This is a genomic window from bacterium, assembly GCA_021372775.1.
GTDB lineage: Bacteria > Acidobacteriota > Polarisedimenticolia > J045 > J045 > JAJFTU01.
This window is the reverse complement of sequence record JAJFTU010000217.1, coordinates 1-52,757: the sequence shown is the minus strand read 5'-3', so window position 1 is coordinate 52,757 and position 52,757 is coordinate 1. Positions and strand designations below refer to the sequence as shown.

The window sequence follows — 52,757 nt, the reverse complement described above, 5'->3', positions numbered from 1 at the left end:
GACGCCGCGCATCGCGTCCTTCGCCGCCTCGGCCGGCGCGCCGAGCCGCGTCGCGTAGGCCTGCGCCTGCTCCTTCGCCGCCGTCTCGTCGCGGAAGGCGCCGACCTGGATCTTGTAGATCTTCCCCGCGCCGTTCGGCTTTCCTCCCGCGGGAACGACGAGGACCGTCCCCGGCGCGCGGTCCGGCCAGAGCTCCTGCCCGGTGCGGCCGTCGAGGAGACGGAAGCCGCCGCCGTTCGTCGCGCCGACGCGGACCTGCCCCTCGTCGGCCTTGACGGCGACGCGCAGGCGGGGCGGCGGCACGGGACGGCCCGGATCGATCCGCGCGAAGAGGCTCGGCGCGGCGGGCGGAAGGCGCAGCGCCGGCTCGTCGGCGCGCGCGGCGAACGCCGCGGCGCAGAGCGCGGCGAGAAGGCAGCAGCGAGTGCGAAGGGACATGTTCACGATGATGGCGCCGGAGGCCGCGCCGCGCAGCGTCCCGCCGCCGGGCGCCGCTCCCGCGCGCGGGATCGCCCGCCGCGGGCGGCGCGCCGCGTTCAGCGGCGGACGGCGAGCGCCTCGAGTTCCGGAACGATCTCGCCGCGGCGCTCGACGACCCGCACGCGGTGCCCTTCCTTGCGGGCGCCGCGCAGCGCGAGGCAGGCGTGCTCGGCCTCGACGACGACGACCGCGGCCCGCGGCGCGAGCGCCGTCTCGAGCGCGTCGGCGATCTCCGCGGCCAGCGCCTCCTGCAGCGTCAGGCGGCGCGAGCAGGCGTCCACCAGCCGCGCCAGCCCGCCGATGCCGGCGTGCTTTCCCGCCGGCAGGTAGCCGACGTGGACGACGCCGCGGAACGGCAGCAGGTGGTGCGCGCAGAACGAGAAGAACGGGATCTCCTCCAGCGTCACCGCGCCGGAGGCGCCGGGCAGCGGCACCGCCTGCACGCAGGAGGCGGGATCGACGGCGTAGCCGCAGAGCAGTTCGTCTTCCAGCGCGGCGGCGACGCGGCGCGGCGTCTCGCGCCGCAGCTCGTCCGCGACCTCCCCCGCGCGCCCGTCGAGGATCCCCTCGAGCAGCAGCGCCACCCCCTTCTCGATCGCCGCGCGGTTCACCGCGCCCCCTCGTCCTCGCCGCGGCAGAGGCAGCTCGCCCCCTCGACCTCGAACAGCTCGACGCTCCGCAGCCCCGGCAGGGCCGGCTTGAGCTCGCGCCAGATCCAGAGCGAGATCCACTCCGCGGTCGGGTTCTCGAGGAAGTCGTTGAGGTGATGGTGGTCGCACCGCGCCAGCACGTGCTTCTCGACGAGGGCGTCGAGGTCGCCGAAGTCGAGGACCATCCCCTGCTCCGGGTCGATCGGCCCTTCGATCTCGACGACGAAGCGGTAGGAGTGGCCGTGCATCCGCCGGCAGCGGCCGGGATGGCGCGGCAGCACGTGGCTGGCCTCGAAGCGGTAGGCGCGGCGCAGGATCATTCGGGCAGTTCCTCGCGGGTGAGCTGGGCCTCGACGCCGACCGAGTCGACCATCCCGTCGAGCACCGGCGTCTCCTTGCAGACCCGGATCTCGACCTTCTCCGCCGTCGGGAAGCGGCGCAGCAGCGACTCGGCGACCCGCACGGCGAGCGTCTCGATCAGGCGGAAGGAGTTGTTGCGGCCGATCTCGACGACCATCTCGTGCACGACGCGGTAGTCGATCGCGTCCTCGATGTCGTCGCTGCGCCCCGCCCGTCCGATCTCGGTCGTCATGGCGATGTCCACGCGGTAGCGGACGCCGATCTGGCGCTCGAGCTTGGTCAGCCCGTGGAAGGCGTGGAAGCGGATGCCGGAGAGGAGAACGCGGCCGCGCATGAAGCAGCTCCTTGGGGCGTCGAGGCTAACCGCGCCCGCCCGGGTCGGCAACCCGGGGGGCGCGGCGGCGACTCACTGGAACGACAGGCGCAGGAAGCGCCGCTTCCCGACCTGGAGCAGGACCGAGCCGGCGCGCGGCAGGCGGGCGTTCTCGTCGGCGACCTTCCCGCCGTCGAGCTTCACGCCGCCCCCCTTGATCAACCGCCGTCCTTCGCTCGTCGAGGGGGCGAGGCCGAGTTCCTTGAGCAGCGCCGGCAGCCACGCGTCCTCGCCGCCGGCCGGCAGGATCCGCTCCTCGATCTCGTCCGGCAACTCCTTGCGGGCGAAGACCTGCTCGAACCGTTCCCGCGCCGCCTCCGCGGCCGCGCGGTCGTGGAACCGCTCGACGAGGATTCCCGCGAGGCGGACCTTGAGGTCGCGGGGGTGGATCTCGCCGGACGACGCGGCCTCCTCGAGCCGCCGGGCGCCGGCCGCCCCTTCGTCGGTCAGGAGCTCGTACCAGCGGAACATCAGCTTGTCGGGGATCGACATCACCTTGCCGAAGATCTCGTCCGCCGATTCGGCGACGCCGACGTAGTTGCCGAGCGACTTCGACATCTTGTCCACGCCGTCGGTCCCTTCGAGCAGCGGGACCGTCAGCAGGACCTGCGGCTCGAGGCCGTAGTCGGGCATGATGTCGCGGCCGACGTTGAGGTTGAACAGTTGGTCGGTGCCGCCGAGCTCGACGTCCGCGGCGAGCGCCACGGAGTCGTAGGCCTGCGCCAACGGGTAGAGGAACTCGTGGACGGAGATCGGCAGGCCGCGCTCGTAGCGCTCCTTGAAGTCGCGCCGCTCCAACATCCGCGCCACGGTGTACTTGGCGGCGAGCTTGATCATCCCTTCCGCGCCGAGCGGCGAGAGCCACTCGGAGTTGAAGCGGGTCTCGGTGCGGTCGCGGTCGAGCACCTTGAACGCCTGCTCGGTGTAGGTCGCGGCGTGGGCGAGGATCTGCTCGCGGGAGAGCGCGGGGCGGGTCTTCGAGCGTCCGGTCGGGTCGCCGATCGAGGCGGTGAAGTCGCCGATGACGTAGACGACGCGGTGCCCGAGGTCCTGGAAGTCCCGCATCTTGCGCATCAGCACGGTGTGGCCGAGATGGATGTCGGGCGAGGTCGGGTCGAAGCCGACCTTGACCGTCAGCGGCTTCCCCGTCTTGACCGCGCGGGTCAGCTTCCGCTCCAGTTCCTCGACCGACGTCACGTCCACCGCGCCGGCGACGAGCCGGTCGAGCTGTTCGGCGACCGGCGGGAACGGCGCGTTCATCGTCCCTCCCCGTAGCGCAGCGTCTTCGGCACGCCCATCGCGTCGCGGACCATCTCCATCGTCTCCCGCGCCAGGGGGCGCAGCTTGGCCGCGCCGGCGGCGAGGATCTCGTCCACGCGTCCCGGCTTGGCCTCGTACTCGGCGCGGCGCGCGCGGATCGGCGCCAGGACGGCGTCGATGTTCTTGGCCAGCGCCTGCTTGCAGTCGCGGCAGCCGATCGACGCGCCGCGGCATCCTTCGGCGGCCCAGACGCACGTTTCGGCCGGCGAGAAGAACTTGTGGTAGCTGAAGATGTTGCAGTCCTCCGGCTCGCCCGGGTCGGTGCGCCGCTTGCGGCGCACGTCGGTCTTCGCCGGGGCGAGCTTCTCCCACACGACCTCGGGCGAGTCGTCGAGGCCGATGTGGTTGCCGAGGCTCTTCGACATCTTCCGCTCGCCGTCGAGGCCGTAGACCCGCGTCGCCTTCGTCAGCAGCGGCTGCGGCTCGGGGAAGACCTCGCCGAAGCGGTTGTTGAACTTCCGCGTCAGCTCGCGCGCCAGCTCGAGGTGCTGCAGCTGGTCCTCGCCGACCGGCACGCCGTCGGCGCGGTAGACGAGGATGTCGGCGGCCATCAGCACGGGATAGGTGAAGAGCGCGGCGTTGACGTTCTCCGGCTGGCGCTCCGCCTTGTCCTTGTACTGCGTCATCCGCTCCAGCGAGCCCATCGGCGTCACCGTGCCGAGAATCCAGGAGAGCTCGGCGTGTTCGGGAACCGCGGACTGGACGAAGATCGCGCACTTCTCCGGATCGAGCCCGGCGGCGAGCCAGCCGAGCGCCATGTCGTGGATCCGCCGCGGCATCTCGGCCGGGGGATAGTCCTGCGTCATCGCGTGGAGGTCCACGACGGAGAAGATGCAGGGATGCTCGTGCTGGAGGCGCACCCAGTTCTGCAGGGCGCCGAGATAGTTGCCGATGTGCAGCTCGCCCGAAGGCTGCATGCCGCTGAAAACCCGCGTCACCTTCGGCGGCGCGGCCTTCTCCGCCGCCGCGCCCGACCCGCCGTTCTCCCGCGCGTCCACGTTCGTCTCTCCCGCCCCGCCGGCCCGGCGGGGGCGGCCAGAGTATAAGCGGCGCCCCCCGCCCCGCGCCCCCCGCCCGTTTCGGGCCGCCGCCGCGGAGGACGCGGCCGCCCGGTCCGCGAAGACGCCGCCCGCCATCCAAAGACCGCCGAGGCGGCGACGCCGATCGACCGCCTAGTTCTTCCGCTCGGCGGCGGCCAACCTCGCGCGCAGCCAGTCCGCGAATTCCTCCGGCTGAATCCACCACCACAGGACTTCGAACTTCCCGTCTCCGTCTTCGTCGAGCCACGCGACCCAGGAGACCACCGCGAAGCCGTCGCCCGTCACGGTCGCCGTGTAGGCGACGGCGCGCCCGCCGATCTCGATGCGCTTTATCCAATCGGCCCGCCAAGACGCCGGCCGGACGATCAGCTCGTCGTTCCTGGACGTGTACTGTGCCAGCTCGAGCCGCGCGCCGCGCGGACTGCGGAATCTGGTGAACGTGACGCCGAGGGGATACGAGAGAGTCGGCCTGTACGGCCCGCGGTCGACCGGAGACCCGAGCTGCGGCGGCGTCCAGCCGCCGCCGTTGACGATGCGCGCGAAATGCCGTTCGCCGGCGACGCCGCCCCGCGCGTCGCCGAACAGGGCGGCCGCAAGCACGACCATCGCGAAGACCGCAGCCGTCGGACGGGCTCGCTTCATGGCGTCGACCTCCGGACGACGGCGTCGTCCCTGTTCCGTCCGGCCGCCGTTCGCCGCGCCGAGGACGTCGGCAGGCGAGGCGCCGCGGTTTCCGCGGGCGGCGGGCGGAGCGTCACTTCAGGTGCTTGGCGAGGAAGGCGTAGAGCTCGTCGCGGGACTGCTTGGCGTAGAGGGTGTCGATGCGGTTGAACGAGTGACCGCCGGGGGCGTCCTGGTAGATCTTGTACTCGAACGTCTTGCCGGCCGCCTTGAGCTGCGCGATCAGGTGCTGGACCTCGAGGACGTCGACGTCGCGGTCGTTGGTCGTGGTGTGGATCAGGAGCGGCGTCTTCAGCTTCTCGGCGTTCCAGGCCGGCGAGCGGCGCTTGTAGAGATCGACGTCCTGGTTGGCGGTCTTGCCGAGGTGGTAGGGCGCGGCGAACTCTTCCTGGTAGCCCGGCTCGGCGTAGCCCATCCGCGCCACGAGGTCGGAAACCGGCACGCCGGCGTAGGCCGCGGCGAACTTCTCGGGATGGTCGAAGACGGCGGTGAGCGCGATCAGTCCGCCGTGGCTCCAGCCGACGATCGCCGCCTTGGCGCCGTCCACGTACGGCAGGTTCTCGACCGCCCAGTCGCGGGCGGCGACGCAGTCGTCCACCTCGAGCCCGCCGTAGTCGATCGCGCGGTAGAAGTCGCGGCCGTAGCCGGTCGAGCCGCGGTACTCGGGGGCGACGACGACGTACCCGCGCTCCATCATCTCGCGCACGATGTGGACGTGGTAGGTCGTGAAGTCGGCGTGCACGCCGCCGTGCGGCAGGACGATCAGCGGGTGCCTCTTCGCGAGGTCGATCTTCCGCGGCGTGAAGACGTAGGCGTAGACCTTGAGCGGATGGCGCTCGTTCTTGATGCCGTAGATCTCCTCGCCCTTCGGGTTCGGCGGACCGACGTAGGTGACCTTGTCGATCAGCGCGACGTCGCCGACCCGTTCGAACCAGAGGACGTCGTCGGTCGCCTTGGCCAGTTCGTCGAGCTTGTCGGAGAGCGCCGCGACCTGCCCTTCGAGCTTCTCGATCCGCGCGTCCTTCTCGTCCTTCGCCGGCTCCGCCGCCGCCGCGGGGAACGCGCAGACCGCCGCCAGCGCGGCCGCCGCCGCGCACGCCAACAACGTGTTCTTCATTCCCGACGCCCTCCGGGCGCCGCGCCGCGCGGAGCGGCGCCCGGAGGCATTGTAGACCGGCGGGGCCGGCCGAATCGCGGCCGCCCCGCCCCCTTCAGGGCCGCGCGTCCTGCCCCTCCCACTGCACGCCGCGGGCGCGCAGCGAGGCGTGGCCGCAGCGCGCGACGACCACGTGGTCCCAGAGCGGCACCCCCATCAGCGCCGCCGCCCGCGCCACGGCGCGCGTGAACAGGACGTCGTCCTCGCTCGGCTCGGCGACCCCCGAGGGATGGTTGTGGACCATCACGAAGCCGGCGGCGAGGCGGCGCAGCGCCGGCTCGAGCAGGTCGCGCGGCGTGGCCCGCGCGACGTTGAGCGAGCCGACGGCGACCGTCTCCCGCGCGATCAGCCGCGCGTGGGCGTCGAGATAGAGGCCGACGAGATGCTCGCGCGGCTCGATGCAGAGATCGCGCACTTCGCGCACGACCTCCTCCGGATCGCGCACCGGCGGGCGGTCGGCCGGAGACGCGGCGACGCGCCGCGCGATCTCCGCCGCCGCGGCCAGACGCGCCGCCCCGACGGGGCCGAGGCCGCGTTCGGCGGCGAGGGCCGTCGGGCCGCGCTCGCAGAGGCCGGCGAGACCGCCGCAGCGGACGAGCAGCGCGCGCGCGGTCCGCTCCACCGGGGCCGCGCGCGATCCCGAGCCGAGGATCAGCGCGACCAGCTCGGCGTCGGCGAGCCGCGCCGCGCCGACCTCGAGCAGCCGCTCCCGGCAGCGCGGCCGAGCCCGCTCCTCGCGCGGCGGCGCCGCCGCGGCGGCTTCGGACGGAGGGGCGCCGCGGACATCGTCGGGCGTTTCAAACGGAACATCGCTCATCGCTCTTCCTCCCGCCGGAAGAAGAGCAAGCGCGGCGCCGCCCGTCCCGCGTCGGGGAGAGCCGCGCGCGGCGCGGCGCGGAGCCGATTCGCGGACCGAGGCCGGCCCGAATAGACGGCCGCCGGCGGACATCGCTGTCCGCCGGCGGACTGGAGGAGAGGAGGATCTTTGTCTTGCCGCGACGCCGGTTTGGGGTGCGGCGCCGCTGATGCGTTGGGGGTACGTTAGTTCAACGGCGCCGCAATGGGGCAAACTGCCCCGCCAACGGTCGCGACGAACGGGCGAACGGTCGCCGCGTTCAGCGCAGGCGGGGCGCCGGAACGACGAGGGCCCGCGGCAGGTCGATCCCCTCCCCGGCCAGCCGGACCCGCCGCCCCTCGAGCGCCAGCCGCCCGGCGCAGAACCAGGCGAGCGCGAGCGGATAAATGCGGTGCTCCTGCTCGAGGATCCGCGCGGACAACGTGTCTTCCGTGTCGTCCGGCAGGACCGGCACGGCGGCCTGGACGACGATCGGCCCGTTGTCCATCTTCGCGTCCACGAAGTGAACGGTGCAGCCGGAAAGCCGGGCGCCGTGCTCCAGCGCCTGCCGCTGGGCGTGCAGCCCGGGGAACGACGGCAGCAGCGCGGGATGGATGTTCAGCAGCCGCCCCGCGAACCGCTCCGCGAACCACGGCGTGAGCAGCCTCATGTACCCGGCGAGGCAGACGACCTCCGCGCCGCGCTTCTCGAGCTCGGCCGCGACGGCGCGGTCGTGCGCCTCCCGCCCCTGCCCCTTGAAGGCCCGCTTCTCGACGACGACCGTCTCCACGCCGAAGCTGCGCGCCCGCTCGAGCCCCGGCGCGTCCGGCTGGTCGGAGACGACGACGACCGCGCGGCCGTCGATCGTCCCCGCGCGCATCCCCTCGAGCAGCGCGACCATGTTCGAGCCGCGCCCGGAGATCAGGATTCCGACGTTCGTCACGACAGTTCTCCGCGGTAGGAGACCTTCCCCGTCCCCGGCACGATCCGCCCGATCTCCCACCACTCGTCGCCGCGGCGCCGCAGGTGCTCGGCGAAGCCGGGCATCGCCTGCTCCGGCACGATCGCCGTCATCCCCACGCCGAGGTTGAAGGTGCGCAGCATGTCGGCCTCGGGCACGTTCCCCGCGCGCCGCAGCAGCTTGAAGAGCGGCGGAACCGGCCACGAGCCGAGGTCGATCTGCGCGTCCAAGTGCTTCGGCAGGACGCGCGGGACGTTGTCGGTCAGGCCGCCGCCGGTGACGTGGGCGAGGCCGTGGATCCACCCTTCCGCGAGCGGCAGGTCGAGCGCCGGCAGGTAGGAGCGGTGGACCGCGAGCAGCGCGTCGGCGACGGTGACGCCGAGCGGCTCGATCACGTCGTCCACGCCGAGCTTCAGCACGTCGAACAGCACGCGGCGGGCCAGCGTGTAGCCGTTGGTGTGCAGCCCGGTCGAAGCGAGACCGACGACGTGGTCCCCCTCCTCGACCTTCGAGCCGTCGAGGATCGAAGCGCGCGGAACGACGCCGACGATCGTGCCGGCGAGGTCGTATTCGCCGGGGCGGTACATCTCCGGCATCTCGGCCGTCTCGCCGCCGATCAGCGCGCAGCCGTTGGCGCGGCAGCCGCGGGCGACGCCGGCGACGACCTGCTCGGCGACGACCGGATCGAGCTTGCCGACGGCGAAGTAGTCGAGGAAGAAGAGCGGCCGCGCCCCCATCACGAGGATGTCGTTGACGCAGTGGTTGACGAGGCACTCGCCGACCGTGCCGTGCCGCCCGGCCTTGAAGGCCACGGCCAGCTTGGTGCCGACGCCGTCGGTGCTGCCGACGAGGACCGGCTCGGCGATCCCCTCCGGCGCCTTGAACAGGCCGCCGAAGCTGCCGAGGTCGGACAGCACGTTCGCCGTCTTGGTCGAGGCGACGTGCGCCTTGATCTTCGCCAGCGCCGCGTCCTGGGCGTCGATGTCCACGCCCGCGTCCTTGTAGGTCAGTTCCCGCTTCTTGTCGTCGGCCATCCGCCTCGCTCCTCGTTCGCCTGCGTTCTCTGCGCCGCGGCCGCGTCCGCCTGCCGCAGTTCCTTGAGCCGCGCCGCGTGCCGCCGCCGGTCCACCGGATCGACGACCGGCACGGGATAATGCCCCGTCCAGCACGCCGCGCAAAACGCCCCCGGCGCGGCGTCCGCGGCGCGGTGCATCCCCTCGAGCGAAAGGTAGCCGAGGGTGTCGGCGCCGATCAGCCCGCGGATCTCTTCGACGGACGCGCGCGCGGCGACGAGCTCCTCCTTGCTCGGCATGTCCACGCCGTAGTAGCAGGGGGAGACGATCGGCGGGCAGGAGATCCGCACGTGGACCTCCGCCGCGCCGGCCTCGCGGACCATCGTCACGATCTTCCGCATCGTCGTGCCGCGCACGAGGCTGTCGTCCACCAGCGCGACGCGCCGTCCCTCGATGATCGAGCGCACCGGGTTCAGCTTGACCTTCACGCCGAAGTGGCGGATCGACTGCGCGGGCTCGATGAAGGTGCGCCCGACGTAGTGGTTGCGGGTCAGGCCGACGTCGAACGGAATCCCCGAGGCGCGGGCGAAGCCGATCGCCGAAGGCACGCCGCTGTCCGGGACCGGCACGACGACGTCCGCCGGAACCGGGCATTCGGCGGCGAGCTCCCGCCCCAGCGCGTGCCGCACGTCGGAGACCGAGCGGCCGAAGACGCGCGAGTCGGGGCGCGCGAAGTAGACGAACTCGAAGATGCAGGGCGCGGGGGGCGCGGCGCGCAGCGGGAAGAGCGAGCGCTCCCGCCCGTCGTCGTCGATCACCAGCAGCTCGCCGGGCTCGATCTCGCGCTCGAACTGCGCCCCGACGAGGTCGAAGGCGCAGGTCTCGGAGGCGACGATCGCGCCGCCGCCCGGCAGCCGCCCCAAGGCGAGCGGGCGGACGCCGTACGGATCGCGCGCGGCGACGACCCGCCGCTCGTCGCAGAGGACGAAGCAGTAGGCGCCCTCGACCTGGGCCAGCGCCTCGACGACCGCGTCCACCATGTCGGCGGCGCGCGAGCGGGCGACGAGGTGCAGCAGGACCTCGGTGTCGGTGGTGGACCGGAAGATCGAGCCGCTCCGCTCGAGCTGCGTGCGCAGCGTGATGGCGTTGGTCAGGTTGCCGTTGTGGCCGACGGCGAACGCGCCGCGCTGGTGAAGCATCATCAGCGGCTGCGCGTTCTCCGGCGACGACGCGCCGGCGGTGCCGTAGCGGACGTGGCCGATCGCGCGAAGCCCCGGAAGCTGCGCCAGCTCGGCGGGGGTGAAGACCTCGGCGACGTGCCCCATGCCGACGCGGCGGCGCAGCTCGGCGCCGTCGGCGGCGACGATCCCCGCCGACTCCTGCCCGCGGTGCTGGAGCGCGTAGAGCGCGAGATAGACGAGGTTCGCGGCCTCGGGGTGGCCGCAGACGGCCGCCACGCCGCAGGAGTCGCGCAGAACGTCGTGGTCGTCGTCGGGCGGAAGGGCGGCGCGGTTCATCCGCCTATTCTACCCGGCCGCGCCGATCAGGCCCGCCGGCTGAGGACGAAACGCCGGAAGGCGGCCAGCACGCGCCGCCCGTCCTCGAGGAACGACGCCGGAACCGCGGCCGGATCGACGCCGCGCCGTTTGAGGAACCCCTCGCGCGCTTCGGGATGGAACTGCGCGGCGAAGATCGGCAGCGTGCGGTGCTCGAGCATGTCGGCGTCCGATTCCGGACGGCGCGCGACGACGTCGAACCCCTCCGGGACCTTCGTCACGCGCTCGCAGTGGCTCGCCGCGACCCACATCAGCCGCTCGCCGGGAACGAGCCGCCCGCCGAAGAGCGAGGTTTCGACGACGCCGAGCACCGACGAATGATCGCGGCGCACGAAGCCGACCTCGCCGCCGGCCATCTCGGCGACGAGTTGGTGGCCGAAGCAGATCGCGAGCAGCGGCTGCTCCCGCGTCCCGTCGATGATCGGGCGGAGGAACGCCCGCAGTTCGGCCAGCCAGGGCGCGTCGTCGTGGACCGAGGCCTTGGAGCCGAGGAGCACGACGCCGTCGCTGTCGGCGAACTCCCCCGGCGCGGGGCACGTGCCGGGTTCGAGGGCCGGCCGGACGACGGTCGCGTCGCCCGGCCAGCCGAGGAGGATTTCGTCGATCCCGTCCTGCTCGCTCGCGACGACGGAGGGATCGACGATCAGAAGATGGGGGGTGCGGCGCATGTCAAACCGTCCTGCGCGGCGCCTCAGCGCCGATCGTCGCGGTCGCGGTCGCGGTCCTTGTCGTGCCCCGGCGCCTTGTCGCGCCCGGGCGCCTTGTCGGGGCCGCGGTCCTTGTCGCGGCCCGGCGCCTTGTCGTAGCCGCGGTCCTTGTCGCGCCCGCGGTCCTTGTCGTACCCCGGCGCGCGGTCGTGGCCGCGGTCGTCGTGGTACGTGACGCGGCCGTCGCGCCGCGCCGGCTCGGCCCGTCGGCCGTGCCGCTCGCGGTAGGTCTCGACGGCCATCCGCCGCATGTCGCGGCCGCCGGCGCGCAGTTCCATCGCCCGCTCGATCGGCACGCCGTAGTACTCGTGCACGACCCGCGCGGCGACCAGGTCACGCGCCTCGGAGTCGGTCAGCGCGAACCCCGGCTGCGGACGCGGACCGAACCGCCGCCAATGCCCGTAGGCGCGGTCGAACCGCGGCCCGAGCGGGCGGGAGACCGGAACGAACCAGACGCCGAACGGCAGACGCACCCGCTGCGCGACCAGCCACCAGGAAAGCCCGCGGGCGCGCAGGGCGAAGATCTCGTCGGGCGGGCGCAGCGCGCGCCGCGCGATGAACAGGCCGACGGCGAGGTCGTCCGGATCGGTCACGCGGACGGCGAGCCGCTCCACGACCGGCGGTTCGTAGTCGAAGGCGCGCGAGGAGATGTTGACGAACAGCCGGCCGTCGTCGCCGATCGGCACGCTCGCGCCGAAGTCGACGTCCACTCCCGCCGACGCGGCCGGCGCCGCGAGGAACGCGGCCGCCGCGAGCGTCGCCCAAGTCGCCAGAGTCGCCATTCTTGCCATGACCCCTCCGTGCGCGGCGCGGCGTACGGCGCCGCAGGCGTTCACTTTACGCCGGGGGCGGCGCGGGAGCGACCCGCCCCGCCCCGGCGTCCGACGCCGTCGGCCGCGCAGGCCGCGGCGCCGCGGCGAGCGCCGCCCGCACGGCCGCGGGCGGCCCGCCCCGCGCTCAGCCGCGCAGGCCGCGGCGGATGATCCGCGGCACGTTGCGCAGCAAGTGCTCGAGGTTGAAGGCGCGGCGGATCTCCTTCTCGCCGATCTTCTTCACGATCCGCTTGTCCTCGAGGCAGGCCTCCATGAGGTCGGTCTTCTGGTTCGCCCAGACCGCCATCGCGTTCTCCTGCACCAGCGCGTACGCCTGCTCGCGCGTCAGCCCGGCGCGGCAGAGCGCCAGCAGGATCGTCTGGCTGTAGATCATGCCGCGCGAGCTCTCCAGGTTGCGGCGCATCGCGTCGGGATAGACGAGCAGCCCGGAGACGATCCGCGTCATCCGCGCCAGCATGAAGTCGAGCAGGATGAACGTGTCGGGGACGATCACCCGCTCCACCGAGGAGTGCGAGATGTCCCGCTCGTGCCAGAGGGCGACGTCCTGCAGCGCGGCGAGGGCGTTGGAGCGGACGACGCGGGCCAGCCCCGAGACGTTCTCGGTGGCGATCGGGTTCCGCTTGTGCGGCATCGCCGACGAGCCCTTCTGCCCCTTCCCGAACGGCTCCTCCACCTCGCGGACCTCGGTCCGCTGCAGGTGGCGGATCTCGGTCGCGATCCGCTCGATCCCCGCGGCGACGAGCGCCAGCGCGCAGAGCATCTCGGCGTGGCGGTCGCGCGGCACGACCTGCGTCGCGACCGGCTCGACCTTCAGCCCGAGCTTGTCCAGCGCCGCCTTCTCCACCGTCGGCGCGAGATGCGCGGAGGTCCCGACGGCGCCGGAGATCTTGCCGTAGCGGACCGCCTCGCGGGCGCGGGCGATCCGCTCGCGGCCGCGCGCCATCTCGGCCCGCCACGAGGCGATCTTGAAGCCGAGGGTGATCGGCTCGGCGTGGACGTTGTGCGTCCGCCCGACCATCGGCAGGTCGGCGTACTTCTCCGCCTGCGCGGTCAGCGCGGCGAGGAAGCCGTCCATCCCCTCGAGCAGCAGGTCGGAGGCCTCGACCATCTGCAGCGCGAGGGCGGTGTCGAGGACGTCGGACGAGGTCATGCCGAGGTGGATGTAGCGCGACGCGGGGCCGACGTGCTCGGCGACCGCCGTGAGGAAGGCGATCACGTCGTGCTGCACGACCTTCTCGATCTCCAGCGCGCGCGCCGCGTCCACCTGCGCCTTGCGCAGGATCGTCTTCGCCGCCCGCTCCGGGATCTCGCCGCGCTCGGCCTGCACCTCGACCACCGCCAGCTCGACTTTCAGCCACGCGGCCAGCCGCGCCTCGTCCGTGAAGATCCGCCCCATCGCGGGGCGCGTGTACCGTTCGATCATCTCGACTTCCTTTCGGCCCTCAGAGCCGGATCGGCGCCGCCGGCTCGCCCTGCGCGGCGAGGGTCAGGCGCACCCGCGCCCGCCCCGCCGCGCGCAGCGCCGTTTCCACCGCCGCGCGGGCCAACTGCGGGTTGTTGTTCTTCTCGGAAAGATGGGCCAGCACGACGGCGGCCCCTTCGGCCGCGAGGGCGGGCAGCGCCGCCGCGGCGTGGTCGTTCGACAGATGGCCGTAGGCGGAACCGATCCGCTGCTTCGTCTCCCACGGGTACGGCCCGTTGATCAACATCTCGCGGTCGTGGTTCGCCTCGAAGACGAGCGCGGCGCAGCCGTCGAGCGCCGCCTCGACCGACGCGGGAACGTGGCCGAGGTCGGTCGCGTAGCCGACGCGCGTCCCGTCCGCCTCGAGCACGTAGCCGACCGGCTGCGCGGCGTCGTGCGGGATCGCGAACGGCGTCGCGCGGAACGGCCCGGCATCGAACGGCTGGTTCGCCGCGATCTCGGCAAGGCGCGGCAGCTCCCAGAGCGACTTCGCGCAGCGGATCGTCCCGGGCGTGGCGAAGATCGTCGCCCGGCAGGCGCGCGCGAAGACCTCGAGGCCGCGCACGTGGTCGCCGTGCTCGTGCGTGACGACGATCGCCTCGATCCCCTCGAGCGGCTGGTCGACGGCGGCGAGCCGCCGCTTCAGCTCGCGCGCCGAGAAGCCGGCGTCCACGAGCACCGCTCGGCCGTCGCGGCGGACGAGGGTGCTGTTCCCCGCCGAGCCGGAGCCGAGGACGACGACCTCGATCATCAGCGGCGTCCGGTGTGGCCGAAGCCGCCCGCGCCCCGCTCGGAGACGGCCAGCTCCTCGACCTCGACCAGTTCGGCGCGCGCGACCGGCGCGATCACGAGCTGCGCGATCCGCTCGCCGCGGGCGACGACGAACGGCTGGTCGCCCCAGTTGGCGAGGATCACGCAGACTTCGCCGCGGTAGTCGCTGTCGATCGTGCCCGGCGCGTTGGGGATGCCGACGCCGTGGCGCGCGGCGAGGCCGGAGCGGCCGCGGACCTGCCCCTCGAAGCCGCGCGGGATCTCGACCGAGAGTCCCGTCGGGACCATCGCCCGCCCGCCGGCGGGAATCGTCACCGGCGCCTCGACCGCGGCGCGGAGGTCCATCCCCGCCGAGCCTTCGGTGGCGTACGCCGGAAGAGGAAGCCCCTCGCCGTGCGGCAGCCGCCGCACCATGACCTTCACGTCGGCGCTCATAGTTCGAGGTCCTTCCCGCGCAGTCCCAGCCGCCCGACGCGGCCGCAGACGGCGAGCGCGGCGCTCTGGCCGGCGAAGAGCCGCTCGGCGAGGTCGCGCACCTGACGCGGCCCGACGGCGTCGAGCGCGTCGCTCATCTCCCGCACGGTGACGGAGCGGCCGAGCGTCATCTCCTCGCGCGCGGCGCGGCTCATCCGGCTCGACGTCGATTCGAGCGAGAGGAGCATGTTCCCCTTGAGGTGGTCGCGCGCCAGATCGACCTCCTCGGCGCTCGGCGCCCGTTCCGCCAGGTCGCGCATCTCGCCGAGGGCGAGGCGCACGACCTTCGCCGCGTTCTCCGGCGAGACGCCGGCGTAGACGGTGAACAGCCCGGCGCGGTCGAAGCTCTGCGTCTGCGAGCCGACCGAGTAGGCGAGGCCGCGCTCCTCGCGGATCCGCTGGAAGAGGCGCGAGGAAAGGCTGCCGCCGAGCAGCGTGTTCAGCACGTGGAGCGCGAAGCGCCGCTTGTCCCCCGCGGGGAGCGAAGGCACGCCGAGCAGCAGCTGCGTCTGCTCCATCTCCCGCCGCCGCTCGACCGCGATCCCCGGCTCGAAGCGCGGCGTCCCGCCGCGGCGCGCCGGCGTCCCCTTCGGCAGGTCGGCGAAGGCGCGCTTGATCGCCGCGCGGCGGCGCGCGCCGAGGCGGCCCGCCGCGGCGACGACGATGTTCCCCGGCACGTAGGCGCGCCGGAACCAACCGAGGACCGCGCGGCGGCTCAGCCCGCCGACCGTCTCCTCGGTTCCCTGAATCGGGCGCCCGAGCGGATGGTCCGGCCAGAAGCGCTCGCAGAAGAGGTCGTAGATCCGCTCCTCCGGCGAGTCGTTGACCATCCGGATCTCCTCGAGGATCACCTTCCGTTCCCGCTCCGTCTCTTCGGCGTCGAAGCGCGGACGGCGGACGATGTCCGCGAGCAGGTCCACGGCCAGCGGCAGGTGCTCCTCGAGCGCGCGGGCGTAGAAGCAGGTCGTCTCCTTCGTCGTGAAGGCGTCGAGGTTGCCGCCGATCCGGTCGGAGAGCAGCGAGATCTCGCGCGCGCTCCGCGTCTCGGTCCCCTTGAAGAGCATGTGCTCGACGAAGTGGCAGGCGCCGGAGAGGCGCGGCGGCTCGTGGCGGCTGCCGATCCGCAGCCAGACGCCGACGCTCGCGGAGCGGACTCCGGGGACGTCCTCGAAGACGAAAGTCAGACCGTTGGGAAGCCGCTCGCGCTCGACCATTCACCCGCCTCCGCGTCCCGCCGTCCGCGCGGCCGGCGCGCCGCGCCGCGCACGGAAACGGGTCGGGACGCCGGCGCCGAAGGGCGCCGGGACGATTCCGGGAAAGGAGCGGGAGTATCGCACGCCGGGCGGAGGGGAGCGACAGCGGCCGCCGCGGAGGCCGGCGCGCCGTCGTCGCGCCGCGCGCCCCGCCCGCTATTAGGATATTGAGGTATTCTTATCCCGACAAGAAGGAGCCGCCGATGCACGCCCCCCGCCGACCGCCGATCCCGCCGCCGCTCCGTGCCGGTTCGACCGGCAGCGCGCGTGGATCGGCTTCGGGCGCCGCGACCGGCGCGATCCCGCCGCCGCTCCGCCCCGGTCCGGCGGGGCGCGTCCTTCGCCGGCTCGACGGCGTCGTCCGGTCGCCGCGCGGCTTCAGGACGTTCCGCGCGCGGCTCGCCGTGCAGGGGTTCTTCGCCTTCTTCTGCCTCCTGCTCGGCTGGCGCTTCGCCGGCTTCGTCGCCGCCGCGCGCGCCGGGGCGGCCGAACTCCCCGCGCGGCCGACCGGCGTGGACGCCTTCCTGCCGATCGGCGGCCTCGTCGGGTTGTTCGACTGGCTGCGCAACGGCCGCCTCAACGCGGTCCACCCCGCGGCGACCATCCTGCTGCTCCTCTTCCTCGCGACGGCGTTCCTGCTGCGGAAGTCGTTCTGCTCCTGGATCTGCCCGATCGGCGCCCTCTCCGACGCCCTGGCGCGGCTCGGCCGCCGCCTCTTCGGCCGCAACTTCCGCCCGCCGACGGCCCTCGACGTTCCGCTGCGCGCCGTCAAGTACGGGCTGCTCGCCTTCTTCGTCTACGTCGTCGCCGGAATGCCCGCGCCGCTGCTCGCGTCGTTCGTCCAATCCGAATACAACCGGATCGCCGACGTGAAGATGTATCTCTTCTTCGCCCGCGCCGGCGCGGCGACGTTCGTCGTCCTCGGCGTCCTCGCCGCGGCCTCCGTCCTCGTGCAGGGGGCGTGGTGCCGCTACCTCTGCCCCTACGGCGCGCTGATCGGGATCTTCGGCCGCTTCTCGCCGGTCAAGGTGCGGCGCGACGCCGCGAAATGCACCGACTGCGGCGTCTGCGACCGCGTCTGCCCGGCGCGCCTGCCGGTCTCGAAGAGCGCCGCGGTCGCCTCGTTCGAGTGCACCGGCTGCCTCGACTGCCTCGCCTCCTGCCCCGCCCGCGGCGCGCTGTCCGTCGGCACGAAGCGCCGCCGCTTCGGCGCGCCGCTCTTCGCGGCGCTGCTTCTCGCCCTCTTCTTCGCCGGCTGGGGCGCGGCGCGTCTCGCCGGCGTCTGGGAGAACCGCGTTCCCGCCGCCGACTACCGCCTGCTCGTCCCGCGCGCCGAACAACTCGCTCATCCGCGGTGACGCGGCCGGAGCGCGGCTCGCTCCGGCGCGCCGCCCCGGCCGCGGAGCGCGCGGGCTCGTTCCGGCGCGCCGCGGCGCCGTGCGTAGAATGGCCGCGTGCTGCCGTTCGAAGCGGAGGGGTTGGTCGAGGCGACCGTCGGCGAGCCCGGCGAGGGCTCGTGGTTCGTCGCGCGCGCCGACGACGGCGCGCTCTTCGACGTCCACGACGCCGTCCCCGGCGACCGCGTCCTGCTGCGTCCCGATCCCTCCCGCGCCGGGCGCGCGCGGCTCGAGGCGCTCCTCGCGCCGGGGCCGGAGCGGGTCGAGCCGTTCTGTCCGCTCGTCGGGCGCTGCGGCGGCTGCCACTGGCAGCGGATCGCGCCGGCCGCGCAGCGCGCGCTGCGGCTCGCCCGGACGCGCCGCGCGCTCGCCGCCGCGGGGATCGACGATGCGGGCGTCGCTTTCGCGGCGCCCGCCGCGCCGCGGACCGAGCGCCACCGCGCGCGGATGCGCTTCCAGACGGCGTTCGAGAACGGCGCGTCGAAGGTCGGCATGCATCGTCTCGGCGAGCGCGCGACGCTCGACGTCCCGGACTGCCCCGCGCTCTCCCCCGAGGCGGCGCGCGTCTACGCCTTCCTCCGCGACTATCTCCGCGACCGGCGGCCGCGCGGCCTCACCGGCTTCGAGCTGACGGCCCTGCCCGACGCCCCCGGCGCGCTCGTCCACCTCAACCCGCGCGACGTCGAGCCGGACGATTGGCCGGCGCTCGGCGCGGAGATGCTCGAGATTGCGGACGGCTTGATCGCCGGCGTCGCGGTCCGTCCCGAAGCGCCCGACCCGCTCCTCGGCGCCGCGGCGGTCCTCGGCCGCACGCCGCAAGGGCTGCCGGTCGCCGCCGCCGCGCGCGGCTTCGTGCAGGCCAACCTCGCGGCCGCGGAGACGCTCGCGGCGGAAGTCGTGCGCGCCGCCGCGCCGGCCGACGGCGAACCGCTGCTCGAGCTGTACGGCGGCGCGGCGTTCCTCGGCTGGCGCCTCGCCGCCGCGGGGGCGCGCGTCGTCTCCGTCGAGTCCGATCCGTCGGCGCGGCGGGCCGCGGAGCTTCTGCCCCCTCCGCCGCGCGGCGCGCTGCGCCACGAACGCGGCGACGCGCGGGAGGCGTTCGACGAGGCGACGCGAGGCGAGGCCCGAACCGCGGACCGGGAGGACGCCGCGCCGCGCGCCGGCGACGTCCGCGGGACGGCGCCCCGTTTCGCGGAGGCGTTCGAGACGATCGTCGCCGATCCGCCGCGCGCGGGGCTCGGCCCGCTCGCCGCCGATCTCGCGGCGCGCGGCCCGCTGAGGATCGTCCTCGTCAGTTGCTCGCTCGCCGGACTGGCGCGCGACGCGGCCGCGCTGAACTCGGCCTACGCGCCGCGCCGCGCCGCGGTCCTCGACCTCTTCCCGCACACGCGGCACGCCGAGGTCGTCGCGCAGTTCGAGCGCCGGAAGCGCTGAGCGCGGCTATTCCTTCGGCGTCGCGTCGCCCGAGTTCGAGCCGAACGAACCGTTCGACCCGAAAGAGCCGCTCGATCCGAAAGAGCCGTTCGAGCCGAACGAGCCGCTCGCGCCGCTGGTCCCGGACGTCCCGCCGGTCGTCGTCCCCGGCGTCGTGCCGCGCGGCGCCGGCCCGGTCTTCGCGGGAAGGCCGGGGATCGACTTCGAGGCGAGCTCCTTCTGGTAGTCGTCCACCGTGTAGAACCAGCGGTCGTAGGTCCGCTCGTTGCGCCGCACGGTGTTGTACGCCTGGTCCTTGCACTTCGACGCGACGCCGATGATCGCCGCGCCGACCGCGCCGGTCCCGGGCGTTCCGGCCGCGCCCGGAAGCTGGATCCCGCCCGGCTGCGTCCCTTCGCCGAACGCGCCGGCGGAGGCGCCGAAGCCGCCCGTCGTCGTCCCCAAGCCGCCCGTCGTGCCGCTCTTCGAGCCGCGGTCCGACGCGTCGCCGCCGGACGACTTCGTCCCTTGGTCCTTGCCGGTTCCCTTCCCGCCCGTGGTTCCTTCCGCGGCCGCGCAACTCGAGACGACCGTGCCGCCCGCGCCCATCTGCAGCAGGCACCAGTCCTCGAGCTTCGCCTTCGGCGTCAGCGGATCGACGTAGAGCCGCCGCAGGAAGACCTCGCCGTTCTGCCCCTTCTGGGCGAGCTGCTTGAGTTCGGTCGGCAGCGCCCCCTGCGCCTTCTGGTAGGCGTAGATCGCCGCGGCGTACTGCTCCTGGATGAACAGCAGCTCCGCCTCGCGGTCCCGCCGCATCACGACCGACCACCGCTGCACGGCGACGCCGCTGAGGATCCCGAGCACGAGAAGGCCGACGAGGATCCCCAGCAGGAGGATCCCCCGCTCCCCGGCCCCGATCCGCCGCGGCGCGTCGCTCACCGCGCGGCGGCCTTCGCCGAGGAGGCGACCGTCACCGTCACGGTCGCCGACTGCGAGCCGGAGAGCGCGGTGACGATCGCGGTCTGGGTCGTGTTCAGCGTGTCCACGGCCATCCCGTTCTTGTCGGTGTAGAGCGCCGCGCCGCCGCTGGCCAGCGTGCCGTGGTCGGTCGCGAGGCGCACGGCGATGTCGATCTGCGGGGCGCCGGTGGAGTCGAAGACGTAGGCGGTGATCGTCGAGAGCCCGTCGGGGTTCGACGCGAGGTCGATCGAGCCCGGGTTCGCCGTCAGCGTCATCTTGGACGTCGAGCTGGCGACGGCGTCGGTGTGGTTGCAGCCCGCGGCGAAGACGGCCGTGACGGCCAACACCGCGGCGATCGCGAGAGCGCGCATTTCGAGTCTCCCCTGGTTAGAGTTCGCCGTAGCCGACGCCGTCCTCGGTCTGTCCTTGGGCGCGGCTCTTCACGTCCCACACGCCCGCCGGCTGGTTCGGATCGACGTTCGTGCCGGTGTCGGCCGGGACCTCCTCCCAGTCCGCCTGGCGCGTGATCGGGTCCACCGGCAGCTTGCGGATGTACTTCTCGTCCACGAGCGCCTGCAGGCTCGCCGGGTAGTACCCCTTGTCGGCGAAGTACTGGTCGATCGTCTGCCGCAGGATGAACAGGTTCTCCCGCAGCACCGCCTCCTTGGCCTTCGCCTGGGCGTGCTTGTAGGTCGGGAGGGCGATGCCGACCAGCAGGCCGATCAGCGCCACCACGATCATCAGCTCGACCAGCGTGAAGCCGCGGCCGCGTTTCCTTCGCTCGGCGCGCATCGTCTCCGCCCTCACCATTCGCTGTAGGGGCGGCCGTCGAGCCCCTTCCCTTCGGCCTTGGAACGGACGTCGAAGACGTTCTGCCCGTCCCAGGAATCATCCTCCGGCCCTTGCTTCGAGGAGCGGCACGTCCACTCGTCCTTGCCGGTCAAAGGATCGCGCGGGATCCGCCGCAGGAACTTCACCTTGACCTCCTTGGCCAGGCCGAGATCGAGCCCTTCGACCAGGTCGTCCAGCTTCTCCGGCCAGTCCCCGGCGGTCGCGTTCCGCTTCGCCGACGGCACCGACTGCAGCACGTAGTGGTACTCGTCGATCGCGCGGCGCATCGCCCGCAGGTCCCGACGCAGCTCGAGTTCGCGCGCGCGGCGTTCCATGGTGTGCGCCACGGGAAGCGCGATCCCGGCCATCGCCGCGAGCAGGGCGATGGCGAGGACGAGCTCCACGAGCGTCAGGCCGCGCGCTTTCGTCACGGGGAAACCTCGACCGCCGCCTCGCGGAACGAGGCCTGCTGCGGCGTGCCGTCCACGCCGCGCACCTGCCCCGAGGCGAAGGAGAAGTTGGCGGAGCCGGGGGCGATCGCCACGAACATCAGCCGCGCGACGCGGCCGCCGCCCGTGGCGCCGGTCCTTCCCATCCGCGCCGCGGAGAGGACGACCAGCCCCCCTTCCGCCCCTTCGACGACCTGCAGGTCCACCGGGGTCCCGCCCTGCTCGAGAAAGTCTCCGGGCTCGGCCGGCGGCGCGAACTGCAGCACGGCCGGGTCGTAGCGGAGCTGGAAGTTGACCGCGCCGGCGTTGTCCGCCGAGCCGACCATCACGTCCACCGCGACCGCGTCCCCCGCGGCGACGCGCGTCGCCTCCGGCTGCAGCCAGACGTCGGCGACGGTCCTCGGCTTGGTCGTCTCCGCGGCCGGCGTCGTCGCCGCGGGCGTCTCCGGCGTCGGCGGCGGCGCGGCGCCCGCGTCCACGGGGACCGCGGTCGGCGCCCCCGGCGTTTGCACGGGAACGGGGGCCGGCGACGACGGCTTCGGCGCGACGGTCGAGGGGGTGGTCGCCGCGCCGCTCTTCGCCGCGTCGGCCGCCTCCGGCCTCCCCGCCTCCTTGGCCGGCGTCCTGCCGCCGTTCTTCGTCTCCGTCTTCGCGCCCGGCTTCGCCGCGTCCTTCGCCTCCGGCCGCTCCTCCGGCTTGGCCTCCTCGGCCGCCGGCCGGTCGCCGAACAGCTCGCGGTCGATCTCGTCCCAGGGCACGTTCGTCGTCGAGAACGGGCTCTCGCCGAGCGCGTTCCGCGCCACGCCGCGCAGCTGGACGTTGTCCTCCGAGCCGACCCAGAGCGGGGCGAGGTCGATCGGCTCGATGTTCGGCGTGCGCACGATGTGCGGGGTGATCGAGAGGACGATGTCGGTGCTCTTCGCCTGGTCGTCGGTCGAGCCGAAGATCCGCTTGAGCAGCGGGATCTGGGAGAGCCCCGGAACGCCGCTCAGCGACTTCTGGTCCTCCTCCTTGATCAGGCCGGCGAGCATGTTCGTCTCGCCGTCCTGCAGCCGGATCGTCGTCTCCACCGAGCGGGTGCCGATGATCGGCTGCGAGGGGCCGTTGCTCTGCGTGACGTAGCCGGCGATCGAGGAGACCTCGACCTTGAGGTCGAGCGTGACCTCCTTGTTGTGGTGCACGCGCGGCTTGACCTCGACGATGATCCCCACGTTCTGGTAGGTGTAGGAGGTGATCGGCACGATGTTGCTGCCGACCGTCTGGTTGATGTTGTAGCTCGTCGAGGGAATCGGCACGCGGTCGCCGATGGTGATCTTCCCCGTGTCCCCCTCGAGGATCCGCAGCTGCGGCCGCGCGATCGTCTTGTTGTCGGAGTCGGAGTGCAGGAAGTCGAGCGTGACCGAGGGGATCGGCCCGACCGACCAGGCGCCCGACTGGCGCAGCCGGTCGAGGTTGTTCAGCGGGACCGACTGCTTGCCGTCGCCGAAGGTCAGGGCGAGCGACTTCGAGGTCAGGTCGAACCCCAGCTTCTGCTCCGTCGCGCGGTCCAGTTCGAGCAGCTCGATGTCGACGAGGATCTCCCCCTTCGACTTGTCGTTCGCCTTGACGATCCGCTCCGCGACCTTGATCCGGTCGGGGGTGTCGCGGACGGTGATCGCGTTGAGGTTCTTGTTCTCGGCGAGGCGGCGCATCTCCAGCAGCTGGCGCAGCAGCGTCTGGATCTCCTGCGTCTCCGCGTTCGAGAGGTAGAAGGTGCGGATGACGAGGTCGTCGTGCTCCTTGTGCTTCTGGACCGAGTCCTCGTAGACGAGGATCGAGTGGTCGTCCACCACCTTGTAGCTGTGGCGGTTCATCAGCATCAGCACGTCGAGCGCCTTGTCGAAGGTCAGGTTCGACAGGTCCACCGAGATCTTCTTCTTGAGGTCGAGCTTGTCGTCGTAGAGGAAGTTGATCCCGCTGGTCTTGGACAGCGTCTCGTAGACCTCGCCGACCGTCGCGTCGGGGAAGCGCAGCGCCAGCCGCACGTTCGACTTCGGGTCGAGCTTCGGCGGCCCGAGCGTCTCCGCCCGCCGCTCGGCGGCGGAGCGGGCGCGGTCCATCGCCGACGGCGCGCGGCGCCGCCGCTCGATCTCCCCCTGCACCCGCGCCAGCTCGTTGGCCGCGTAGGTGTTCCCCGGATCGAGGATGATCGTCTCCTCGAGCTCCTTGAGCGCCAGCTCCTCCTGGCCGGCCTTGACGTACTGCTTGGCGCGGTCGAAGTGGGCGGTCGAGGCGCGCAGCTTCGCCTGGGCGAGGGCCAGCTTGTAGCGCGGACTCTGCGGGTTCTGCGCCGCCGCCTTGGCGTAGTCGAGCACCGCCCCGTCCCAGTTGCCGCGCTTCGCGGCCTCGTCGCCGCGGCGGTAGGCCGTCGAGCCGACGGCGCAGCCGGCGAGGAGAAGCGCGGCCGCGAGGGGCGCGGCGACGCGGAGCGTGCGGAAGAGCGTGCGGGAGAAGCTCATCTTCGCGGTCCTCTGCCGGCGGGCTCCGCCGCCAGCCTCACGGTCTCGACGCGGTCCTTGAACTGCGGGTCGGCGAAGCCGACGGTTAGCGCGCCGACGTCGATCTTCTTCACGACGAAGGCGGCGTCGATCGTCTCCCCCGCCGTCACGACGCGGGTCGGTTGGTTCGGCCCGCCGCGGCGCTGGATCACGCCGAGGAAGCCGCCGTCGGCGAGCCGGGCGATGTAGCCGACGTAGTTGTAGTTGAAGCTCGGCGGCACGGGCGGGGGCGGAGGCGGCGGCGGGGGCGGCGGCAGCTTGGCCAGCGCCGCGGCCTCCTTCTTCCGCCGTTCCTCTTCCTTGCGCCGGCGCTCCGCCTCGCGCGCCTCCGCCTCCTTGCGCGCCCGCTCCGCGGCGAGCGCCTCCGGGGAGAGGCCGTAGTCGAAGAGGCTGCGCCGCGCCTCGGCGCGCGCGCCCGCCGGGGCCTTCGCGGCGCCCGGCGCGGGGAGTTGGAGCAGCGGCGCGAACTTCGCGTCGAAGACGATCTTCGGCTCGTCGCCGCCGTCGTTCCCGCCGCCGCCGAACAGCTTGTCCCGCTCGAGGTAGACGCCGCCGGCGACGGCGACGGCGAGCAGCGCGAGGAGCGCCGGCGAGGGCCGGCCCGCGGTCTTCATCGCGCCGCTCCCTTCTCCGGCCGCGGCGCGCGCGGCGGCGACGGCGGCGCGCCGGGGGCGCGCCCCTCGGCGGCGAAGTACGTCTCGGCCACCACGCCGAGCTGCAGGTTGCGCCCCCCTTCCTTGCCGCCGCCGAGGCCGACCTGCCGCACGACGATGAACTGCTCCTGCGCCTCGAGATCGGCCAGGAAGGAGCGGAGGTTCTCGTAGCCCCCCTCGAGCGGCAGGCTCGCCGTGACCGTTTCCAGCCCCTCGTCGGCCCGCTCGGCGACGGAGACGCCGAACCGCGACGGCTCGACGCCGTAGTCGGCGCCGACGGCGAGCAGCGTCTTCTGGAACGAGACGAGCCGCTCGCGCGGCGTGGCGAGCATCTCGCCGTAGAACCGCTCCACGCCGCGGCGCGCCGCGGCGACGCGGCCGTCCGCCTCGCGCAGCCGCTGGAGCGCGACCGACGCGCCCCGTTCCGTCTCCGCCGCCTTCTCCCGCCGCTCCGCGGCCGAGTCGAGCGCCGCGCGCGCCGGCACGACGAGCCCGCGGTAGACCACGACGTTCGCGGCGATCACGCCGAGCAGGACGAGCGCCGCGCGCGCGCCGTCGCGCGCCGCGTCGAACCGGCGGCGGCTCATCGTCCCTCCTCCGCGCGCGGCGCCGGCGCGGGCCGCGGCGCGGCGGCCGGCGTCTCGTCGCCCGGAGGCGGCGCCCCTTCCGGGACGTAGCGGGCGCGCAGCCGGAAGGTGAGCTTGTCCTCGCCGGTCCGGCGGTCGAACCCGCTCGGCTCGATCCGGCCGAAGCGCGGCGAGTCGAGCAGCGCCTGTTCCAGCGCGAACAGCGCGTCCGGGGTGCGCGCCTCGCCGTCGATGTCGATCCAGACGACCCCCTTCTGGGTCGTCGGGCGGACGGCGACGAGCCGCACGTTCCAGGGGATCGTCTCCTCCAGCGCGTCGAAGAGGCGCGTCCAGGAGAAGTCGCGCCGCCCGAGCACGCCGTCCACGAACGCCGCCTGCGCCAGAAGGTGCTTCTGGTCCACCTTGGAGAGGCGGGCGGAGATCGCCGCGGCCTCGCCGGCCATCTTCGTCATCCGCGCGCGGTGCCCGGCCATTTCCGCCTCGAGCGCCGCGCCGCGCGAGCGCGCGGACGCGAGCGCCCAGACGTTCGCCGCGGTGAAGAGCGCGGCGACCGCCGCCAGCGCCGCGAGCAGCGTCCACCACGGCGCGTCGTTGCGGAACGGCGCCGCGGCGAGGTTGATGTCCACGCGCTTCACGCCGCCCTCCTCGCGGCCAGCCCGACCGCCGGCAGCGCGTCGTCGTCCGCGCCGTCGCCGAAGCCGGCCGCGGCGACGACCTCCTGCGCCCGTCCGGCGGCGCGCGCCGCCTCGACCAGCGCCGGGTCGGCGTCGGCCGCCGCGCGCACGACGAGCCGCGTCAGCCCCGCGCCGAAGAGGTGTTCCTCGTAGTAGCCGAAGGTCGCGCGGAGATCGCGCTCCAGCGAGGCCGCGTCCCCCGTCTTCGCCCGCAGCAGCGCCGGGACCCCTTCCCGCTCGACGAGGAGCGCGAAGCCGCCCGCCGTCACGTCGAGCAGCCCGACGTCCTCCGGATGATCGAGCGCGCGCCGCACCGCGCGGCGCAGCGCGAGGAGCGACGGCTCGATCAGGCCGCAGCGGACGCCGGCCGCGGCGCAGGCCGCCTCGATCGACGCCAAGGCCGGCTCCGGGGCCATCGCGGCGAGGACGCGCGGCCGCCCGTCGGCGCCCGCGCCGAGCGGGCTCCACGACATGCGCCATCCCTCCGCGCCGCCGGGGAGCGTCTTGCGCAGCCGGAAACGGACCATCTCCTCCGCCTGGACGCGCGAGGCGGGCAGCTCGGCGAAATCGACGATCGCCGCGTGGACCGCGCCGTCCGGCACGGCGAGCGAGATCCGCCCCGCCTTGCCGGCGCCGGCCATCCGCAGCGCCTCGGCCAGCGCCGCGCCGAGGGCCGCCGGATCCGACGCCGCCTCGCCCAGCGCGCCGCGGTAGAGGCCGTCCGGCAGCGCGCGCCGGGCGACGCCGGCGAGGCGCGTTCCCGTCGCCCCCTGCGCGAGGCGGGCGACGACGAGCGCGTCCGCGCGCAGTTCGACGCCGACGAGCGGCCAGCGCGGCTGCAGCCAGCGCGCGCGCCGCAGCCGCTCCGGCGTGGAGCGCGCCGCCCAGTCGGCCAAACGGTCGGAAAAGGTCATCCCGTCCCTCTCAGTCCACGAACGTCACTTTGTTGATCTCGCGCAGCGTCGTGCGCCCCGCGAAGACCTTTCCCAGCGCCGACCGGCGCAGCGGGACCATCCCCTCCTCGATCGCCCGGCGGCGGATCTCCGCGGCCGGCCGGCGGGCGAGGATCATCTCGCGGATCCGGTCGGACAGGTCGAGCAGCTCGGAGATCGCCTCGCGCCCGCGGTAGCCGGTGCCGTTGCACTCGACGCAGCCGCGCCCCTCGTAGTAGTCGCGGCCGCGGTCGCGCGCCGGGTCGAGCCCGGAGTCGAGCAGCTGCTGGTCGGTCGGCTGGACCTTCGTCCGGCAGTGCGGGCAGATCAGCCGCACCAGCCGCTGGGCGAGGATGCAGTTCAGCGCGGAGACGAAGTTGTACGGCTCGACCTTCATGTTGAGGAAGCGGCCGAGCACGTCCACGACGTTGTTGGCGTGGACGGTGGTGAAGACGAGGTGCCCGGTGAGCGCCGACTGGATGGCGATGTTGTCCGTCTCCTCGTCGCGGATCTCGCCGACCATCACCTTGTCCGGGTCGTGGCGCAGGATCGAGCGCAGGCCGCGGGCGAAGGTCAGCCCCTTCTTCTCGTTCACCGGAATCTGCGTGATCCCGGTCAGCTGGTACTCCACCGGGTCCTCGATGGTGATGATCTTGTCCTCGGAGTTGTAGATCTCCGAGAGCGCGGCGTAGAGGGTCGTCGTCTTGCCCGAGCCGGTCGGCCCGGTGACGAGGAACATCCCGTACGGCTCGCGGATGAACTTCCGCACCTTGCGCAGCGTCTCCGGGTCGAAGCCGCAGACGTCGAGCGAGAGCTCCTGGAACTTCTCCGAGGCCGACTCCTTGTCGAGGACGCGGATCACGCAGTCCTCGCCGTGGACCGAGGGGATGATGCTGACGCGGAAGTCGATCGTGCGCCCCTTGATCCGCAGCTTGAAGCGGCCGTCCTGGGGAACGCGGCGCTCGGAGATGTCGAGCTCCGACATGACCTTGATGCGGGAGATGATCGCCTGGTGGTACTGCTTGGCCAGCGGCGTCATCGCCGGGTAGAGCACGCCGTCCACGCGGTACTTGACGACGACCTCGCGGTCGCGCGACTCGATGTGGATGTCCGACGCGCGCCGCTGCAGGGCGCTGAAGACGACCGAGTCCACGAGGCGGATGATCGGGCTCTGGTCGGCCGCGATCCGGTCGATCGAGAGCACCTCCTCGCCGTCCTCGTCCTCCCGCACGACCTGGATCCGCAGCTCCTCGCTCGCCTCGTCGAGCACGCGCTGGCTCGACTCGCTCCGCTTGAGGATCTCCTGGATCGAGGCCGCGGCGCCGACGGCGACGTCGAGCGGACGGCCGAGCTGCAGCTCCAGCTCGTCGATCGCCGGCACGTCGGTCGGGTCGGCGACGACGACCTTCAGCCGCCCCTCCCGCTCCGAGTGCGGGACGAAGTTGTAGCGGAACATCAGCTCGACGGGAATCGACTCGAAGAGGGCGCGGTCGAGCGCGAAGTCGCCGAGGTCCACGTACTCGAGGCCCAGCCGCTCCGCGCGGCGCCGCGCCGCCTCGGCGTCGTCGATCGGCTCGGTCGCCGCGACCGGATCGGGAAGGCGGGGCGAGCCCGCGCGTCTGTCGTTCATCGTCCCCTCACATCCCCGAGCCGGCGTTGGCGTAGACCTGCAGCAGCGGATAGTAGATGGCCAGCAGCAGGCCGCCGACCACCAGGGCCATGAAGACCAGCAGCAGCGGCTCGACGAGCGAGACCAGCCGCTGCAGGTCGGTCTCGATCTCCTGGTCCACGAAGTCGCCGACGTTGTCGAGCATCTCGGCGAGGTTCCCCGACGACTCGCCGACCTTGACCATCTCCACCAGCAGGTCCGGGAAGAGCGTCGTCTCCTCGACCGAGCTCCAGAGCGGCGCGCCCTCGCGGATCTTGTCGCCGATCCGCGCGACGGCCGCGGAGAAGATCGGCGTGCCGATCGACCGCGAGGTGATCTCGAGGCTGGTCGGCAGCGGGATCCCGCCGGCGACGAGCGCGCTCATCGTGCGCGCGAAGCGGCTGACGACGAACATCCGCGAGATCCGCCCGGCGAGCGGCGTGCGGTAGACGATCGCCTCGAAGCGGCGCCGCCCGGCCGGCGTGCGCCGCCAGAGGAAGAACCCCGCGCCGGCGAGGGCCAGCGCCGGGATCCAGAGGAAGGCGTAGCCGCGCAGCGCCTGGGAGACGCCGACGACGACCCGCGTGATCGGCGGCAGCTCGGCGCCGAAGCCGGTGAAGAACTCCTGGAACCGCGGCAGCACGAACGTCAGCAGCACGCCGACGATGACCACGGCGAGGCAGATCAGGATCGCCGGGTAGACCAGCGCCGCGCCGACCTTCCGCTTGACCCCCTGCACCGTCCGCGCGTAGGCGATGTAGCGCGCGATGACCGTCGCCACCTCGCCGGTCCGCTCGCCCGAGGCGAGCGTGCTGGAGTAGAGCGGCGGGAAGATTCCCTGCGCCTCGAAGGCGTCGGAGAGCGCCTCGCCCCCCTTGACGCGGGAGACGACGTCGCCGATCGCCGCGCGCAGCACGGGGTTCTTGCGCCGCTCGCCGAGAAGCTCGAGCGCCTCGATGATCGGCAGCCCGGCGCGGACCAGCGCGGCGAACTCCTGGTTGAAGACGATGAACTCGCCCATCGGCACGCGGCGGCGCTTCGGCCGGCGCAGCCCGGAGAGCGCGGCGCCGAGCCCCGAGCGGGAGGCGATCTCGAGGACGAGGAAGTCCTGGCGTTCCAGCTCCCGCCGCAGCGAGAGCTCGTCCGCGGCGGAGAGATCGCGGACGAGCAGTTCCCCTTCGGCGGTCGCGAGGCGGCAACGGTAGTCGGGCACGTCTCACCTCCCCGCGGGGGACGCGTCGAGCGCGACGAAGAGGGCGGTCTCGCCTCCCCGCGCCGGGGCGCCGACGAGGTTGGCGCGGCCCGCGGGAAGGTTGAGCGAGAGAGAGAGGAGACGGCGCGGCGCCGTCCCGTCCGGCCCGACCTCGAACAGTTCGAACGGCGCGACGCGCGCCACGCCCCGCTCGGCGTCGAAGCCGCCGAGGCGCAGCCGCACGCGGTGGCGCGGCCCGAGCGCCGTCTCGACTTCGGCGCCCTCGGTCGCCTCGACGCGGGCCGTCCCGAGCTCCTCGAAGCGCGAGTAGCGGGTCAGCCGGGCGAGCGTTTCCGACACGCCGGGGATCGGCGGCGGGACCGGCGCGGACGACGCGACCGACGCCGCGACGAGCCGCAGCGAGAAGGCGATCCGCGCCCGCGGCTTGTCCCACGCCGCGAGCGCCTCGGCGATCGCGCGCAGCGACTCCGGCTCGTCGGTGACGACGATCGAGCCGGCGGGACGCGCGACGGTGTAGGCGCCGCACGGCCCGAGCTTCGACTCGACGAGCTGCGCGGCTTCGGCGAGCGGCCGATGCCGCACGAAGAACGCCCGCCGCTGCGGCTTGGCCTTGGCGCAGTCCGGCGCGGCCGGCGCCGCGGGCGCGGCGAAGGCCGAGCGCGCCGAGCCCGCGAACATCGCGGACGCCGCGCACGCGACGACGAACGCGACGACCGCGGCGCGGCTCATCGCCGCTCCTCGAGCGCGTCGAGGACGAGCGTCACCGTCAGCCCTTCCCCCTCGGGCGGAACGAGGGCGACGATCCGCGCCCCCGGCGCGTCGACGCTCTCGACGACCGGAAGCGGGGCGGGGCCGCGGACGGCGGCCGAGGCGGGCGGCGCCTCGCCCCGCGCGACGACGCGCGGCGCGGGACTCTCGACCCGCCCGATTCCGAACTCGACCCGCCCGATCCCGAACCAGACCGCGGCCGCCGCGGCGCAGGCCGCCGCCGCGCCCGCGGCGAGCCGGCGCGCCCGACGCCGCGCGCTCCGGCGCTCCAACTCGGCGATCCGCGGCGGCGCCCCGACCTCGATCGTCGGCGGCAGCGCCCCGAGCAGCCCGAAGAGGGCCGACGCGTCGCGCGCGACGAGCTCCGCGCGGCACGCGGAGCAGCGGGCGAGGTGCGCGGCGAGCGCGGCGTCCGCCGGCTCTCCCGCCGCGAACGCCTCCAGCCGCTCCCGCGGCGGGCAACCTGCTTCGTCGCGATCCGCCACCCCGTTCCTCCGCCTCCGCGCTCCGCGTCCTCGGTCCCGAAGACCCGCCTCGCGCCCGCCTGTTCTGTTCAGCGCCTGATCTTCCCGCCGAGTCCCGGGAAATGTTCCCCCAACCGCCGGGCCAGCGTCGCCCGCAGTTGGAACAGCGTGTTGCGCGCGGTGGAGGGGGCGATGCCGAGCATCGCGGCCGCGTCCGCGGCGCTGTACCCCTCGACGCGCGTCAGCACGAACAACGCCTTCTGGCGCGGCGGCAGGTCGCCCGCGACCCGCTGCAGCGCCGCCTCCAACTCCGCGGCCAAGGCGGCCTGCTCCGGGTCGGGCGCGGCCGCCGCGGCCCGCGCCGCGAACTCCTCCCCCGCCGGCTCCTCGGGGCGCGCCTTCCGCCGCCGCAGCGCGTCCACGGCCAAGTTCGCCGTCGCCCGCGCCAGCCAGCGGTCGAGCCCGTCGCCGCCCCCGTCGATCCCGCCCAGCGCGCGCCAGGCGCGCAGGCAGGCCTGCTGGGCGACGTCCTGGCCTTCGGCCGCCGAGCCGACGATCCGCGCGGCGAGCCGCGCCAGCCGGGGCCAGCGCGGGGCGATCAGATCGTCGAACGCCCCGCGGTCGCCGGCCGCGGCGCGCGCGATCAGCTCCGCTTCGCGGTCCATCGCGGCTTCGGCGACGGCGGTCTCTTGGTTTCAACGCGCCGCCCCGCCTCGGCGTCTAGTCCGTTCCCGGAAAGAAGTCGGCCCCCCGGCCGCGGACGCCCGCCCCGCGGCGAGGATCCGGCGCCGAGTCCCTGCGCGGCGAACGGGTCCCACCCGGCGCGCCGCCACGGCGTCCGCCGGCCGTCGCGCTCCAGCCAGCGCCCTCCGCCCGGCGGCAGGAGCCGCCCGACGACGTGGAGCGCCCCGCCGACGCGCGCCAGCGCGCGGCGCGTCGCCGCGGCGTCCGCCGGCGCGACGGCGAAGAGGAGTTCGTAGTCTTCTCCGCCGGCCAGCGCCCAGCCGAGCGCCTCGGCCTCGTCCCGCGCCACGGCGCGCGCCGCCTCGTCCACCGGGACCGCGGCCGCCTCGACCACGAAGCCGCAGCGCGAGGCGTCGGCGAGGCGCGGCAGGTCGAGTCCCAGGCCGTCCGAGAGATCCATCATCGCCCGCGCCCGCTTGGCCAGCGCCTTGGCGAGGTCGAGCCGGCCGCGCGGCGTGCGGTAGGCGGCGAGGGCGCGCGCCGCGAGCGCCTTGTCGCGCGGCCGGGGCCGTTCTCCGGCGAGGAGCGCGAGCCCCGCCCGCGAGGCGCCGAGCGGGCCGCTCACGGCGAGGAGATCGCCCGGCCGTCCGCCGCCGCGGAAGACCGGCCCGCCGGGCCACGGCGTTCCGGTCACCGCGACCGCGATCGTCGCCGCGCCGGCCGCGGCCTTCACGGTGTCGCCGCCGAGGAGCGGCGCGCCGCGCTCCGCCGCCGCGCGGGCGAAGGCGTGCACGAAGCGCCCCGCGGCGCGGCGGGCCTTCGCCTCGGCCGGCCAGGCGAGGCCGAGGAAGACGCCGGTCGGCCGCGCCCCCATCGCCGCGACGTCGGAGAGGTTCGCCTCGAGAGCGCGGACGGCGAGCTGTTCCGGGGAGAGGTAGTCGAGTCGGAAATGCTGCCCCTCGACCAAGAGATCGATCGTCAGGACCGTGGGGGGCGCGCCGGGAAGCACGGCCGCGTCGTCGCCGATCCCGACGACGCCGCGCGGCGCCCCCGCGGCGCCGACGAGCGCGGCGAGGCGCGCGACGAACGAGTCCTCCGATCCGGAGAGGAGGTCTTCGGCGAGACGGCGGCGGCGGGCTTCCATGGCGCCTGCATTGTCGGCGCCCGGACCGCCCCGCCGCAACCGTGGCGCGCGCACCGATCCCCGACCAACACGTTCGGCGCCGCCTTGCGCACCGATCCCCGACCAACACGCTCGGCGCCGCCTTGCGCACGGGTCCCCGACCAACACGTTCGGCTCCACGTTGCGATTCTTCGAGGAGGGGCCCGTCGCCGACCGGGAATTGCGTCAACGGGTTATGATATTTCCATGACGCTCGCCGCCGGAACGCCGCTCGGTCCGTACGTGGTGGTGTCCCCGCTCGGCGCGGGAGGAATGGGCGAAGTCTATCGGGCGCGCGACGCGCGGCTCGAGCGGGACGTCGCCGTCAAGCTCCTCCCCACGTCGTTCGTCGCCGACCCCGACCGGATGCGCCGTTTCCTGCAGGAAGCGCGCCTCGTCGGCGGCCTGAACCACCCGGCGCTGCTCTCGGTCTTCGACGTCGGCGAGCAGGACGGCGCCCCGTACATCGTGACCGAACTGCTCGACGGGCAGTCGCTGCGCGAGCGGCTGCAGACCGGGCCGCCGCCGCCGCTGCGCAAGGCGGTCGAGTGGGGGCTGCAGGCGGCGCAGGGACTCGGCGCCGCGCACGACAAGGCGATCATCCACCGCGACATCAAGCCGGAGAACCTGTTCGTCACCAAGGACGGGCGGCTCAAGATCCTCGACTTCGGCCTGGCCAAGCTGAACCCGGGGCTGGCCCTCAGCCCCGCCTCCCCCGACGACCAGACGATCGCCCCCGACGCGACGACGCCGGGCGTGGTCCTCGGCTCCGCCGGCTACATGTCGCCGGAGCAGGTGCGCGGCCTCCCCGCCGACCACCGTTCCGACATCTTCTCCCTCGGCGCGGTCCTCTACGAGCTCGCCTACGGGCGCCGCGCCTTCCAGGGCGCCTCGGCGGTGGAGACGATGACCGCCGTGCTGCGCGAGGAACCGGCCGAGCCGCAGGGAACGGCCCGCGCCGTCCCCCCCGCGCTGGCGCGGATCATCGAGCGCTGCCTGGAGAAGGCGCCGGCCGACCGCTTCCAGTCGGCGCGCGACCTCGCCTTCGCGCTCGAGGCGCTCTCCGGCGCGACCGCCGGCTCGCAGATCTCGTTCGTGTCCGGCGCCGCCAGGGCGCGCCGCCTGCGGGCGGTCCGGCGCGCGCTCCCCTACGCCGCGCTCGGCGTCGGCCTCTTCGCCGCCGGCCTCTTCTTCGGCGGCGGGCGGCGCGTCCACGAGCCGCCCCGCCTGACGCAGCTCACCTTCCGCCGCAGCCTCGTGACGACCGCGCGCTTCGCGCCGGACGGCAAGAACGTCGTCTTCGACGCCCTCGTCGGCGCCCGCCCGTCCGAGGTCTTCACGACCCAGCCCGGAAGCCCCGAGCCGCGCTCCCTGGGCCTCGCCGGCGCCGCCTCGCTGAAGGCGATCTCCCCCGACGGGGACCTCGCGATCCGCGTGCGGCTCGGTCAGAAGGACTCCGCCTTGGCGCGGATGCCGCTGGCCGGCGGCGCGCCGCGCGATCTGCTGCCGCCCGTCGCGGAGGCCGACTGGTCGCCGGACGGGAAGTCGCTCGCCGTCGTCCGCTGGGCGGACGGCGCCTACCGGCTCGAGTACCCCGTGGGGCGCCTGCTCTACTCGGCGGTCTCGGGGATGTCGAACGTCCGCGTCTCGCCGCGCGGCGACCGCGTGGCCTTCTTCGACCATCCGCTGGTCGGCGACAACCGCGGCTCGGTGATGGTCGTGGACGTTCCGGGCGGCGAGGTCCACGCGATCTCCCCCGGCTGGGCGGCGCTCGACGGGCTGGCCTGGAACCGCGACACCGGCGAGATCTGGTTCAGCGGCGCGCGGGCCGGCGGCAACAACGCGATCTACCGCATCTCCCCCACGGGCGGGAAGGCCCGTCTGGTCTACCGCGCGCCGGGCTCCGTCGCGCTGCACGACGTCGCCCGCGGCGGGCGGGTGCTCGCCGCGATCAGCGACCGCGGCATGCGCCTCGTCTGCCGCGACGTGGACGGCGGGAACGTCCGCGACGTCCAGGTGCTCGACCTGCCGATGCTCGCCGACCTCTCCGCCGACGGGAAGACGGCGTTGGTCTCGGAGACCGGCGAAGGGGGCGGACCGCACTACGCGACCTACCTCGCGCCGGTGGACGGCGATCCGCCGGTCCGTCTCGGCGAGGGGTTCGGCACGGCCCTCTCCCCCGACGGCGCCTGGGCGTTGTCTGTTCCGGTGGACGATCCGCCGCGCATCGTCGCCCTCCCGACCGGCGCCGGCGAGCCGCGCGTCCTCCGCGACCCGACGATCGCGACCTACCACTTCGCGATGTTCCATCCGGACGGCAAGCGGATCATCTTCGCCGCGCAGCGCGCCGGCGAGGGGATCCGCCTCTTCGTGCAGGGGTTCGACGAAGCCAGGGCGCGGGCGCTCACGCCGGAGAAGCTGAGCGTCGCCCGCGGCTTCTACGCGGTCACCCCGGACGGCGGCTCGGTCGTCGCCGCGACCGCCGCCGGCGTCGCGGCCTATCCGCTCGCGGGCGGCGCGGCGAAGACGCTGCCGAACGTTCCCGACGGCGCGGCGCCGCTGCGCTTCTCCGCCGACGGCCGTTCCCTCTTCCTCGCCCGCGACACCAGCCGCGGACGTCCCACGCTGCTGCGCTACGCCTGGCCGGCCGGGCCGGCGGCGGAGATCGCCGCCGCGCCCCCCGCCGTCGACTCGCTGCTGCGGGTGATGGCCGTGCGGATCGACGCCGCGGGCTCCCGCATCTGCACGACCGAGGTCACGCCGACGACGAAGCTCTATCTGCTCGAAGGGCTCTGACCGGGAAACGGAGGCGCCCCGCGGCGCCGGGCGTCCCGGCGCCGCCGTCCGCGAAAGCGGGCGCGCCCCGCGCGGTCAGTCGGACTTGCGGGGCAGCAGCGCGATCTCCAGCACCTGCTCCATCTCTTCCGCGAAGCGCAGCTCGAGGCCGCCCAAGTCCTGCTTCGAAAGCTCGCGGCTCTCCCGCTCGTTGGCCTTCGGCAGAATGACCAGCTTCGCGCCCGCGCGCCGCGCGGCGAGCACCTTCTCCTTGACGCCGCCGATCGGCAGGATGCGGCCGCGGAGGGTGATCTCCCCGGTCATCGCGACCTCCCGCCGCACGGGCCGTTCGGTGAGGACCGAGACGAGCGCCGCGGCGAGGGTGATGCCGGCCGAGGGGCCGTCCTTCGGGATCGCGCCTTCCGGCACGTGGACGTGGAAGTCGTGGCCGGTGAAGTCCGCCTCCGCGAGGCCGAGCTCCGCGGCCCGTCCGCGCGCCCACGAGAGCGCGGCCTGGGCCGACTCCTTCATCACGCCGCCGAGTTGGCCGGTGAGGTTGAGCTTGCCGTCCCCGCTCATCTTCATCGCCTCGATGAAGAGGACGTCGCCGCCGGCGGCCGTCCAAGCGAGCCCGGTGACGACGCCGACCAGCCCGCCCTCGAGCCGCTCCTCCGAATGGGGCGGCGGCGGCCCGAGGTACTTCTCGAGGTCGTTCGCGCCGATCCTCCGCGGCGCCGGCTTCCCTTCGGCGACGCGGCGCGCGGCCTTGCGGCAGATCGCCGCCACGCGCCGCTCGAGGTTGCGCAGCCCCGCCTCCCGCGTGTAGCGGTGGACCAGTTCGCGCAGCGCGCCGTCGCTGAAGGCCATCGCCGCGCCGGCCAGCGCGTTCTCCTCCATCTGCTTGGGGATGATGTGCCGCCGGGCGATGGCCAGCTTCTCCTCCTCGGTGTAGCCGGAGAGGCGCAGCACCTCCATCCGGTCGCGGAACGCCGGGTGGATCGTGTCCATCAGGTTCGCCGTGGCGATGAACAGGACCTGCGAGAGGTCGAACGGCACGCCGAGGTAGTGGTCGCGGAAGCTGTTGTTCTGCTCCGGATCGAGCACCTCGAGCAGCGCCGCCTGCGGGTCGCCGCGGAAGTCGTTGGCCAGCTTGTCCACCTCGTCGAGCATCATCACCGGGTTGCGCGAGCCGGCCTGGCGGATCGACTGGATGATGCGGCCCGGCATCGACCCGATGTAGGTGCGGCGATGCCCGCGGATCTCCGCCTCGTCGCGCACGCCGCCGAGGCTCACCCGCACGAACTTGCGTCCCGTGGCGCGGGCGATCGAGCGGCCGAGGGAGGTCTTGCCCACGCCCGGCGGGCCGACGAAGCAGAGGATCGGACCCTTGTGCTCCGCCTTGAGCTTCCGCACGGCGAGGTACTCGATGATCCGCTCCTTGACCTGGGCGAGGCCGTAGTGGTCGGCGTCGAGGGTCCGCAGGGCCTCGTCGAGGTCGAGGTTGTCCTCGGTGGCGACGTCCCACGGCAGCTCGGTCAGCCACTCCAGGTGGTTGCGGATCGTCGCCGTCTCCGCGGAGTCGGGATGCATCCGCTCGAGGCGCCGCAGCTCGCGGTCGATCTCCTCCTTGACCAGCGGCGGCAGCTCGCGGCCGCGGATCTTGTTCCGGAAGTCCTCGACCTCCTCGTCGAGCTCCGAACCCTCGCCGAGCTCGTTGCGGATCGCCTTCATCTGCTGCCGCAGGTAGTACTCGCGCTGGCTGCGGTCGATCTCGTCGCGGGCGAGGGAGTCGATCTCGTGCTGCATCGAGAGCAGGTCGAGCTCGCGCTTGAGCTGCTGCGCGACGAGGCGCAGCCGCGCCACCGGGTCGATCTCGGCCAGCACTTCCTGCGCCTGCGCGGCGTCGAGCTCGAGGTTCGAGGCGACGAGGTCGGCGAGCCGGCCCGGCTCCTCGAGGTTGTTGGCGATGACCTGGACCTCGCTCGGCAGGTTCTTGCCGAGGTTCACGCCCCGCTCGAGCGCCTTCTTGACGGTCTGCACCATCGCGTCGCGCTCGAGCGCCGCCTCGTCGTCCTCCGCCGGGCGGCGGTCGGCCAGCGCCTCGATCCGCCCGTCGAGCGACGAGCCCGACTTGTCGAGGTCGAGCAGCTTCGCGCGGCAGACCCCCTGCACGAGGACGCGGATCCGCTCGTCGGGGAGCTTGAGCATCCGCATGATCACGGCCACGGCGCCGACGCGGTAGAGATCGTCGAACCCCGGGTCGTCGTCGTCGCGCCGCCGCTGCGTCGCCAGGAAGACCATCCGGTCCCCGGCGAGGGCGCGGTCCACCGCCCTGATGCTGCTTTTCCGCGCGATCGAGAGCGGGGCGATGATGTACGGGTAGACGACCATGTCCCGCAGCGGCAGCACGGGGAGCCGCTCGGGGATCTTCACCGGCTCGTTCTTCTTCGTCTCGGGGGACATCGCGACCTCCCGATCACGCGCGCTCGACGGCGATCGGCACCGACTGCCCGCGGCGGTTCTCGACGCGCGGGAGCTCGACCCGCAGCACGCCGCGGTCGAAGACCGCCTTCGCGCCGCGGGCGTTGACCGACGCGCCGAGCGGCACGCTCCGCGCGAACGGCCCGTACTCGCACTCCTCGACGACGACCGCCGCCCCCTCGGCCAGCCGCGCCGCCGGCGGACGCCGCTCGCCGACGATCCGCAGTTCCCCCTCCTCGACGGCCACGGACAGCGTCGCCGGATCGACGCCCGGCAGCGCGGCCTCGAGCACGAGCGAGTCGTTGCGCTCGAACTCGTCCACCGCCGGCGCCCAGCCGTTCGGCGCGTCCTCCCCCTGCCGCAGCCGCAGCAGCAGTTCGAAGAGCCGGTTGATCTCGCTCTGGATCCTCGCCACCTCAAGCTGCGCGCCGCGGGTCTTCTTGCTCATCGGGCCACCCCTTCCCGCCCGCGGCTTCCCGCGGGCCCGATCAGGTTGCGCAACTCGTCGAGAAACTCCTGCACGTCGGAGAACTGGCGGTAGACCGAGGCGAAGCGGACGTACGCCACCTGGTCGAGCTCGCGCAGCCGCTCCATCACCTTGGCCCCGATGTCCGCCGTCGGGATCTCGCGCTCCTGCCGTTCGCCGGCCGTCGCCGCGACCTCCTCGACGATCTCCTCGAGGGCGCGCGGGCTGACCGGCCGCTTCTCGCAGGCCTTGAGCAACCCCGAAAGAAGCTTCTGGCGGTCGAAGAGCTCGCGCCGGCCGTCCTTCTTGACGACCATCACCGGCAGGTCCTCGACCCGCTCGTACGACGTGAAACGGCGCCGGCAACCGAGGCACTCGCGCCGGCGGCGGATCGTCTCCCCTTGGTTCGACTCGCGCGAATCGACGACCCGGTCGTGTCCCGAACCGCAATACGGGCATTTCATGGCGCCGCCTCCCCGACGGCCTTGCGGGCCCCGAGCCCGCCGCGCAACGCGAAGAAGCCGCCCAGCGCCAAGGTGACGAGCAGCGGCGCGGCGTGGGCGACGAGCCCCGCGCCGACCGCCCCCGCCTCCGAGGCGCCGAACAGGCCGACCAAGACCAGCTTCATCGCCATGTGGTAGGTGCCGGCCCCGCCCGGCGTCGGCACCGCGATCCCGAGCGCCGTCACGGGGACGATGATCAGGCTGGCGAAGAGCGGCAGCGACACGCCGCACGACGCGACGCCGCAGTGGATGCCGGCGCAGATCACGAGCCAGATCGCCGCCGTCTCCGCGCCGAGGCGCGCGAGGCCGCGCGCCGAGCCGAACCCCTGCAGGCCGGGCAGCAGCGTGCGGAGAAACGCCGCGATCTTGCAGACGAACGAGCCGTGCCCCGCGGCCCACGACGCGATCAGGGCGTCGGCAGCCTCGCGCCGGCGCGCGAGCCAGGAGACGAAGGCGAGGCCGGCCACCGAGGCGAGCGCGAGGACCAGCCCCGCGGCGCGGACCTCGGCGATCAGCTTGTCGTCCACGCCGGCCGGCAGCCCGCCGAACCCCGACGGCAGCGCGAGGAAGACCCCGCCGAAGAGGACGATCATCGGCAGGTCGAGCAGGAACCGCTCGGCGCCGACCGTGGCGAGCGCGGCCCCGAACGGGGCGCGGGTCCGCCGGGAAAGCGCGGCGGGGCGAAGGACCTCGCTGACCCGCCCCGGCAGCACGCCGGCCATGTAGCCGATGCAGACGGCGGAGAAGAGCTCGCCGTAGGGAACGCCGCGTCCCTCCTCGCCCAGCAGCGTGCGCCAGCGCCAGGCGCGGAGCGCCATGTGGCCGACGCTGGAGAGGCACAGGAGCGCGATCAGCAGCGGGTTCGCCTCGCGCAGCGAACGCCCCAACGCGGCGCCGTCCACGCCGCGGAAAAAGAGCCAGAGGCAGACCGCCGCCAGAAGGGCGCCCGCCGCGATGCCGATCGCGCGTTTCAAGCTTCGCACCTCGTCGAAAAGACCATTATGCGCGACGCACCGCCAAAATGGACGACGAACGCCGCCCCGAGGCAGGGCGGCGTCGAAGCGGCGCGGGATTTCGCCGACGATCAGTGGGCCGCGGCGGCGCCGAGAACGTCGGCCATCGCCTCGTCCACCAGCCTCTCCGCGGCCGGCGCGTCGATCCGCCCGGCCTCGGCGAGTTCGCTGACGACGAGCGCGCGGGCCCGGTCGAGAACCTTCCGCTCGCGGTACGAGAGCGGCTTCAGCGAGTTGAGGTAGGTCAGGTTCTTGAGGACGATCGCGACCTGCTCGAGGTCGCCCGAACGCATCTTGTCCTGGCTGTCCTGGAAGCGCCCCTTCCAGTCGGTCGGGACCTCGACCTGCGCGGCGCGGAGCCGGTCCAGCACTTCCCGCACCTTCGCCTTGGAGACGAGCTTGCGGAGGCCGACGGTGTCGCTGTTCCGGAGCGGGACCATCACGGTGCTGTCCGAGGCGAGGATCTGCAGGCTGATGAACGTCGCGCGCTCGCCGCGGATTTCCTGATCCTTGATTTCCTTCACGACGCCGATTCCGTGGTTGGGATAGACGACCTTGTCTCCCACTTTGAACTTCAAGCGGCGCCTCCCTTCGCGGCCCGCGGACGCCGAAACCCGACGCCCGCTGCCGATCATATTGATTTTAAAGGAGTTTTCGGCGGAAGGCAACCTCGCCGCCTGACGACGGCCATTACCGGGCGCAGAATGACGCCCCGTGAGCCGCGCCAAACGACCCCAGGACAGTCCGCCGCTTCTCGTCGCCGCCGACGCCGCGGGCGAGGTGTTCGAAATCCCCGGTCTCTACGCCATGGCCCGTTCCGGCGGCTCGTGGCTGCGCCCGGAACCGCGCGAGTACCGCCCGCTGCCGCAGGGGTCGCTGCTCTTCCATCTCCCCGACCGCCGCCCGGTCGGCTGGGATCCGCGGATCGGCCGGCCGCGCGTCGTGGACAGTTGGAACGGCGTCGAGGTCTTCGCCGCGGCCGCCTTCCTGCCCCCCGCCCACACCCTGCTCTACCTCGCGCCGTGGCGCCGCCTCGGCGCCTCCAAGCCGCTGCCGCTCTTCGCCTACTGCGCCCTCGGCTTCGACGGGGGGACGTTCGTCGCCCCCGCCGTGCGGGTCGATCCCGACCGCCGGCAGGACGTCGCGCTGTTCGACGAGGACGAGATCGAGGCCGGCGCGCGGCGCGCGCTGGAGCGCTTTCCGGGCAACCGGCTGGTCAAGCACGTGGTGGACGACTGCGCCCGGACCTACTGCTGCCCCGCCGCGCGCAACTTCTGCCTCGGCCGCTGGGAGGCGCCGCTCCCGACGAGCCCGACCTGCAACGCCGACTGCGTCGGCTGCATCTCCTACCAGCCCGGCGGCGAGATTCCGGAGACGCAGCCGCGGCTGACGTTCAAGCCGACCCCCGAGGAGATCGCCGAGCTGGCGGTCGCGCACCTCGAGAGCGCGCCGCGCCCGGTCGTCTCGTTCGGCCAGGGGTGCGAGGGGGAGCCGCTCCTGCGCGCCGAGGCGATCGAGGAGGCGATCCGGCTGATCCGCAAGCGGACCTCGCGCGGCGTCGTCAACATCAACACCAACGCCTCGCGCCCCGACGCCGTGCGGCGGCTCGTGGACGCCGGGCTCGACGCGATGCGGATCTCGATGAACTCGGCCCGTCCCGAGTTGTACGCGCGCTACCACCGGCCGCGCGGCTACACGTTCGACGACGTCCTCGCCTCCGGCCGGGCCGTCTCCGCGGCCGGCGGGCACGTCTCGCTGAACTACTTCGTCTTCCCCGGCGTGACGGACGACGAGGCGGAGTTCGACGCGCTCCGCCGCGTCCTCGACGAGACCGGCGCGCGGCTGATCCAGGCGCGCAACCTGAACCTCGATCCGGACGTCTACCTTCCCGCGCTCGGCCTGCCGCCGCGCCTCGCCCCCGGCTTCGGCGTCGAGCGCTGGATGGAGCGGGTGCGCGCGGAGGCGCCGCAGGTGCGCTTCGGGTACTTCAACCCCGCGCTCGAGGACTGGCCCGCCGACATGACGGAGAGGGCGCGCCGCTGACGCGACGCGCCCCTTCCTCTACATCTGATTGGCCGCCGCGGTGACGAAATTGACTTGGGCGTTGATCTTCTTGCCGTAGTTGCCGAGGAGCACGAGCCGCATCACGACCTTGCGGCCGCCGGACGGCCCGACGCACTGCACCTCGAAGCCGCCGGGGAACCGCGGGTGCGATGAGTCGGGATAGGCGAAGACGCCCACGGTTTCGCTGATCGGCCCGGGCGGCGTGTTCATCGCCACGGAGTAGGCCATCTTGCCGCTGACCTTGCCGCTGTTCAGTCCCTTGAGCAGGGTCTGCGCCGTCATCGAGATCGTCGGCGAAGTCACGGCGCTTCCCAGGCTGCCGGTCGAAACGTTGATGTTGAAGAACGCCTGGCTGAGCGGCTGGCCGACCTTCCAAGCCTTCTGCACGCCGGCGTTGTAGAGCGCTTGGGCGACCGCGGCTTGGTCCGATCCGTAGCCGGCCAGTTGGTCGGCGTCGGCGTACGGCGCGCTCACCGCCTCGAGCATGTCGATGCGGTCGGCCCCAAGCAGGCGGTCCCCGCCCGCCGGAGCGAGATAGATGTAGGTGAAGACAAGCCGGTCGGCGATCAACTGTTTGCCGTTCGCCGTGACCATGATCGGGTCGATCTGCCGCGCGAAGAAGAACGCGTTCCCCGTCCGATGCGTCGTTCCGTCGTCTTGGGCGACGACGCCGTTCGGATCGACCGTCGGCAGCCGCCCGTCGGCCAGCGCCGCTCGGCTCAGCGTCAGCGCGCCGAGATAGGAGGTGCCGAGGGTGTCGTTCTGGAAGGCGAACCGGCCCTGCAGGATCTGCGCCTTCACCTGGTTCAGCGCCACCTGCCCCATCCGCGCCAGGTCGCCGTGGCTCTCCAGGAACTCGCCGGCCCGCATCGTACCGACGTAGACCTCGTACATGATCAGCGAGACGACCGTGAGCAGCGCCATCGAGACGATCATCTCGATCATCGAGACGCCGCGCTCCCGCCCGCGCGCTCCCTCCGCCCCCTTCCGCCGCCGGCCGAGAATCATGCTCACCTCTTCACGAAGATCTTCTGCATATGGTAGCCGTAGTGCAGTGCCATGTTGGAACGATACGCCTCCACGCGCAGCAGGTAGCTCCCCTGCGCCAGCCCCGAGATGTCCCAGTCGCGGCTGACGGTCGTGTCGCTGCTCACGACGCGGTGCGTCGAATCGGGCGCCGCGCCGGGAGTCGCCGCCGCCCCGTCCTGCACGTACCGCCACGTCGAACCGCCGTCCGCGCTGTAGATCACGGCGTAGTAGACGCCGTTGCCGTCGGCGAAGCTGTCCGGGTACTGGCTGGTGTACTTCTGCCCGTCCCACCGCTTCCAGTTGAGGCTCCAGTTGACGGTGATCGTCGTCGCGGTGCTCGGGATGTCGGTCAGGTCGTTCGGCGTGGAGATGCGGACCTGCGGCACCTGACGGACGACCGGGTTGCCGCTGCCGGTGACGCCGGGCACGCCGGCCCGCAGGAAGCTGTGGATCAGCGTAAGGAACGACCAGCGGCTGATGAAGGCGCTGCCGTTCGACACGGTGCGGTCCAGCCCGTTGACGACGATGTAGGCCTGGTCGACCGGCGCCGTCGCTCCGGAGGAGACGGTCGGCGTCCCCTTCAGCATCAGGAGCTGGCTGCCGTTGACCGACGAGCCGCTCTGGTGGTTGAAGTACGTGGCGAGGGCCGTGGCCGACAGGCGTCCGTCGTAGTAGTGCGTGTCGAGGAAGCCGTCGGGGTTGGCGCCCGTGTTGTTGATCGTCGTCCCGAACGGACGGCTGATCGTCGCCGAGGACGGAATCGGGAAGCGGTAGTTGGAGGCGATCTCGTTGCCGTCCGTCGTCAGGTTTCCCGTCTGGCCGTCCGTCGAATTGTGGTGGAACGTCGATCTCGCCGAGCCGATTTGGAAGAGGGCGGTGCAGCCGCGCTCCCAGCTGCGGTGGTCGGTGTTGAAGAAATTCGTCCCCGCAGGCAGGTTGGTCGTGATGTTCGCGCGCTGGGTCCGGACGTAGCGCCCCGCGCCGGTCCCGGTGGGCAGGTTTCCGTACGGCGCCCAATAGGTCGCGTACTTGTCGTCCGGCCAGAGCTCGCCGAGCCACGCCTTCGACCACCAGCCGTTGCTCGTGTTCTCGCGGACGATCTTCACGCCGCCGCTCGTGATCGACTGCTCGAACCCCGATCCGCTGGAGCCGGTGAACGGCTTGGTCGATACCGGAATGCTATAGTCGAACCCGTTGGCGGAGTCGTAGCCGATCTCGTTGCCGAGCCCGACGTAGTAGTAGGAGAAGCCGGTCATCGTCGTCCAGATCGACTGCGTCTTGAGCAGCGACGTGCGGACAAGTTGGAAGAACCGGTTCACGTCGATCTCGACCTTATTGGTATTGCTGCCGCTTGTGTCCGTCGGCCACCCGTTCCGCAGGGCCATCTCGGTGAACATCGAGTAGCCGCTCGCCGACGGGGTGAAGTAGTTGAAGTAGTTGTTGTAGCCGCCGCCGACGGGGTTCGACGTGGAGTCGAACGACGCGATCAGGTCGGCGTACGGGTTGTGCCGCGGATCCCCTTGGTACTGGAACCACTCCGTCGGGGGAATTGCCGGCGCGTTGCTCGCGCTTCCCCAGGCCCACGAGTCGTCGCCGTACCAGGCGTAGGTGCGGGAGAGGTTGGGCGGGTGGTTGCCGCGGCTCCCGGGCCACGAGGAGACCGGGTCGCTCAACGTCACGTCGCCGAGGCGCGTCTCGATCGTGTACTTCGTGTTCCGGACCAGCGCCGAATCGGGAACGTCGATGATCCAGCGCGCCGTGTTCTTCGGCCGCGAGTAGCATTCGCCGAGCGGCCGCTCCGTGAAGTCGGGCGAGAACGGCGTCGGGATGTAGTCCATGCCGTACAGACGATACGTGGTCGGAAGGCCCGCCGGACTGCTCCAGCTGCAGCCGTTGTTGTAGCCGGTGGACGGCAACTGCTCCAACGACGGGGTCTTGAGCGGCGAGTTGTAGAGCCGGAAGAGGGTTCCCCTCGAGGAGTCGAACTGGACCGTGTAGTACATCCGCTGCGCCGACGCCGTGGTCGGCGCCGCGAGCCAGGCCTTCGGATAGGGATCCACCCCGGTGGTGCCGTCGGCGTCCACCCCGCCCGGCATCACGTAGACCGAGGCCGAACTCACGTCCACGTTGGGGAAGAAGACGGTGATCGGCACGCCGTCGTACATGATGTTCGGCGTCGGCAGCGTCGAGGAGCCCGGATCGGAGAGGTAGGAATAGACGCGCACCCGCAGATGCGGCATCGAGCCGGTCGAGAGGCCGGTGGTGTTGAACCGCAGCCGCTCCGGATGGGCGACCGCGCGGATGTTGAGCATCTTGTTCGGGACCGTCGTCCCGGGGTCCTTCGCCGCGTCGGAGTAGTTCCGCACCGGCGGCAGCGGGATCAACTCGCCGTGGAGGTTGATCAGGATCGCGTTCGTGTACTTCGACGGGTTGAGGACCATGTCGTCGAGGAGCAGGCGGTACGTCGGCTCGGTCTCCAGTCCCGCCGCCTTGCGCTGGTTGTACAGGTTCAGCTCGTCGTCGTAGCGCATCGCGTTGTTGTACTGGTCGGCGACCGCGTACGACAGCGGATTCGACGTCGCGTCGTAGCCGTTGGTCACCGTGCCGTCGATGCTCACCTCCGCCTTGAACTGCGTCGGCACGTAGTAGCGGTCCACCGCCGAGCCGGTCGGCAGCGTGCCCGGATAGAAATAGACCCAGTTGATGTCGCTCCTGGAGTCGTTCGCGCTGTTGATGAACGGCTTGTACTCGAGGTCGCGGCCGTAGGCGAGATTCGTGATCCAGTGGGTGCGGAACTCCAGCCCGGGGTTGCGGGCCTCGAGGTCGTTGACCGCCTGCTGGACGAACGGCACGAGGTTGGCCAGATAGACCCACCAGCCGGGAACCTGCGAGACGGCGATCGCGTAGACGTCGTAGACCTGCGTCGGCGGGTAGCGGTCGGCGATCGTGCGGACGAGGCCGCCGACGTCGGCCAGCTCGGTCATCTTCTCGCCGGCGGTCTCCCGCGCGAAGAGCCGCACGTTGACCAGCCGCACGCTGTTGTCCGTCGCGTTCGGCAGCCGCGTGACCGACACCTGCCGGTAGTAGCGCCAAGCGCCGCCGTTCGGGAGATTGCCGCTGGCCGGCGCAGCGGGGTCGGTGATCCCGGTCGTCGTCGTCAGGATCGGGTTGAACGCGGCGCCGTCGTCGTAGTTGTCGAGCAGGACGGCAGTGCCGCCGCCCCCCTTCTGCTCGACGACGCCCTTGAGCTCTTCGAGGATCGCGATCGCCTTCTGCACCGCGAACGTCTTGTCCTTCGAGTGGTGCGCGCCGCGGAACGAGTTGGCGATGAAGGTGACGGCCGCGAGCATGATGATCAGGCACAGGAAGAGCGCCCACGTGGTCTCCAGCAGCGAATTGCCGCGTTGGTCCCGAAGCATGGCCTCACCTCCACTGGCTGCCGAACGTGATGGCGCGCGAGAAGCGGTACTGCCCCATTTGCTGGCGGATTGTGGAGAGCATCTGCCCGTCGTACGAGACTTCGGAGAAGTCGCCCGAGCCTTGGAACGTCGCGGTTCCGACGGTGGCGATCGCTCCGGAGACTTGCGACGGGGCGTTTTGGACATAGTTTCCGCCGACCCAGATCAGGCCGCTGAACGCGCTGGCGCTCGCCGCCCCGAGGGTCAGGTTTCCCTCGACGACGAGGATTCCGCTGCCGGACAGCGGATGCGTTGCGTCGAAGGTCGCGTTCCCGGTGACGACGGTCAGCGACATGTCCGGCAGCCGGCTCGGGAGGTCGGCCTGCGTCGCGCCGACGACGTCCGCCATGCCGCGCAGCTCCGGTTCGAGAACGCCGAAGACGGTGGAGATCGACACGTTGAACGGATTCACGGATCCGGTCTGAGGACTGCCGACGAGCGAGCAGGGGAAGGCGCAAATCTGGGGCGCATTCGTGGCGGGGGGCGCGTAGAGGATTCCGGTCTCGCCCGATTTGACCGCGTAGATGCGGGCGTTGGAGACCATCTTCGTGCGCCCGCCCGACATGACGGCCGCTGTCCCGGGAAGTTGCATCTGGAGTCGCTGGAGCTCGGTCGAGGCGCTCTGCTGGCCGATCACGCGGTTCGGCGCCTGGTTGTAGGGCTTCGTCGGGTCGTTGCGCACGTAGACGTAGCCGTGGCTGACGATCTGCCAGACAGTCCCGACACCCGACTTGCCGCGAAGAGCGGTGATGTTGACGACTTCCGACTTGCGGACTTCGTACCGCGCCCACGTGTTGTTGGTGTGGCTGAGCTCGTAGTCGCGGACGATGCCGATCGTCGAATCGTCGGTGTCGTTGACGGGAGTCGTCGCCGCGAGGTTGAGCTGGGGGTTGAACGCCGCCACCGGCTGCGCCGTCTGGCGGCGGAACCAGGAGAGCGTCTCGATCAGTCCCGCCTGGGCGGCGTTCGAAGCCTGACCGTAGAACGCGAGCTGCCGGCCGACGACCTTGTTGTTCGTCTCCAGCATCACGAACGACGTCAGCGTCAGGACGAGGAGCGTCCCGAGCAGGAAGATCGCCATCATCGCCGCCGAGCCGCGCTGGTTCCCCGCCTGCATCGACGAATCCTCCATGTCCCCCTCCGCGCCGGAAGAGTGGACCGATTTCGATCCCGAGATGGGATGCAACGCTCGTGCCATGCGAACACCCATCGCCCGCCCGCGCCGACCGCGGAAAAACGACACACCTTCCGCACCTCGGCGCACGGCTTCCATGGCAATCGTCGCGGGGCGAAAGGCGCAAGTCAAGCCAATCCGCGGCCCGGGCGAACAAAACTGGACCGCGCGGACGGCGTCCGGCGTCCCTCCCGCGTCCGCCGCGGGGGCCGCGCGGGCCGGACGGACGGGCGCGCCGGGAACTCGTTTTCGCGGCAACGGTGACGAAAATTGTCGGCCCGGCCCGCCGCGCGACGCCCGCGCGAACTTACGGTAGGATGTCGCGGCCGCGCCGGAGTGGCGGAACTGGCAGACGCAACGGATTCAAAATCCGTCGCCCGCTTGCGGGCGTGAGGGTTCGATTCCCTCCTCCGGCACCAAGACCAGCACCACCCGCGCACGAAGAGGGCCGCCCGGAGGCGGCCCTTCGCGTCTTCGCGGGCGGCGGACGGTCACTCGCCGCAGGAGTGCCCGCAGCCGCAGGACGTCTTGGCGTTCGGGTTGTCCACGAGGAACCCCTCGCCGCGCAGGTCGCTGACGTAGTCCACCTTCGCCCCGCGCAGGTACTGCATCGAAACCGGATCGACGACGACCGGCTGCCCTTCGACGTCCCACGCGAAGTCCTCCTCGCCGGGGTCGTCGAAGACGAAGCCGTAGCGCATGCCGGAGCAGCCGCCCCCTTCGATGAAGACGCGGAACGACTTCCCCTGGAACTCATCGTTGTCGTCGGCGAACTTGCGGAGACGAGCCACGGCCGCGCTCGTGACGAGCATCGGCGCGTCGGACTCGGGGATCTTCTCGATCGACATCGCGTGCCTCCCGGCCGGGCGGGGCCCCGCCCTAACCTTCGATGGAACTGAGTTTACGGAGATCGGCGCGGCCGGTCCAGTTCGGCGACGCCGCCCGCGCGGCGGCGTCCCTCCTTTCCGCTATCATGGACGTCGATCCCGGCGAGGGAGGGAAGAGGGATGGCGCAGCGGCGAGTCGTGGTCACGGGAATGGGGGCGTTGTCGTCCTTGGGCGCGGGGCTGGACGTGAACGCGGCCGCGCTGCGCGCGGGACGCTCCGGCGTCACGTTCAACGCCGACTTCGCGGAGCGGGGCTTCGCGTCCCAGGTGTCGGGCGCGCCGGCGACGCCGCCCGACTGCCCGCTCGCCGACCGCCGGATCGTCAAGTCCTCCAGCGCGGGGGCGCTGATGGCGCTCTGGGCGACGCACGAGGCGCTCGCCGACGCCGCGCTGCCGCTCGACCAAGTGCGCGGCAGCGACCTTCCCGTGATCGTCGGCGCCGGCACCGGCTCGTCGCTCGACAACCACATCGCCGCCAGCTCGATGGAGAAGCACGGCTCGACGAAGCGGGTCAGCCCCTACACGGTGCCGCACGTCATGGCCTCCTCGGCCGCGGCCAACGTCTCCGTGGCGCTCGGCGCGAAGGGCGAGAGTTGGGCCGTCTCGTCGGCCTGCTCGACCGGCGCGCACGCGATCTATCTCGCCTCGCTCCTGATCAAGGCGGGACGCTACGACCGCGTCCTGGTCGGCGCCGCGGAAGAGGCCGACTGGACGCGCGCCGGCGCCTTCGACGCGATGTTCGCCCTCTCCCGCCGCTTCAACGACCGGCCGAGCGAAGCCTCGCGCCCCTTCGCGGGCGACCGGGACGGCTTCGTGATCAGCGGCGGCGCGGGAATCCTGGTCCTGGAGGACCTCGAGACCGCGCGCCGGCGCGGAGCGCGGATCCACGCCGAGTTGCTCGGCGCGGCGGCGAACAGCGACGGCCACGACATGGTCGCCCCCCTCCCCGCCGGCGCCGCGGCGGTGATGCGGATGGCGCTCGATCAGGCGGGCCTCCGCCCGGACGAGATCGACTACGTCAACGCCCACGGCACCTCCACGCCGCAGGGGGACGTCTCCGAGGCGACGGCGATGCGCGACGTCTTCGGCGCGCGCCAGCCGTGGATCTCCTCCACCAAGTCGCTCACCGGCCACGCCGTCGGCGCGGCGGGATCCTTGGAGGCGATCTACACGATCCTGATGCTCGAGCGGCGGTTCCTCGCCCCGAGCGTCAACGTGACGCCCGCGACGGTCGATCCGGAATGCGCCGGCCTGCGCCTGGTCCTCGAGGCCGACAACGACCTTGCGCCGCGCGTCGCGCTGTCGAACAGCTTCGGCTTCGGCGGCACCAACGCCTGCCTCGCCCTGCGCCGCTGGGACGAAGGCGCGGCGTGACGACCGCCCCGCAGGAAGCGCCGCCCGGGCGCGGCGGCCCCGCCGGCTACGTCGCCAAGATGGCCCGGGCGTCGGGAACGAATTTCTTCTACGCCTTCCTCACCCTGCCCCGTCCGCGCCGCGAGGGGATCTGCGCCGTCTACGCCTTCTGCCGCGCCGCCGACGACGCCGTGGACGACGCGCCGTCGGCCGCCGCGGCCGAGGCGGCGGTCGCCGCGTGGCGCGCCGAGCTCGACCGTCTCTTCGCCGGCGCCCCCGAGCATCCGGTGAGCCGCGCGCTCGCCCCCGCGGTCGAGCGGTACGCGCTGCCGAAGGCGCTCTTCGAGCAGGTCCTCGACGGCGTGGCGATGGACATGGCGCCGCGCCGCTTCGCCTCGTGGGACGAACTGGCGCTCTACTGCGGCCGCGTGGCCGGCGCGGTCGGGCGGCTCTCGGTGCGGGTCTTCGGCGTCGCCGACGAGCGGGCCGACGCCTACGCCGACACGCTCGGCGAGGCGCTGCAGCTCACGAACATCCTGCGCGACATCGGCCCCGACGCCGCGCTCGGCCGCTGCTACCTGCCGCGCGACGAGATGGACCGCTTCGGCGTGGACGAGGCCGCGCTGCTCGTTCCGGGCGAGGCGCGCGCGGCGCTGCTGCGGTTCGAGGCGGCGCGGGCGCGCGAGCGGTACGCGCGCGCCGCGGAGCTCGTCCGCGGCCGCGAGCGCACGCTCTGCGCCGCCGAGGTGATGAGCGCGATCTACCGCCGCCTGCTCGACGCGGTCGAGCGGCGCGGCTTCCCCGTCCAAGGGCCGGTGGTCAGACTGCCGCGCCCGGTGAAGCTCTACGTCGCGGCGCGGGTCTTCGCCCGCTGCCGCCGCGCGAGGTCGGCCGAATGATCCACGACGGTTTCTTCCTCGCCGGGAACGCCCCGGCGCTCGAACTGATCGGCCGCGGGCTGGTCCGCCCCGGAACGGTCTACGCCTTGGGGCGGAACTACGCCGAGCACGCCGCGGAGATGAACGCGCCGGCCGAGCCGGTCGTCTTCCTCAAGCCGGCGACGTCGCTGCTGCCGGGAGGAGGCGTCGTCCCCTGGCCGTGCGGCGCCGCGGTCGTCCACCACGAGGTCGAGCTGACGCTGCTGCTCGGCGGCGGCGGCGCGGACCTCGACCGCGAGGCGGCGCGGCGCGCGATCGCCGGCATCGGGATCGGCGTCGATCTCACGGCGCGCGACCTGCAGGACGAGGCGAAGCGGAAGTCGCAGCCGTGGGCCCGCAGCAAGGGGTTCCCCGGCGCGGCCCCGGTGAGCGCCTTCGTCGATCCGGCGGCGCTCGGCGGCTCGTTCGTCGAGATCGACCTCGCGCTGACGGTGGACGGCGCGTTGCGGCAATCGGACACCGCGGCCTCGATGATCCTCGACCCCGCGGAGACGGTCGCCGCGCTCTCGCGCTGGTTCGACCTGCGCGCGGGGGACGTCGTCTTCACCGGGACGCCGAAGGGCGTCGGCCCGATCGAGCGCGGCCAGCAGGTCGTCGCGCGCTCGCGGCGGCTCGGCCTCGAGGTCGGCTTCACGATGGCCTGACCGGCGCGGCGCCGCGCCGCGACGCGTTCAGGCGATCGGCGCGGCCCCGAGCGGCAGCGGTCCGCCGATCGTCTCCCGCAGCCGCGCGAGCCACGTTTCGTCGTCGATCCCGGCGAACGACTCCGCCCCGAGCGGCGGGTGGACGACGACGCGCAGCTTCGCCGGATGCAGCTCGAACGTCGGCGGCGGATTCGCGGCCGCGCTGCCGAGGATCGTCAGCGGCACGACCGGCGCGCCGCTCCGGCGCGCCATCAGCGCCACGCCTTCCTTGAAGCGGCGCATCCGTCCGTCCGGCGCGCCCCACGTGCCTTCCGGAAAAACGACGATCCGATCCCCCGCGGCGAGCGCGTCGAGCGCCGAGCGCGCGGCCCAGGCCGAGCGGCGGCGATCGTCGCGCGCGACCGGGATCGCGCCCATGCGGCGCAGCGCGTGGCCGACGCCGCGCGCGGCGAAAAGATCGTCGCGCGAAAGCCAGCGGAAGCCGGGGGGCAGCGCGGCGTGCAGCAGCGGAATGTCGAGGTTGCTCTGGTGGTTCGCGGCGTAGATCGCGGGGCCTTCGCGGGGAATCAGCTCCAGCCCCTCGACGCGCAGGGCGCGCCGCCAGAGGGCGATCCGCGCCCAGCGCCGCGCGAAGCGCTGGAAGAGGAGACGCCGCCGCGCGCGCGGCGTCGGCAGCGCGGCGACTTCCGCCGCCGCCGTCGCCGCCAGCCCCGCGGCGAGGATCGCCGTCCATCCGATCGCGTCCCGGACCCTCATCGTCGCGCGGCAGGATACGCGGCGCCGCGCCGCGGCGAAACCGCGCGCGCCGCGGGGGCGGCCGCCGACCGAATTCGCCGCGGAGGTTGACCGCGCGCCGCCGACGCGGCAATATCTCCGGGCCATTCGGAGAGCGATCGCTCTCGACCCAAGCGGAAGGGTGTCCGAGTGGTTGAAGGAGCCGGTCTCGAAAACCGGTTTAGGGGCAACCCTAACGTGGGTTCGAATCCCACCCCTTCCGCCAATTTCCCCCATTCATCAGGTGGAATTCGGTCGTGAAGCGGTGCGCGCTTCGCGCGCGCTTCCTCTGACTCCCGCCGGCCTTCGGCCGCGGTTGCACGTGCGAATCCCACCCCTTCCGCCAAATCCCCTCACTTCATGGCGCCGGATTCTCCTTTGATCCCGCGGGCATCGACGCCGCCGCAAGCAACGCGCGCCGTTCGCCTTGCGTGGGAAGAGCCCGCGCGCCTCGAGGCGCCGCGGTTCGAGCGCGGGGGGCCGTGTCGAACCCTGGAACTCAAGGGTATCGCCACGGCCCCCCCGCGCCCGAACCGCTCGTCGTGTTCGAGGAACGCGCGACGTTTCGTTCTCGCGCACCAGATACGCCTCGCCTTGCCGTCCGAACGGAGGTCGGCCGTCGCGGGGGGGGGCCGGCGATACCCTTGAGTTCTAGGGTTCGACACGGCCCCCCCGCGCACGAACCGCGGCGCCTCAAGGCGCGCGGGCTCTTCCCGCGCAAGGCGAACGGCGCGCGTTCCTTGCGCCGACGTCGATGCGCGCTCGGTCAAAACAGAATCCGGCGTCGCGAAATGAGGGGATTTGGCGGAAGGGGTGGGATTCGAACCCACGTTAGGGTTGCCCCTAAACCGGTTTTCGAGACCGGCTCCTTCAACCACTCGGACACCCTTCCGCTTGGGTC

50 protein-coding genes and 3 tRNA genes are annotated in these 52,757 nt (G+C 72.7%); 9 read left to right on the top strand and 44 right to left on the bottom strand.

The genetic code is table 11. The features are described from left to right. The 18 genes from LLG88_07790 to LLG88_07705 form a co-directional block, all read right to left on the bottom strand. The coding region (locus LLG88_07790) for a hypothetical protein (protein ID MCE5246804.1) at positions 1–438 on the bottom strand (438 nt) is incomplete at its 3' end. Positions 439–536: 98 nt separating this feature from the next. Then, the gene (locus tag LLG88_07785; protein MCE5246803.1) at positions 537–1,091 is read right to left on the bottom strand and encodes a GTP cyclohydrolase I; all 555 of its coding nucleotides are present in this window, start codon (positions 1,089–1,091) and stop codon (positions 537–539) included. Next, positions 1,088–1,450, bottom strand: a complete 363-nt coding sequence (gene queD, locus LLG88_07780) for a 6-carboxytetrahydropterin synthase QueD (protein MCE5246802.1) — start codon at positions 1,448–1,450, stop codon at positions 1,088–1,090. Before queD ends, LLG88_07785 begins: the two co-directional genes overlap by 4 nt. Further along, positions 1,447–1,824: a dihydroneopterin aldolase gene (folB, locus tag LLG88_07775; GenBank protein ID MCE5246801.1), complete on the bottom strand. Its 378-nt coding sequence runs from the start codon at positions 1,822–1,824 to the stop codon at positions 1,447–1,449. Before folB ends, queD begins: the two co-directional genes overlap by 4 nt. Positions 1,825–1,896: 72 nt before the next feature. Further along, complete coding sequence (gene tyrS, locus LLG88_07770) at positions 1,897–3,123, bottom strand: tyrosine--tRNA ligase (GenBank protein MCE5246800.1); 1,227 nt, start codon at positions 3,121–3,123, stop codon at positions 1,897–1,899. Then, positions 3,120–4,121, bottom strand: coding sequence for a tryptophan--tRNA ligase (gene trpS, locus LLG88_07765; protein MCE5246799.1), 1,002 nt, complete (start codon positions 4,119–4,121; stop codon positions 3,120–3,122). Before trpS ends, tyrS begins: the two co-directional genes overlap by 4 nt. A 234-nt stretch (positions 4,122–4,355) precedes the next feature. Continuing rightward, a complete protein-coding gene (locus tag LLG88_07760) occupies positions 4,356–4,865 on the bottom strand; it encodes a hypothetical protein (protein MCE5246798.1) in 510 nt (169 codons plus the stop codon). Between the two features lie 112 nt (positions 4,866–4,977). Then, positions 4,978–6,021 carry an alpha/beta fold hydrolase gene (locus LLG88_07755; GenBank protein ID MCE5246797.1) on the bottom strand — a complete coding sequence of 348 codons (1,044 nt, stop codon included), beginning with the start codon at positions 6,019–6,021 and terminating at the stop codon, positions 4,978–4,980. A gap of 94 nt (positions 6,022–6,115) precedes the next feature. Beyond that, positions 6,116–6,877, bottom strand: coding sequence for a DNA repair protein RadC (gene radC, locus LLG88_07750; GenBank protein MCE5246796.1), 762 nt, complete (start codon positions 6,875–6,877; stop codon positions 6,116–6,118). A 298-nt stretch (positions 6,878–7,175) separates the two neighbouring features. Next, complete coding sequence (gene purN, locus LLG88_07745; GenBank protein ID MCE5246795.1) at positions 7,176–7,838, bottom strand: phosphoribosylglycinamide formyltransferase; 663 nt, start codon at positions 7,836–7,838, stop codon at positions 7,176–7,178. Continuing rightward, a complete protein-coding gene (gene purM, locus LLG88_07740; GenBank protein ID MCE5246794.1) occupies positions 7,835–8,890 on the bottom strand; it encodes a phosphoribosylformylglycinamidine cyclo-ligase in 1,056 nt (351 codons plus the stop codon). Before purM ends, purN begins: the two co-directional genes overlap by 4 nt. Next, the gene (gene purF, locus LLG88_07735) at positions 8,863–10,386 is read right to left on the bottom strand and encodes an amidophosphoribosyltransferase (protein MCE5246793.1); all 1,524 of its coding nucleotides are present in this window, start codon (positions 10,384–10,386) and stop codon (positions 8,863–8,865) included. Before purF ends, purM begins: the two co-directional genes overlap by 28 nt. A 26-nt stretch (positions 10,387–10,412) precedes the next feature. Further along, positions 10,413–11,093 carry a gamma-glutamyl-gamma-aminobutyrate hydrolase family protein gene (locus LLG88_07730; GenBank protein ID MCE5246792.1) on the bottom strand — a complete coding sequence of 227 codons (681 nt, stop codon included), beginning with the start codon at positions 11,091–11,093 and terminating at the stop codon, positions 10,413–10,415. A gap of 23 nt (positions 11,094–11,116) precedes the next feature. Beyond that, entirely contained in the window at positions 11,117–11,923 is an 807-nt protein-coding gene (locus tag LLG88_07725; protein MCE5246791.1) for a hypothetical protein, read from the bottom strand. Between the two features lie 166 nt (positions 11,924–12,089). Next, complete coding sequence (gene purB, locus LLG88_07720; protein MCE5246790.1) at positions 12,090–13,388, bottom strand: adenylosuccinate lyase; 1,299 nt, start codon at positions 13,386–13,388, stop codon at positions 12,090–12,092. A gap of 19 nt (positions 13,389–13,407) precedes the next feature. After that, positions 13,408–14,178 (bottom strand): MBL fold metallo-hydrolase, encoded by a 771-nt coding sequence (locus LLG88_07715; GenBank protein MCE5246789.1) that lies wholly within the window; start codon positions 14,176–14,178, stop codon positions 13,408–13,410. Beyond that, positions 14,178–14,633 carry a dUTP diphosphatase gene (gene dut / locus LLG88_07710; protein ID MCE5246788.1) on the bottom strand — a complete coding sequence of 152 codons (456 nt, stop codon included), beginning with the start codon at positions 14,631–14,633 and terminating at the stop codon, positions 14,178–14,180. The genes LLG88_07715 and dut overlap by 1 nt, the downstream gene beginning before the upstream one ends. Next, on the bottom strand, positions 14,630–15,886 hold the full coding sequence (locus LLG88_07705) for an insulinase family protein (GenBank protein MCE5246787.1): 1,257 nt from the start codon (positions 15,884–15,886) through the stop codon (positions 14,630–14,632). The genes dut and LLG88_07705 overlap by 4 nt, the downstream gene beginning before the upstream one ends. A 242-nt stretch (positions 15,887–16,128) precedes the next feature. Between LLG88_07705 and LLG88_07700 the strand changes: the two genes are divergently transcribed. Both LLG88_07700 and LLG88_07695 read left to right on the top strand, forming a co-directional pair. Further along, positions 16,129–17,283, top strand: coding sequence for a 4Fe-4S binding protein (locus LLG88_07700; GenBank protein MCE5246786.1), 1,155 nt, complete (start codon positions 16,129–16,131; stop codon positions 17,281–17,283). Positions 17,284–17,379: 96 nt separating this feature from the next. Next, positions 17,380–18,756: a hypothetical protein gene (locus LLG88_07695; GenBank protein ID MCE5246785.1), complete on the top strand. Its 1,377-nt coding sequence runs from the start codon at positions 17,380–17,382 to the stop codon at positions 18,754–18,756. Positions 18,757–18,762: 6 nt separating this feature from the next. On the opposite strand, the gene LLG88_07690 is transcribed toward LLG88_07695, so the two are convergent. From LLG88_07690 to thiL, 15 genes are all read right to left on the bottom strand, one after another. Continuing rightward, a complete protein-coding gene (locus tag LLG88_07690) occupies positions 18,763–19,674 on the bottom strand; it encodes a hypothetical protein (GenBank protein ID MCE5246784.1) in 912 nt (303 codons plus the stop codon). Next, positions 19,671–20,066 carry a hypothetical protein gene (locus LLG88_07685; protein MCE5246783.1) on the bottom strand — a complete coding sequence of 132 codons (396 nt, stop codon included), beginning with the start codon at positions 20,064–20,066 and terminating at the stop codon, positions 19,671–19,673. The genes LLG88_07690 and LLG88_07685 overlap by 4 nt, the downstream gene beginning before the upstream one ends. A 16-nt stretch (positions 20,067–20,082) precedes the next feature. Then, a complete protein-coding gene (locus LLG88_07680; protein MCE5246782.1) occupies positions 20,083–20,487 on the bottom strand; it encodes a type II secretion system GspH family protein in 405 nt (134 codons plus the stop codon). Between the two features lie 11 nt (positions 20,488–20,498). Then, positions 20,499–20,957 (bottom strand): prepilin-type N-terminal cleavage/methylation domain-containing protein, encoded by a 459-nt coding sequence (locus LLG88_07675; protein ID MCE5246781.1) that lies wholly within the window; start codon positions 20,955–20,957, stop codon positions 20,499–20,501. Beyond that, positions 20,954–23,473 (bottom strand): hypothetical protein, encoded by a 2,520-nt coding sequence (locus LLG88_07670; protein MCE5246780.1) that lies wholly within the window; start codon positions 23,471–23,473, stop codon positions 20,954–20,956. Before LLG88_07670 ends, LLG88_07675 begins: the two co-directional genes overlap by 4 nt. Further along, on the bottom strand, positions 23,470–24,126 hold the full coding sequence (locus tag LLG88_07665) for a hypothetical protein (protein ID MCE5246779.1): 657 nt from the start codon (positions 24,124–24,126) through the stop codon (positions 23,470–23,472). The genes LLG88_07670 and LLG88_07665 overlap by 4 nt, the downstream gene beginning before the upstream one ends. Then, complete coding sequence (locus LLG88_07660) at positions 24,123–24,752, bottom strand: hypothetical protein (protein MCE5246778.1); 630 nt, start codon at positions 24,750–24,752, stop codon at positions 24,123–24,125. The genes LLG88_07665 and LLG88_07660 overlap by 4 nt, the downstream gene beginning before the upstream one ends. After that, positions 24,749–25,387, bottom strand: a complete 639-nt coding sequence (locus tag LLG88_07655) for a hypothetical protein (protein ID MCE5246777.1) — start codon at positions 25,385–25,387, stop codon at positions 24,749–24,751. The genes LLG88_07660 and LLG88_07655 overlap by 4 nt, the downstream gene beginning before the upstream one ends. Continuing rightward, the gene (locus LLG88_07650; protein ID MCE5246776.1) at positions 25,384–26,340 is read right to left on the bottom strand and encodes a hypothetical protein; all 957 of its coding nucleotides are present in this window, start codon (positions 26,338–26,340) and stop codon (positions 25,384–25,386) included. The genes LLG88_07655 and LLG88_07650 overlap by 4 nt, the downstream gene beginning before the upstream one ends. 10 nt (positions 26,341–26,350) lie before the next feature. Continuing rightward, a complete protein-coding gene (locus LLG88_07645) occupies positions 26,351–27,988 on the bottom strand; it encodes a GspE/PulE family protein (protein MCE5246775.1) in 1,638 nt (545 codons plus the stop codon). 7 nt (positions 27,989–27,995) lie between these two features. After that, complete coding sequence (locus tag LLG88_07640; GenBank protein MCE5246774.1) at positions 27,996–29,219, bottom strand: type II secretion system F family protein; 1,224 nt, start codon at positions 29,217–29,219, stop codon at positions 27,996–27,998. Positions 29,220–29,222: 3 nt separating this feature from the next. Further along, positions 29,223–29,948: a hypothetical protein gene (locus LLG88_07635; protein MCE5246773.1), complete on the bottom strand. Its 726-nt coding sequence runs from the start codon at positions 29,946–29,948 to the stop codon at positions 29,223–29,225. Beyond that, positions 29,945–30,472 (bottom strand): hypothetical protein, encoded by a 528-nt coding sequence (locus LLG88_07630; protein MCE5246772.1) that lies wholly within the window; start codon positions 30,470–30,472, stop codon positions 29,945–29,947. Before LLG88_07630 ends, LLG88_07635 begins: the two co-directional genes overlap by 4 nt. A gap of 68 nt (positions 30,473–30,540) precedes the next feature. Then, positions 30,541–31,116, bottom strand: a complete 576-nt coding sequence (locus LLG88_07625) for an RNA polymerase sigma factor (protein ID MCE5246771.1) — start codon at positions 31,114–31,116, stop codon at positions 30,541–30,543. Then, a complete protein-coding gene (gene thiL / locus LLG88_07620; protein MCE5246770.1) occupies positions 31,095–32,279 on the bottom strand; it encodes a thiamine-phosphate kinase in 1,185 nt (394 codons plus the stop codon). The genes LLG88_07625 and thiL overlap by 22 nt, the downstream gene beginning before the upstream one ends. Positions 32,280–32,504: 225 nt before the next feature. Here thiL and LLG88_07615 point away from each other — a divergent pair, with 225 nt between their 5' ends. Continuing rightward, entirely contained in the window at positions 32,505–35,093 is a 2,589-nt protein-coding gene (locus LLG88_07615) for a protein kinase (GenBank protein MCE5246769.1), read from the top strand. Between the two features lie 75 nt (positions 35,094–35,168). Here the strand turns inward: LLG88_07615 and lon are convergent, their stop codons facing one another. The 5 genes from lon to LLG88_07590 all read right to left on the bottom strand — a co-directional run bounded on the left by lon (position 35,169) and on the right by LLG88_07590 (position 40,113). Further along, positions 35,169–37,535, bottom strand: a complete 2,367-nt coding sequence (gene lon / locus LLG88_07610) for an endopeptidase La (GenBank protein ID MCE5246768.1) — start codon at positions 37,533–37,535, stop codon at positions 35,169–35,171. A gap of 13 nt (positions 37,536–37,548) precedes the next feature. Then, on the bottom strand, positions 37,549–38,001 hold the full coding sequence (locus tag LLG88_07605; GenBank protein MCE5246767.1) for an Hsp20/alpha crystallin family protein: 453 nt from the start codon (positions 37,999–38,001) through the stop codon (positions 37,549–37,551). After that, a complete protein-coding gene (gene nrdR / locus LLG88_07600) occupies positions 37,998–38,483 on the bottom strand; it encodes a transcriptional regulator NrdR (protein MCE5246766.1) in 486 nt (161 codons plus the stop codon). Before nrdR ends, LLG88_07605 begins: the two co-directional genes overlap by 4 nt. Beyond that, positions 38,480–39,496 carry a flippase-like domain-containing protein gene (locus LLG88_07595; protein ID MCE5246765.1) on the bottom strand — a complete coding sequence of 339 codons (1,017 nt, stop codon included), beginning with the start codon at positions 39,494–39,496 and terminating at the stop codon, positions 38,480–38,482. The genes nrdR and LLG88_07595 overlap by 4 nt, the downstream gene beginning before the upstream one ends. A 110-nt stretch (positions 39,497–39,606) precedes the next feature. After that, a complete protein-coding gene (locus tag LLG88_07590; protein ID MCE5246764.1) occupies positions 39,607–40,113 on the bottom strand; it encodes a CarD family transcriptional regulator in 507 nt (168 codons plus the stop codon). 136 nt (positions 40,114–40,249) lie between these two features. On the opposite strand from LLG88_07590, the gene LLG88_07585 reads away from it, so the two are divergent. Then, a complete protein-coding gene (locus tag LLG88_07585; GenBank protein ID MCE5246763.1) occupies positions 40,250–41,578 on the top strand; it encodes a radical SAM protein in 1,329 nt (442 codons plus the stop codon). Positions 41,579–41,596: 18 nt separating this feature from the next. Here LLG88_07585 and LLG88_07580 read toward each other — a convergent pair whose 3' ends face one another. The 3 genes from LLG88_07580 to LLG88_07570 are packed head-to-tail and all read right to left on the bottom strand — an operon-like array spanning position 41,597 to position 47,218. Then, entirely contained in the window at positions 41,597–42,607 is a 1,011-nt protein-coding gene (locus tag LLG88_07580; protein MCE5246762.1) for a prepilin-type N-terminal cleavage/methylation domain-containing protein, read from the bottom strand. A gap of 2 nt (positions 42,608–42,609) precedes the next feature. Then, positions 42,610–46,047, bottom strand: a complete 3,438-nt coding sequence (locus tag LLG88_07575) for a flagellar protein FliS (protein ID MCE5246761.1) — start codon at positions 46,045–46,047, stop codon at positions 42,610–42,612. Between the two features lie 4 nt (positions 46,048–46,051). After that, a complete protein-coding gene (locus tag LLG88_07570) occupies positions 46,052–47,218 on the bottom strand; it encodes a hypothetical protein (protein MCE5246760.1) in 1,167 nt (388 codons plus the stop codon). A gap of 372 nt (positions 47,219–47,590) precedes the next feature. On the opposite strand from LLG88_07570, the gene LLG88_07565 reads away from it, so the two are divergent. Next, positions 47,591–47,679 (top strand) — tRNA-Leu (locus tag LLG88_07565). Between the two features lie 72 nt (positions 47,680–47,751). Here the strand turns inward: LLG88_07565 and LLG88_07560 are convergent. Next, positions 47,752–48,108, bottom strand: coding sequence for an iron-sulfur cluster assembly accessory protein (locus tag LLG88_07560; GenBank protein MCE5246759.1), 357 nt, complete (start codon positions 48,106–48,108; stop codon positions 47,752–47,754). Positions 48,109–48,267: 159 nt separating this feature from the next. Between LLG88_07560 and LLG88_07555 the strand changes: the two genes are divergently transcribed. Genes LLG88_07555 through LLG88_07545 form a run of 3 tightly spaced genes read left to right on the top strand, consistent with a single transcriptional unit; the run spans position 48,268 to position 51,082 of the window. After that, the gene (locus LLG88_07555) at positions 48,268–49,521 is read left to right on the top strand and encodes a beta-ketoacyl-[acyl-carrier-protein] synthase family protein (protein ID MCE5246758.1); all 1,254 of its coding nucleotides are present in this window, start codon (positions 48,268–48,270) and stop codon (positions 49,519–49,521) included. Next, entirely contained in the window at positions 49,518–50,399 is an 882-nt protein-coding gene (hpnD, locus tag LLG88_07550; GenBank protein ID MCE5246757.1) for a presqualene diphosphate synthase HpnD, read from the top strand. Before LLG88_07555 ends, hpnD begins: the two co-directional genes overlap by 4 nt. Then, positions 50,396–51,082: a fumarylacetoacetate hydrolase family protein gene (locus tag LLG88_07545; GenBank protein ID MCE5246756.1), complete on the top strand. Its 687-nt coding sequence runs from the start codon at positions 50,396–50,398 to the stop codon at positions 51,080–51,082. The genes hpnD and LLG88_07545 overlap by 4 nt, the downstream gene beginning before the upstream one ends. A 27-nt stretch (positions 51,083–51,109) precedes the next feature. Here LLG88_07545 and LLG88_07540 read toward each other — a convergent pair whose 3' ends face one another. Continuing rightward, positions 51,110–51,838, bottom strand: coding sequence for a 1-acyl-sn-glycerol-3-phosphate acyltransferase (locus LLG88_07540; GenBank protein MCE5246755.1), 729 nt, complete (start codon positions 51,836–51,838; stop codon positions 51,110–51,112). 154 nt (positions 51,839–51,992) lie between these two features. Between LLG88_07540 and LLG88_07535 the strand changes: the two genes are divergently transcribed. Next, positions 51,993–52,082, top strand: a tRNA-Ser gene (locus LLG88_07535). 576 nt (positions 52,083–52,658) lie between these two features. Here the strand turns inward: LLG88_07535 and LLG88_07530 are convergent. Continuing rightward, a tRNA-Ser gene (locus LLG88_07530) sits at positions 52,659–52,748 on the bottom strand. Positions 52,749–52,757: the final 9 nt, after the last annotated feature.

Excerpts from the sequence above, each read along its gene's own strand:
- LLG88_07685 (MCE5246783.1), bottom strand. The coding sequence starts at position 20,066 with ATGCGCGCTCTCGCGATCGCCGCGGTGTTGGCCGTCACGGCCGTCTTC.
- purB (MCE5246790.1), bottom strand. The coding sequence starts at position 13,388 with ATGATCGAACGGTACACGCGCCCCGCGATGGGGCGGATCTTCACGGAC.
- lon (MCE5246768.1), bottom strand. The coding sequence starts at position 37,535 with ATGTCCCCCGAGACGAAGAAGAACGAGCCGGTGAAGATCCCCGAGCGG.
- LLG88_07715 (MCE5246789.1), bottom strand. The coding sequence starts at position 14,178 with ATGATCGAGGTCGTCGTCCTCGGCTCCGGCTCGGCGGGGAACAGCACC.
- tyrS (MCE5246800.1), bottom strand. The coding sequence starts at position 3,123 with ATGAACGCGCCGTTCCCGCCGGTCGCCGAACAGCTCGACCGGCTCGTC.
- LLG88_07555 (MCE5246758.1), top strand. The coding sequence starts at position 48,268 with ATGGCGCAGCGGCGAGTCGTGGTCACGGGAATGGGGGCGTTGTCGTCC.
- LLG88_07605 (MCE5246767.1), bottom strand. The coding sequence starts at position 38,001 with ATGAGCAAGAAGACCCGCGGCGCGCAGCTTGAGGTGGCGAGGATCCAG.
- LLG88_07615 (MCE5246769.1), top strand. The coding sequence starts at position 32,505 with ATGACGCTCGCCGCCGGAACGCCGCTCGGTCCGTACGTGGTGGTGTCC.
- nrdR (MCE5246766.1), bottom strand. The coding sequence starts at position 38,483 with ATGAAATGCCCGTATTGCGGTTCGGGACACGACCGGGTCGTCGATTCG.
- LLG88_07540 (MCE5246755.1), bottom strand. The coding sequence starts at position 51,838 with ATGAGGGTCCGGGACGCGATCGGATGGACGGCGATCCTCGCCGCGGGG.
- LLG88_07635 (MCE5246773.1), bottom strand. The coding sequence starts at position 29,948 with ATGAGCCGCGCCGCGGTCGTCGCGTTCGTCGTCGCGTGCGCGGCGTCC.
- LLG88_07570 (MCE5246760.1), bottom strand. The coding sequence starts at position 47,218 with ATGGAGGATTCGTCGATGCAGGCGGGGAACCAGCGCGGCTCGGCGGCG.
- LLG88_07670 (MCE5246780.1), bottom strand. The coding sequence starts at position 23,473 with ATGAGCTTCTCCCGCACGCTCTTCCGCACGCTCCGCGTCGCCGCGCCC.
- dut (MCE5246788.1), bottom strand. The coding sequence starts at position 14,633 with ATGAGCGCCGACGTGAAGGTCATGGTGCGGCGGCTGCCGCACGGCGAG.
- LLG88_07650 (MCE5246776.1), bottom strand. The coding sequence starts at position 26,340 with ATGACCTTTTCCGACCGTTTGGCCGACTGGGCGGCGCGCTCCACGCCG.
- LLG88_07545 (MCE5246756.1), top strand. The coding sequence starts at position 50,396 with ATGATCCACGACGGTTTCTTCCTCGCCGGGAACGCCCCGGCGCTCGAA.
- purM (MCE5246794.1), bottom strand. The coding sequence starts at position 8,890 with ATGGCCGACGACAAGAAGCGGGAACTGACCTACAAGGACGCGGGCGTG.
- radC (MCE5246796.1), bottom strand. The coding sequence starts at position 6,877 with ATGAGCGATGTTCCGTTTGAAACGCCCGACGATGTCCGCGGCGCCCCT.
- LLG88_07755 (MCE5246797.1), bottom strand. The coding sequence starts at position 6,021 with ATGAAGAACACGTTGTTGGCGTGCGCGGCGGCGGCCGCGCTGGCGGCG.
- LLG88_07700 (MCE5246786.1), top strand. The coding sequence starts at position 16,129 with ATGCACGCCCCCCGCCGACCGCCGATCCCGCCGCCGCTCCGTGCCGGT.
- LLG88_07665 (MCE5246779.1), bottom strand. The coding sequence starts at position 24,126 with ATGAAGACCGCGGGCCGGCCCTCGCCGGCGCTCCTCGCGCTGCTCGCC.
- folB (MCE5246801.1), bottom strand. The coding sequence starts at position 1,824 with ATGCGCGGCCGCGTTCTCCTCTCCGGCATCCGCTTCCACGCCTTCCAC.
- LLG88_07705 (MCE5246787.1), bottom strand. The coding sequence starts at position 15,886 with ATGGTCGAGCGCGAGCGGCTTCCCAACGGTCTGACTTTCGTCTTCGAG.
- LLG88_07580 (MCE5246762.1), bottom strand. The coding sequence starts at position 42,607 with ATGATTCTCGGCCGGCGGCGGAAGGGGGCGGAGGGAGCGCGCGGGCGG.
- LLG88_07760 (MCE5246798.1), bottom strand. The coding sequence starts at position 4,865 with ATGAAGCGAGCCCGTCCGACGGCTGCGGTCTTCGCGATGGTCGTGCTT.
- LLG88_07575 (MCE5246761.1), bottom strand. The coding sequence starts at position 46,047 with ATGCTTCGGGACCAACGCGGCAATTCGCTGCTGGAGACCACGTGGGCG.
- LLG88_07680 (MCE5246782.1), bottom strand. The coding sequence starts at position 20,487 with ATGCGCGCCGAGCGAAGGAAACGCGGCCGCGGCTTCACGCTGGTCGAG.
- LLG88_07625 (MCE5246771.1), bottom strand. The coding sequence starts at position 31,116 with ATGGACCGCGAAGCGGAGCTGATCGCGCGCGCCGCGGCCGGCGACCGC.
- LLG88_07660 (MCE5246778.1), bottom strand. The coding sequence starts at position 24,752 with ATGAGCCGCCGCCGGTTCGACGCGGCGCGCGACGGCGCGCGCGCGGCG.
- purF (MCE5246793.1), bottom strand. The coding sequence starts at position 10,386 with ATGAACCGCGCCGCCCTTCCGCCCGACGACGACCACGACGTTCTGCGC.
- queD (MCE5246802.1), bottom strand. The coding sequence starts at position 1,450 with ATGATCCTGCGCCGCGCCTACCGCTTCGAGGCCAGCCACGTGCTGCCG.
- LLG88_07725 (MCE5246791.1), bottom strand. The coding sequence starts at position 11,923 with ATGGCAAGAATGGCGACTCTGGCGACTTGGGCGACGCTCGCGGCGGCC.
- LLG88_07730 (MCE5246792.1), bottom strand. The coding sequence starts at position 11,093 with ATGCGCCGCACCCCCCATCTTCTGATCGTCGATCCCTCCGTCGTCGCG.
- thiL (MCE5246770.1), bottom strand. The coding sequence starts at position 32,279 with ATGGAAGCCCGCCGCCGCCGTCTCGCCGAAGACCTCCTCTCCGGATCG.
- LLG88_07560 (MCE5246759.1), bottom strand. The coding sequence starts at position 48,108 with ATGTCGATCGAGAAGATCCCCGAGTCCGACGCGCCGATGCTCGTCACG.
- LLG88_07645 (MCE5246775.1), bottom strand. The coding sequence starts at position 27,988 with ATGAACGACAGACGCGCGGGCTCGCCCCGCCTTCCCGATCCGGTCGCG.